At 43.6% G+C, this 57,671-nt stretch carries 53 protein-coding genes, 2 tRNA genes and 1 pseudogene (2 of these 56 only partly in view); 10 read left to right on the top strand and 46 right to left on the bottom strand.

Annotated features, from left to right (window positions below; translation table 11 throughout):
* The 5 genes and pseudogenes from B5G00_RS01620 to B5G00_RS01600 all read left to right on the top strand — a co-directional run.
* Positions 1–386 carry the final stretch of a DUF4236 domain-containing protein gene (locus tag B5G00_RS01620; RefSeq protein WP_087267459.1) on the top strand. Its footprint begins 505 nt before the window's first position, so only the last 386 of its 891 coding nucleotides appear in the window; its start codon lies off the left edge, out of view; it ends in the stop codon at positions 384–386.
* A complete protein-coding gene (locus B5G00_RS01615; RefSeq protein WP_087267456.1) occupies positions 386–700 on the top strand; it encodes a DUF4258 domain-containing protein in 315 nt (104 codons plus the stop codon). The genes B5G00_RS01620 and B5G00_RS01615 overlap by 1 nt, the downstream gene beginning before the upstream one ends.
* A gap of 5 nt (positions 701–705) precedes the next feature.
* Complete coding sequence (locus B5G00_RS01610; protein ID WP_087267453.1) at positions 706–933, top strand: type II toxin-antitoxin system MqsA family antitoxin; 228 nt, start codon at positions 706–708, stop codon at positions 931–933.
* A 181-nt stretch (positions 934–1,114) separates the two neighbouring features.
* Entirely contained in the window at positions 1,115–2,557 is a 1,443-nt protein-coding gene (locus B5G00_RS01605) for a recombinase family protein (protein ID WP_087267450.1), read from the top strand.
* 39 nt (positions 2,558–2,596) lie between these two features.
* Positions 2,597–3,145, top strand: a pseudogene (locus tag B5G00_RS01600) (manganese catalase family protein); the annotation flags it as partial.
* 91 nt (positions 3,146–3,236) lie between these two features.
* Here the strand turns inward: B5G00_RS01600 and B5G00_RS01595 are convergent.
* Complete coding sequence (locus tag B5G00_RS01595) at positions 3,237–4,010, bottom strand: NifB/NifX family molybdenum-iron cluster-binding protein (RefSeq protein WP_087267448.1); 774 nt, start codon at positions 4,008–4,010, stop codon at positions 3,237–3,239.
* A gap of 66 nt (positions 4,011–4,076) precedes the next feature.
* Complete coding sequence (locus tag B5G00_RS01590) at positions 4,077–5,258, bottom strand: iron-containing alcohol dehydrogenase (protein ID WP_087267445.1); 1,182 nt, start codon at positions 5,256–5,258, stop codon at positions 4,077–4,079.
* Between the two features lie 177 nt (positions 5,259–5,435).
* On the opposite strand from B5G00_RS01590, the gene B5G00_RS01585 reads away from it, so the two are divergent.
* Positions 5,436–6,584, top strand: coding sequence for an aldo/keto reductase (locus tag B5G00_RS01585; RefSeq protein WP_087267442.1), 1,149 nt, complete (start codon positions 5,436–5,438; stop codon positions 6,582–6,584).
* A gap of 113 nt (positions 6,585–6,697) precedes the next feature.
* Here B5G00_RS01585 and uxaC read toward each other — a convergent pair whose 3' ends face one another.
* Together uxaC and B5G00_RS01575 are read right to left on the bottom strand one after the other, a co-directional pair.
* Positions 6,698–8,113, bottom strand: a complete 1,416-nt coding sequence (gene uxaC, locus B5G00_RS01580) for a glucuronate isomerase (RefSeq protein WP_087267439.1) — start codon at positions 8,111–8,113, stop codon at positions 6,698–6,700.
* A 102-nt stretch (positions 8,114–8,215) separates the two neighbouring features.
* Positions 8,216–9,523 carry a TRAP transporter large permease gene (locus B5G00_RS01575; RefSeq protein ID WP_087267436.1) on the bottom strand — a complete coding sequence of 436 codons (1,308 nt, stop codon included), beginning with the start codon at positions 9,521–9,523 and terminating at the stop codon, positions 8,216–8,218.
* A gap of 421 nt (positions 9,524–9,944) precedes the next feature.
* On the opposite strand from B5G00_RS01575, the gene B5G00_RS01570 reads away from it, so the two are divergent.
* Positions 9,945–10,415: a GNAT family N-acetyltransferase gene (locus tag B5G00_RS01570; RefSeq protein ID WP_087267433.1), complete on the top strand. Its 471-nt coding sequence runs from the start codon at positions 9,945–9,947 to the stop codon at positions 10,413–10,415.
* A gap of 76 nt (positions 10,416–10,491) precedes the next feature.
* Here the strand turns inward: B5G00_RS01570 and B5G00_RS01565 are convergent, their stop codons facing one another.
* The 5 genes from B5G00_RS01565 to B5G00_RS01545 all read right to left on the bottom strand — a co-directional run bounded on the left by B5G00_RS01565 (position 10,492) and on the right by B5G00_RS01545 (position 16,597).
* Complete coding sequence (locus tag B5G00_RS01565) at positions 10,492–11,454, bottom strand: beta-ketoacyl-ACP synthase III (protein ID WP_087267430.1); 963 nt, start codon at positions 11,452–11,454, stop codon at positions 10,492–10,494.
* 98 nt (positions 11,455–11,552) lie between these two features.
* Positions 11,553–12,578, bottom strand: a complete 1,026-nt coding sequence (locus tag B5G00_RS01560) for a hypothetical protein (protein ID WP_087267427.1) — start codon at positions 12,576–12,578, stop codon at positions 11,553–11,555.
* 7 nt (positions 12,579–12,585) lie between these two features.
* Positions 12,586–13,122, bottom strand: coding sequence for a DUF5662 family protein (locus B5G00_RS01555; RefSeq protein WP_087267424.1), 537 nt, complete (start codon positions 13,120–13,122; stop codon positions 12,586–12,588).
* The gene (locus tag B5G00_RS01550) at positions 13,074–14,990 is read right to left on the bottom strand and encodes a glycogen operon protein GlgX (RefSeq protein ID WP_087267421.1); all 1,917 of its coding nucleotides are present in this window, start codon (positions 14,988–14,990) and stop codon (positions 13,074–13,076) included. The genes B5G00_RS01555 and B5G00_RS01550 overlap by 49 nt, the downstream gene beginning before the upstream one ends.
* 29 nt (positions 14,991–15,019) lie before the next feature.
* The gene (locus B5G00_RS01545) at positions 15,020–16,597 is read right to left on the bottom strand and encodes a ClC family H(+)/Cl(-) exchange transporter (protein ID WP_087267418.1); all 1,578 of its coding nucleotides are present in this window, start codon (positions 16,595–16,597) and stop codon (positions 15,020–15,022) included.
* 199 nt (positions 16,598–16,796) lie between these two features.
* On the opposite strand from B5G00_RS01545, the gene B5G00_RS01540 reads away from it, so the two are divergent.
* Entirely contained in the window at positions 16,797–17,195 is a 399-nt protein-coding gene (locus B5G00_RS01540; RefSeq protein WP_087267415.1) for a DUF1292 domain-containing protein, read from the top strand.
* Between the two features lie 83 nt (positions 17,196–17,278).
* Here the strand turns inward: B5G00_RS01540 and fabV are convergent, their stop codons facing one another.
* The 25 genes from fabV to B5G00_RS01415 all read right to left on the bottom strand — a co-directional run bounded on the left by fabV (position 17,279) and on the right by B5G00_RS01415 (position 44,966).
* Positions 17,279–18,469 carry an enoyl-ACP reductase FabV gene (gene fabV, locus B5G00_RS01535; protein ID WP_087267412.1) on the bottom strand — a complete coding sequence of 397 codons (1,191 nt, stop codon included), beginning with the start codon at positions 18,467–18,469 and terminating at the stop codon, positions 17,279–17,281.
* Positions 18,470–18,579: 110 nt separating this feature from the next.
* On the bottom strand, positions 18,580–19,095 hold the full coding sequence (locus tag B5G00_RS01530) for a deoxyuridine 5'-triphosphate nucleotidohydrolase (protein ID WP_087267409.1): 516 nt from the start codon (positions 19,093–19,095) through the stop codon (positions 18,580–18,582).
* A 108-nt stretch (positions 19,096–19,203) separates the two neighbouring features.
* The gene (locus tag B5G00_RS01525; protein WP_087267407.1) at positions 19,204–21,297 is read right to left on the bottom strand and encodes a polyribonucleotide nucleotidyltransferase; all 2,094 of its coding nucleotides are present in this window, start codon (positions 21,295–21,297) and stop codon (positions 19,204–19,206) included.
* A gap of 169 nt (positions 21,298–21,466) precedes the next feature.
* Positions 21,467–21,733 carry a 30S ribosomal protein S15 gene (gene rpsO, locus B5G00_RS01520; protein ID WP_087267405.1) on the bottom strand — a complete coding sequence of 89 codons (267 nt, stop codon included), beginning with the start codon at positions 21,731–21,733 and terminating at the stop codon, positions 21,467–21,469.
* 188 nt (positions 21,734–21,921) lie between these two features.
* Positions 21,922–23,715 (bottom strand): O-antigen ligase family protein, encoded by a 1,794-nt coding sequence (locus B5G00_RS01515; RefSeq protein ID WP_087267402.1) that lies wholly within the window; start codon positions 23,713–23,715, stop codon positions 21,922–21,924.
* Positions 23,716–23,830: 115 nt separating this feature from the next.
* Positions 23,831–24,616, bottom strand: coding sequence for a hypothetical protein (locus B5G00_RS01510; RefSeq protein WP_087267399.1), 786 nt, complete (start codon positions 24,614–24,616; stop codon positions 23,831–23,833).
* Positions 24,617–24,702: 86 nt separating this feature from the next.
* A complete protein-coding gene (locus tag B5G00_RS01505; protein ID WP_087267396.1) occupies positions 24,703–25,440 on the bottom strand; it encodes a hypothetical protein in 738 nt (245 codons plus the stop codon).
* Between the two features lie 81 nt (positions 25,441–25,521).
* Positions 25,522–26,304: a class B sortase gene (gene srtB / locus B5G00_RS01500; protein WP_087267393.1), complete on the bottom strand. Its 783-nt coding sequence runs from the start codon at positions 26,302–26,304 to the stop codon at positions 25,522–25,524.
* 20 nt (positions 26,305–26,324) lie between these two features.
* Positions 26,325–27,476 carry an LCP family protein gene (locus tag B5G00_RS01495; RefSeq protein ID WP_087267391.1) on the bottom strand — a complete coding sequence of 384 codons (1,152 nt, stop codon included), beginning with the start codon at positions 27,474–27,476 and terminating at the stop codon, positions 26,325–26,327.
* Positions 27,477–27,574: 98 nt separating this feature from the next.
* Positions 27,575–28,903 carry a hypothetical protein gene (locus tag B5G00_RS01490; protein ID WP_087267388.1) on the bottom strand — a complete coding sequence of 443 codons (1,329 nt, stop codon included), beginning with the start codon at positions 28,901–28,903 and terminating at the stop codon, positions 27,575–27,577.
* Positions 28,900–29,637 carry a sensor histidine kinase gene (locus B5G00_RS01485; RefSeq protein ID WP_087267385.1) on the bottom strand — a complete coding sequence of 246 codons (738 nt, stop codon included), beginning with the start codon at positions 29,635–29,637 and terminating at the stop codon, positions 28,900–28,902. The genes B5G00_RS01490 and B5G00_RS01485 overlap by 4 nt, the downstream gene beginning before the upstream one ends.
* A 34-nt stretch (positions 29,638–29,671) precedes the next feature.
* A complete protein-coding gene (locus B5G00_RS01480) occupies positions 29,672–30,382 on the bottom strand; it encodes a LytR/AlgR family response regulator transcription factor (RefSeq protein ID WP_087267382.1) in 711 nt (236 codons plus the stop codon).
* A gap of 283 nt (positions 30,383–30,665) precedes the next feature.
* Complete coding sequence (locus tag B5G00_RS01475; protein ID WP_087267379.1) at positions 30,666–31,592, bottom strand: bifunctional riboflavin kinase/FAD synthetase; 927 nt, start codon at positions 31,590–31,592, stop codon at positions 30,666–30,668.
* Positions 31,589–32,512, bottom strand: coding sequence for a tRNA pseudouridine(55) synthase TruB (truB, locus tag B5G00_RS01470; RefSeq protein WP_087267376.1), 924 nt, complete (start codon positions 32,510–32,512; stop codon positions 31,589–31,591). The genes B5G00_RS01475 and truB overlap by 4 nt, the downstream gene beginning before the upstream one ends.
* Positions 32,509–33,477 carry a DHH family phosphoesterase gene (locus B5G00_RS01465; protein WP_087267373.1) on the bottom strand — a complete coding sequence of 323 codons (969 nt, stop codon included), beginning with the start codon at positions 33,475–33,477 and terminating at the stop codon, positions 32,509–32,511. Before B5G00_RS01465 ends, truB begins: the two co-directional genes overlap by 4 nt.
* On the bottom strand, positions 33,458–33,853 hold the full coding sequence (gene rbfA, locus B5G00_RS01460; RefSeq protein WP_087267370.1) for a 30S ribosome-binding factor RbfA: 396 nt from the start codon (positions 33,851–33,853) through the stop codon (positions 33,458–33,460). Before rbfA ends, B5G00_RS01465 begins: the two co-directional genes overlap by 20 nt.
* Positions 33,854–33,874: 21 nt before the next feature.
* Positions 33,875–36,550, bottom strand: coding sequence for a translation initiation factor IF-2 (gene infB / locus B5G00_RS01455; protein ID WP_087267368.1), 2,676 nt, complete (start codon positions 36,548–36,550; stop codon positions 33,875–33,877).
* 14 nt (positions 36,551–36,564) lie between these two features.
* Positions 36,565–36,915, bottom strand: coding sequence for a L7Ae/L30e/S12e/Gadd45 family ribosomal protein (locus B5G00_RS01450; RefSeq protein WP_191385882.1), 351 nt, complete (start codon positions 36,913–36,915; stop codon positions 36,565–36,567).
* The gene (rnpM, locus tag B5G00_RS01445) at positions 36,872–37,150 is read right to left on the bottom strand and encodes an RNase P modulator RnpM (RefSeq protein WP_087267364.1); all 279 of its coding nucleotides are present in this window, start codon (positions 37,148–37,150) and stop codon (positions 36,872–36,874) included. The genes B5G00_RS01450 and rnpM overlap by 44 nt, the downstream gene beginning before the upstream one ends.
* Before the next feature lie 9 nt (positions 37,151–37,159).
* Positions 37,160–38,329, bottom strand: a complete 1,170-nt coding sequence (gene nusA, locus B5G00_RS01440) for a transcription termination factor NusA (protein ID WP_087267361.1) — start codon at positions 38,327–38,329, stop codon at positions 37,160–37,162.
* Between the two features lie 18 nt (positions 38,330–38,347).
* Positions 38,348–38,812, bottom strand: coding sequence for a ribosome maturation factor RimP (gene rimP, locus B5G00_RS01435; protein ID WP_087267670.1), 465 nt, complete (start codon positions 38,810–38,812; stop codon positions 38,348–38,350).
* 181 nt (positions 38,813–38,993) lie between these two features.
* Positions 38,994–40,214, bottom strand: coding sequence for a transglutaminase domain-containing protein (locus tag B5G00_RS01430; RefSeq protein WP_242971246.1), 1,221 nt, complete (start codon positions 40,212–40,214; stop codon positions 38,994–38,996).
* A gap of 14 nt (positions 40,215–40,228) precedes the next feature.
* Complete coding sequence (locus tag B5G00_RS01425; protein WP_087267360.1) at positions 40,229–42,478, bottom strand: DNA gyrase/topoisomerase IV subunit A; 2,250 nt, start codon at positions 42,476–42,478, stop codon at positions 40,229–40,231.
* Positions 42,479–42,488: 10 nt separating this feature from the next.
* Positions 42,489–44,411 carry a DNA gyrase/topoisomerase IV subunit B gene (locus tag B5G00_RS01420; RefSeq protein ID WP_087267357.1) on the bottom strand — a complete coding sequence of 641 codons (1,923 nt, stop codon included), beginning with the start codon at positions 44,409–44,411 and terminating at the stop codon, positions 42,489–42,491.
* 18 nt (positions 44,412–44,429) lie between these two features.
* Positions 44,430–44,966: a phosphatase PAP2 family protein gene (locus B5G00_RS01415; protein ID WP_087267352.1), complete on the bottom strand. Its 537-nt coding sequence runs from the start codon at positions 44,964–44,966 to the stop codon at positions 44,430–44,432.
* Positions 44,967–45,181: 215 nt separating this feature from the next.
* Between B5G00_RS01415 and B5G00_RS01410 the strand changes: the two genes are divergently transcribed.
* Both B5G00_RS01410 and B5G00_RS01405 read left to right on the top strand, forming a co-directional pair.
* A tRNA-Glu gene (locus B5G00_RS01410) sits at positions 45,182–45,253 on the top strand.
* A gap of 104 nt (positions 45,254–45,357) precedes the next feature.
* Positions 45,358–46,212 carry a PHP domain-containing protein gene (locus B5G00_RS01405; protein WP_087267349.1) on the top strand — a complete coding sequence of 285 codons (855 nt, stop codon included), beginning with the start codon at positions 45,358–45,360 and terminating at the stop codon, positions 46,210–46,212.
* Between the two features lie 82 nt (positions 46,213–46,294).
* Here B5G00_RS01405 and B5G00_RS01400 read toward each other — a convergent pair whose 3' ends face one another.
* The 12 genes from B5G00_RS01400 to B5G00_RS01345 all read right to left on the bottom strand — a co-directional run.
* Complete coding sequence (locus B5G00_RS01400) at positions 46,295–48,433, bottom strand: RNA degradosome polyphosphate kinase (RefSeq protein ID WP_087267346.1); 2,139 nt, start codon at positions 48,431–48,433, stop codon at positions 46,295–46,297.
* 12 nt (positions 48,434–48,445) lie between these two features.
* Positions 48,446–49,990: a Ppx/GppA phosphatase family protein gene (locus B5G00_RS01395; protein WP_087267666.1), complete on the bottom strand. Its 1,545-nt coding sequence runs from the start codon at positions 49,988–49,990 to the stop codon at positions 48,446–48,448.
* Between the two features lie 37 nt (positions 49,991–50,027).
* Complete coding sequence (locus B5G00_RS01390; RefSeq protein ID WP_087267343.1) at positions 50,028–50,924, bottom strand: patatin-like phospholipase family protein; 897 nt, start codon at positions 50,922–50,924, stop codon at positions 50,028–50,030.
* A 226-nt stretch (positions 50,925–51,150) separates the two neighbouring features.
* Positions 51,151–51,396, bottom strand: a complete 246-nt coding sequence (locus B5G00_RS01385; RefSeq protein ID WP_087267340.1) for a hypothetical protein — start codon at positions 51,394–51,396, stop codon at positions 51,151–51,153.
* 84 nt (positions 51,397–51,480) lie between these two features.
* On the bottom strand, positions 51,481–52,131 hold the full coding sequence (locus B5G00_RS01380) for an SdpI family protein (RefSeq protein ID WP_087267337.1): 651 nt from the start codon (positions 52,129–52,131) through the stop codon (positions 51,481–51,483).
* 1 nt (position 52,132) lies between these two features.
* Positions 52,133–52,399: an autorepressor SdpR family transcription factor gene (locus B5G00_RS01375; RefSeq protein ID WP_087267334.1), complete on the bottom strand. Its 267-nt coding sequence runs from the start codon at positions 52,397–52,399 to the stop codon at positions 52,133–52,135.
* Between the two features lie 224 nt (positions 52,400–52,623).
* Positions 52,624–52,706 (bottom strand) — tRNA-Leu (locus B5G00_RS01370).
* Between the two features lie 116 nt (positions 52,707–52,822).
* Positions 52,823–54,100 (bottom strand): diaminopimelate decarboxylase family protein, encoded by a 1,278-nt coding sequence (locus tag B5G00_RS01365; protein WP_087267331.1) that lies wholly within the window; start codon positions 54,098–54,100, stop codon positions 52,823–52,825.
* A gap of 128 nt (positions 54,101–54,228) precedes the next feature.
* Positions 54,229–54,894: an HAD family hydrolase gene (locus B5G00_RS01360; protein ID WP_087267663.1), complete on the bottom strand. Its 666-nt coding sequence runs from the start codon at positions 54,892–54,894 to the stop codon at positions 54,229–54,231.
* Between the two features lie 123 nt (positions 54,895–55,017).
* On the bottom strand, positions 55,018–56,454 hold the full coding sequence (gene pyk / locus B5G00_RS01355) for a pyruvate kinase (protein ID WP_087267325.1): 1,437 nt from the start codon (positions 56,452–56,454) through the stop codon (positions 55,018–55,020).
* Positions 56,455–56,506: 52 nt separating this feature from the next.
* Entirely contained in the window at positions 56,507–57,349 is an 843-nt protein-coding gene (locus B5G00_RS01350) for a hypothetical protein (protein WP_087267323.1), read from the bottom strand.
* A 31-nt stretch (positions 57,350–57,380) separates the two neighbouring features.
* On the bottom strand, positions 57,381–57,671 hold the 3' end of the coding sequence (locus tag B5G00_RS01345; protein ID WP_087267320.1) for a magnesium transporter CorA family protein. 651 nt of this gene lie beyond the right edge of the window; the window shows 291 of its 942 coding nt (coding positions 652–942); its start codon lies off the right edge, out of view — the gene reads right to left on this strand; it ends in the stop codon at positions 57,381–57,383.

Raw genomic sequence — 57,671 nt, 5'->3', positions numbered from 1 at the left:
ATTGGGGAAAAGATACCTTTGATGTGTCAGAAACAACAGAGGTAAAAATAACAACTTCTCTTTCAGATGCCGATATTACTTCTCTTGAACTCTCTTCGAATGAGATTGCAGAGCTTGATTATACTGATGGCAAAGCGGTTATTACATTTAAGGAGCCCGGAGAGGCTGCATTATTCTTTACTACTAACCATGATATAGATAGCAACACGGTAAAAATCTCTGTAACTGACAAAGTGGCTGAAGAGGCAAAAGCCAAAACAGAAGAGGAAGCAAGGATTAAAGCTGAACAGGAAGCTCAGGCCAAAGCGGAAGAAGAGGCAAGAATTAAAAATTTGTCAAACATGAAAACTACCCCGGTGCGCCAGCACCAGGAAGGATGTATATAATGGAACTAAACATTGAAGATTTAAAAAAGATCTGTACTATAGAAAATCTTGAAATCACTCTCCATGCAGCCAAACGCTTGGAGCAGCGTGGTATAAAAACTTCCGATATCATAAATTGTATAAAAAGCGGCACAATAATAGAGCAATATCCTACAGACTATCCGTATCCAAGCTGTCTTATTTTAGGAATGGCCGTTTCAAATCATTTTCTACATGTAGTCGTTGGAAGTGATTTAAGAACCCTTTGGATTGTAACTGCTTATTATCCAGATCCCGCAAAATGGGAATCTGATTTCCGGAGAAGAAAGGAGTAATTGATATGACTTGTTTTTTATGCAAAGGTGATGTAGAAAAATCCACAACCACTTATATGACGGAATATAACGGCTGCTACATCATTATCAAAAATGTACCTTGTACAAAGTGTACTCAGTGTGGTGAAGAATTCCTAAACGGGGTTACTCTTCAGAAAATTGAAAAAATCCTGGAGGGTCTTAAATCCATGCTGACAGAATTTGCCGTTGTTGACTATAATAAAGCCGCATAATACAATAAAAACCGCCCCTGCGCCAACAGGAACGGCTTTACATACATATCCGAAGATATGCGCTTACTTTGGACGGTAATATTGTATCATCTTCGGGGCAGTCATGCAAGCGGAACAAAAGTTCGCTGGCTGTTATTTTTGTACCTATTTTTACATAGTTTCAAAAGAGGAGATGATAAACATGGCAGAACTCCAAGACAACTACACGGACGGCGCCCTGTATATCCGTGTCAGCACAGACAAACAGGAGGAACTCTCTCCTGACGCCCAGAAGAGGCTACTGCTGGATTATGCCAGGAAACATAAAATTCTAGTAAAGGAGGAGCATATCTTCATAGAAAACGGCATATCCGGGAGAAACGCCAGGAAACGTCCGGAGTTTCTAAGAATGATATCCATGGCAAAATCAAAGCCCGTTCCCTTCCAGACTATCTTGGTGTGGAAGTTCAGCCGTTTTGCCCGGAACCAGGAGGAATCCATTGTCTACAAATCCATGCTTAAGAAACAGTGCGGCATTGAAGTGGTAAGCACCTCAGAGCCCCTCATAGAAGGTCCCTTTGGCAGCCTGATTGAAAGGATTATAGAATGGATGGACGAATATTACTCTATCAACCTATCTGGGGAAACTTCCCGGGGAATGACGGAAAAAGCCCTGCGAGGCGGCTATCAATCTTCACCGCCTCTGGGATACAAAGCTGTTGGCGGCGGAGCTCCTTTTTTGATAATTCCTGAGGAGGCCCGGGTGGTCTCCTATATCTTTGAGCAGTACTGTCATTATCACAGGGAGCCCACAGCCATAGCCAGACAAATCAACGATATGGGGATTCACACCAAAAGAGGCGGCCAGTTTGAACGCCGTAATATCATGTATATTCTCCAGAATAAGTTTTATATAGGGGAATTGGAGTGGAACGGGATTTCTTCCCGGGGCCAGCATGAAACCTTCATTTCCCCGGAAATGTTCCAGGAGGCCCAAAGGCGCATTACTAACACTTATTCTCCCAAGAAGCGCCGCAGCGTATCCACCTGCAGGCACTGGCTGTCCGGTCTGGTAAAGTGCTCTATCTGCGGAGCCTCCCTTTCCTATAACACCGGGAAATACCCCTATTTCGTCTGTCATCGGTACGCTAAGGGATTTCACAAGGGAAGCTCAGCAATCGGCGAAAAGCGGCTGATACGCAGTGTAGAGGAGTATCTGAATAAGCTGCTGAAGGGCCAGGATTTTACTCTTTCTTACATAGAACGTGATGCTCCAGAGATTACCGCCCAGGGCCAGTGTAAAAAGGAGCTGGAGAGCCTGGCCATCCGGGAGAAGCGCATTAAGATGGCCTATGAAACTGGTGTGGATACCTTGGAGGAATACAAAGAGAATAAGGAACGGCTCCTGCAGGAAAGGGAACGCCTTGAAAAACAATTCGCTCAGCTCCAGGAAGCTCCTGCCGCCCCGGACGCAAAGGAAGGTTTTCTCAAAAAGGTGCAGACCGTATATGATATCATTGAAAATCCTGAGATAGGAAATGAAACAAAAGGTGTCTTCATCCGCTCTGTAATAGAGGAAATCATCTATGATAAGGAGCAAGATACCTTGACTTTCCATCTCTACAGTCCCCGAAACCCCGCATAAATACTGGGGTTTCAGGCTTCCCATAGGTTACTGATGTAAGGGGGCCCTGACGGCGAGATGGGTGCCTCTATGCGTTATCTGTCCCAGCGTTACACCATGCCCAACCGTATTGCCATGGGAACCCTAAATGACATTGCCACTGAAGAGCTTGGCCATCTGGAAATGGTATCTACCATTGTCCATCAGCTGACCAGAAATCTTTCTATGGAAGAAATCGAGAAATCCGGTTTTGCCGACTACTATGTGGACCACACCGTAGGAATCTGGCCCCAGGCGGCAGGCGGAATTCCTTTTAACGCCTGTGAATTCCAGTCCAAGGGAGATCCTATCACTGATCTTTTTGAAGATATGGCCGCAGAGCAGAAAGCCCGGACTACCTATGACAACATCCTCCGGCTGGTGGATGACCCCGATGTGCTAGACCCTATCCGTTTCCTCCGTGCCAGAGAAATCGTTCATTTCCAGCGATTCGGGGAAGTCCTCCGTTCTGTCCAGGAAAATCTGGACTCAAGAAACTTTTACGCTTTTAATCCAAGTTTTGATATGCCCTGCAAGGCAAGCTGCAAAGACTGCACTTCCAGGAATTAAAAAGCAAAATCCCTCTGCACACAGATTTTCACTCTGTTCCATATGCAGAGGGATTTCTTCAAAACTTTTGTTCTTACATCGGGAATGCTGCTCAGCCGCAGTTTCCGCCGCCGCAGCCTTCTCCCTGGCTGTGATGATGGCCGCATCCTTCTCCCTGGCCGTGGTGGTGTCCGCAGCTTTCCCCGTCCTCATGATGATGGTGGCTGCAAGTAGTATCAGGGTCATAGCTCAAGCTGCCTTTTAAGAAAGCTTCTACCTGTACATCTGCGTCTCCGCAGGCTCCGGGATACAGACGGATACCGGCCTCTGCGAGAGCGTTTCTGGCTCCTCCGCCGATTCCGCCGCAGATAAGCACCTCCACTCCCAGATCTTTTAAGAATCCTGCCAGTGCCCCATGGCCCTTTCCCGCAGTATCCACGATTTCTGCAGAACGGATTTTTCCTTCTTCTATATCATAGATTTTAAATTGTTCCGTGTGTCCAAAGTGCTGAAATACCTGCCCGTCTTCATAAGTAACTGCTATTTTCATCTTATAAACACCTCTTTCTCCCCTGCCGGCTTTCTCTTTATCCTGCTGCTCCAAACAGTAATTGCCTCCGCAGATATGAAGAGCTGCCCCTTCAATAAGAAATCTGGCGATTTTCTTTCTGGTTTCTGTATACATAGCCTGAACAGTGGCCCGCCCTACTTCCATTTCCAGAGCACAGGCCTCCTGAGTCAGTCCCTGATAATCAATGAGCCGCAGCGTTTCATATTCTTCCACAGTCATCAGGATTTCATGGACGCTGCCCTTTCCTTTTTCAGGATAAAATCTGTCACATAAAGGCAGCTTTTTCACTCTTTTGGGTTTATTTGGTCTCGGCATAGGGGCTCCTTTCTTTTATTATTGGTATATGTTTATTATAAGATGATTATTAGTATATGTCAATAATTAATGATTGGCATTTTTTAATATTTCCAGCACATCTTTTTCATGAAGTTCTTTAAATTTTGCCACTGTGAAAGTGTCGTTTCCCGTTGCCCTTCTGGCCATGTCTTCCAGCTCTTCCACGGGTCTTACGCCAATCTCCAGTTCTCCAATAGAAACCGGCATGTGAATGGAGCGGAAATAATCTACCGTTGCCTGGATTCCCTGGCAGGCAGCTTTTACAGGATCTTCTTCCCGGATGTCCCATACAGTCCTGGCATACTTTGCAAAGCGTTCCGGCTCTTCCATATAGACATACCTGGCCCAGGCCTCCCAGACAGCAGAAAGACTGGCACCATGGGCCACATCATATTTCGCGCTTAATTCATGACTAATCTTGTGAGGCGCAAAGTCCTTTTCTGCACCAAGTCCTGTAATGCCGTTGTGAGAAAGACTGCCGCACCACATCAGTTCGCTCATAGCCTGGTAGTCCTCCTGGTTTTCGAAGGCTTTTTTTCCATTTCTGATCACTGTACTCAGTAGTCCCTGAGCAATCTCATCGGTCATTTCATTTCCCTTGCTGTGGGTAAAATATCTGTCCAGGGTGTGCATCATAATATCTACAATGCCGCAGGTAACCTGATATTTCGGCAGGGTATAAGTAAGCTCCGGATTCATAACTGCAAATTTTACCCGGTTAAACTCTGTACTCAGCCCCTTTTTTCTTCCAATCTTCTCATTGGTCAGCACTGCAGAATCACTCATCTCACTTCCAGCAGCCGAAATAGTAAGCACTACGCCTACGGGAATGCTCTTTTTTAGCTCTACCTTTTCTGTCCAGATATCCCAGAGGTCCAGTTCAGGATTGGCAGCTCCATGTGCAATGCCTTTTGCCGTATCAATGGCGCTGCCTCCTCCTACTGCCAGGATAAAGTCTGCCTGGATTTTCAATGCCTTTTTAGCGCCTTCTTCTGCCAGAGAAAGTCTGGGATTTGGCTGTACCCCTCCCAGTTCCTCCCAGAATATATTTTCATCATCCAGTTCTTTTTGGATTCTTTCCAGAAGTCCGCTTCTTCTGGCGCTGCCTCCCCCATATACAAGGAGTACTCTGGTGCCTCCCCACTTTTTCACAGCTTTACCAGTCTGTGCCTCCGCCCCTTTTCCAAATATGATTTCTGTAGGCGCATAGTATTCAAAACTCTGCATGATCTTCCTCCTCCATCTATTTTATCTACCATCGATTATAGAATATATTTTTCCATTCTGCCATACTGCTGATTATTTTTCGAAATTTTTACCATAATTTTTCTGAATCTATGATACAATAGCAGAAAGAAGAAATTTCTTTATGTATTTTAAAGATGAATATCAGGAGGTGCCGATATGGAATATCGCAAAATGGAAAAATTAGGGGTTTCTACCTCTCTTCTGGGATTTGGCTGCATGCGATTCCCCTTAAATCCAGATGGCTCAATCTGTGAAGAAGAAGCCGAAAAAATGCTGGATACCGCTATTAAGGCAGGGGTAAATTACATAGACACTGCCTACCCTTACCACAACGGAAACAGTGAACCTTTCGTTGGCAGAGTCTTAAAAAAGTATGATCGGAGCAGTTTCTTTTTAGCCACCAAACTTCCTATGTGGGATATTCATTCCATAGATGATGTTAAGAGGATTTTCCAGGAGCAGCTGAACCGTCTCCAGACAGATTACATAGATTTTTATCTTCTTCACTGTCTGGACAAGGAAAAATGGGAAAAAACACTGAATCTGGATGTTATATCTTATATGGAAGAAATGAAAAAACAGGGAAAGATCCGCTTCTTCGGTTTTTCTTTCCATGACGATTTTGAAACCTTTAAAACTATCCTTACCTACAGAGACTGGGACTTCTGTCAGATCCAGTACAATTATGCGGATACTGACATCCAGGCCGGAGACAAGGGTTATGACCTTGCTGAAGAGCTTGGAATTCCCATGGTGATCATGGAGCCTGTAAAAGGCGGTTCTCTGGCCTCTCTTCCCAAAGAGGTCGTCGCTCCCTTTGCAGACTATAATCCGGAAGCCAGCACAGCCTCCTGGGCTCTCCGCTGGGTGGCAAGCAAACCCAACGTAAAAGTAGTTTTAAGTGGTATGTCCACTCCGGAACAGGTAGAAGACAACCTTCGGACATTTCACCCCTTCCGCCCTCTTTCCCTCAAAGAAAAAGAGCTGGTATCAGAAGTTTCCAGACGTATAAAACAGAGGACTAAAAACGGGTGTACCGGATGTGCTTACTGTATGCCTTGTCCTTTCGGTGTGAACATTCCAAAGAATTTCCATATCTGGAACGAGCTGGCCATGTATGGAAACAAGGCCAAGGCAGAGCAGGCATATTTCAAAGATCTTTCTGAAAAAGAACGGGCAGATCAATGTCATGAGTGTGGAAAATGCGAAGAAGTCTGTCCTCAGGGACTTTCCATCCGTGAAAATCTAAAAGAGGCCGCCAAAGAACTGAGTGTTCTTAAAGAAACAGTAGAAAATCCTTCATAAAATCCATAGAAAACAGAAAAGAGAAAGGGCCGCAGCAGCAGTTCTTTCTCTTCTCTGTTATAATTATAATTCAGCGGCAAAGCTCCTTCCGGGAGCCGCCCCCTTTCAAGTCCTTATTTTGTTTCCAGATCAAATCCGAAATATCTCACTGCATTGTTGTAGGAGGTACCTTTCACGATCTTTTCCAGATTCTTCATATCTTTCGGATATTCTCCGTTCTCTACCCATCCCCCGATCAGTTCACACATAATTCTTCTGAAATACTCATGTCTCGGATAGGACAGGAAGCTTCTGGAGTCTGTCAGCATTCCGATGAAGTTGCCCAGCAGTCCCAGGTTTGCCAGAGATGTCATCTGTTTCATCATACCGGTCTTATTGTCATTAAACCACCATGCAGAACCCTGCTGGATCTTTCCGATCGCATCGCTGTTCTGGAAGCAGCCGATAATGGTTCCGATAGTCTCATCATCTGCCGGATTCAGGCTGTAAATAATCGTTTTCGGCATCTTTCCTGTGTCGTTGACTGCATTTAAGAAATCTGCCAGCTGATCAGCCGGTGTATAATTACTGATACAGTCAAATCCGGTATCCGGGCCAAGCTTTGCATACATAGCCTTATTGTTATCTCTCTTACAGCCATAATGGAGCTGCATTACCCAGCCTTTTTCCCCGTATTCCGGGGCCAGGAACAGCATAAAAGCTGTTTTAAACTTGGCAGCGTCTTCTTTGGAAACAGGTGCTCCGGCTAAAGCTCCCTGGAAAATCTTCTCTACCTCTTCCTCAGAAGCAGGCACATACATCACGTAGTCCAGACCATGGTCAGAAACCAGGCAGCCCATGCTGTGGAAGAAGTCAATTCTCTTCTTTAAGGCTTCTTTCAGATCTGCAAAGGTCTTGATCTCTACGCCGGAAACTTCTGCCAGCTTCCGGATATATTCCTGATAGCCCGGTTTTTCCAGATTCATAGCTTTGTCCGGTCTCCATGCCGGAAGAACCTGTACGTCAAAAGACTCGTCCTCTTTAATCACTTTATGCCATTTCAGGTCGTCTACCGGATCATCTGTGGTACACAGAAGGGTAACATTGGACTGTTTAATCAGGTTCCGCACGCTCATAGAATCTTCCTGAAGCTTTGCATTGCACAGATTCCATACCTCTTCTGCTGTCTCGCTGTTGAGAACGCCGGTATAACCGAAAAATCTCTGGAGTTCCAGGTGGCTCCAGTGGAACAGAGGATTTCCGATAGCTTTTTCCAGAGTTTCCGCCCATTTCTGGAATTTTTCTCTGTCCGGTGCATCTCCGGTAATGTAATACTCTTCCACGCCGTTGGAACGCATCTGGCGCCATTTGTAATGGTCGCCTCCCAGCCATACCTGGGTAATGTTCTCAAATTTTCTGTCTTCTGCGATTTCCTGAGGATTAATATGGCAATGATAATCCAATACAGGAACCTGTGCTGCAAAATCATGGTACAGCTCTTTGGCTGTCTCTGTGCTCAGTAAAAAATCCTTATCCATAAATGGTTTCATAATACAAACCTCCTTTTATAATAATTTACAAAATTTTTCAGGTATTTGTCAACATATCCTGTAAGATTTACGAAAAGTTCTAAAAACTGGTTTGTACTGACTTTATACGTAGCCCATCAGACTTGGCAGCCACAGACTGAGCTGGGGGATATAAGTTACCAGCATGAGCACGATAAAGATAGCCAGGAAATACCAGAGAAGCTGGCGGAATACGGTCTCAATCTTCACCTTTCCTACCTTAACACCTACAAACAAAGTAGTTCCCACAGGAGGTGTAATGGTTCCGATGCAAAGATTGAAGATCATCATAATACCAAAGTGGATGGTGTTCATTCCCAGGGCTGTGCATACCGGCAGGAAAATCGGTGTAAAGATCAGGCAGGCCGGTGTCATGTCCATAAAAGTACCTACGATCAGCAGGATGATATTGATAATAAACAGGATCACAAATTTATTGTCGCTGATAGCCAACAGGCCCTCAGAAACCAGTGACGGGATGTTGGTGAAAGCCATAACCCAGGACATAATGCTGGAAACGCCGATGAGGAAAATAATGATACCTGTCATTTCTGCGCTTTCCTTGAGGATCTGAGGGATCTCTTTGAGCTTAATGGATTTATAGCCGAACAGAGACAGGAGCAGACTGTATACCACTGCTACCACAGACCCCTCGGTTGCTGTAAAAATTCCGCCGATAATACCGCCGATAACGATTATGATCAGCAGCAGGCAGGGAATTGCTTCAAGGAGAACTTTAATCTTTTCTTTTCCGGTAAACTTGCTGGTGCTTCTGTAGCCTTTTTTCTTGGCGATAAAATAGATCACCACCATACATGCCAGTCCCCAGAGGATACCCGGGATATAGCCGGCCATAAACAGAGCCGCCACAGATGTGCCGCCGCTTACCAGAGAAAAGGTAATCATAACATTGCTGGGAGGGATTAAAAGCCCTGTAGGAGCCGTAGCAATATTGGCTGCTGCAGAAAAGTTCGGGTCATAACCTTCATCCTTCTCAATAGGACCGATGATGGAACCCATAGCAGAAGCTGCCGCTGTACCGGAACCGGAAATGGCGCCGAAAAGCATATTAGCTACAACGTTTGTGTGTGCCAGTGCTCCGGGAGCACGTCCTGTAACTAATTTTGCAAGGTTGATCAGACGGACTGCGATACCGCCCTTATTCATAATATTTCCTGCCAGGATAAAGAAGGGAATGGCCAGCAGGCTGAACACAGAGATACCGGAGAAAATTCTCTGGGCTCCTGTCAGAACTGCTACACTGGTATCCATAACAGGCAGGATTGCGCAAATGGAGGAAATTCCAAGGGCAACTGCAATAGGTACACCGGCAATCAGCATGATCACCAGCAGTACCAGAATAATTAAACCTGAAAGTAATGCTGTACTCATATTTTATCTCCTTTCCTATTCTTCCTCTGTCGGCCTGCGGTCAATTCCCATTGCCAGGTCAATGACGATTTCCAGGATTTTCTTCGGAACCCCTGTAAGCTTATCTGCAATAAATCCCATGCGCATATGATCTCTTTCTGACGATCCTTCTGTTCTGGAATTCTATTATCAGCATAGAGACAGCAGTGCAAAAGATCTGGTACATGCTGTCTGCACAAACACAGACTTCTGGGGAAAAGATTTAACAGAAATCCCTGGGTTTGAAGAAGAAGTAACAAGAATCCTGGAGAACATTCAGACCCTGGGAACATATGAGGTAATGAAAAACTGTTTATAAGGCCCCATTCTTAATGACTTTTCTTTTGGAAAGTGCTAAAATGGAAAAGAACTGATGAAACTGAAAGAAAAGAGGTAGAAGCCCATGAAAGTACGTATGGCTCAGGAAAAAGATATAGAAAGGATCCACAGTCTGCTGGCCCAGGTGGCTATGGTCCATCACAAGGGAAGACCAGATTTATTTAAGGCCGGAAAAAGCAAGTATACCGACGAAGAATTAAAAGTCCTTCTCCGGGATACCAGCCGCCCCATTCTGGCGGCAGTAGATGAAAATGACTGTATGCAGGGATATGCTTTCTGTATTTTTCAGCAATATAAAGACCACAATATTATGACCGATATTAAAACTCTGTATATTGACGATCTGTGTGTGGATGAAACTATGCGGGGCCATCATATTGGGCGGATGCTTTATGAGGCTGCTCTGGATTTTGCACGGGAACATGGCTGCTATAACCTGACACTTAACGTATGGAGCTGCAACGAAAGCGCCATGAACTTCTATCAGTCCTGTGGTCTGAAGCCTCAGAAAGTAGGAATGGAGATCATTCTTTAAAAAGCATGAAAAAACGGCATGAAACAGACTTCTGAAATTTTTCAAAGTTCTGTTCCATGCCGTTTTATACTTTTCTTTACCATTCCAGAAGAGAAGCTCCCCAGGTTAATCCTGCGCCAAATCCAGAAAGGATAATCTTGTCGCCTTTTTCCAACATGCCTTTCCTGTTCATCTCATCTAAGAGAATGGGAATACTTGCCGCTGATGTATTTCCATAAAAATGGAGATTCATAGGGAATTTTTCTTCCGGTTCTTTCATTCTCTTTGCAACGCTGTCGATGATCCTGCTGTTTGCCTGATGGAGAACATAATATTTAATCTCCTCTTTTGAGGTTCCTGTCTTATCCAAAAGAGCTTTGATACACTCAGGGACCTTTTTTACGGCAAACTTGAATACCGGCTGTCCCTCCATATAAATATGATCGGCTTTCTGCTCATTAGGGAATAAAAAGTTGCTGGTTTCCCTGGCCTTACAGGTAAGTACCGGTCCCTGCTGTCCGTCAGAATACTGGACCATATCAATCATGCCAGTCTCTTCTGCCTGTATCACCGCAGCTCCTGCACCATCCCCAAAGAGCACACAGGTACCTCTGTCTTCCCAGTCAATGAGTTTTGACATGGTTTCTGCTCCTATGAGCAATGCCTTTTTATAAATCCCGGCTTTCATGTAAGCCTGAATCGTATTCAGCCCGAAAAGAAAGCCTGAGCAGGCAGCGCTGAGATCAAAGGCCACTGCATTTACTGCTCCCACAGCCTCCTGGACACAGCAGGCTGTATTTGGGAAAAAATAATCCGGTGAACAGGTGGCCACAATGATCAGGTCCAGGTCCTGAGGGTCCGTCCCTGCATCCTCCAGAGCTTTTTTCGCCGCCGAAACAGACATGGAAACTGTAGACTCTTCCCCGGCAATCCTTCTCTCTTTGATCCCTGTCCGGCTGGATATCCATTCATCATTGGTCTCTACCACTCTGGACAAATCTTCATTTGTTACTTTATGGACGGGAACTGAGCTCCCCGTACCGACAATTCTGGCTGTCATAGCTTTACCTCTATTCTGTTATCGTGTTACTTTTCATTTCAAATATTTTGATATACAAAATATTCTTTTTCTAAGTATACAGTAATTCCTTTTCTTTGTCAATTATCCGGCCCAGAATTCTCGTCATTATATATCTTCTGGATTTCCCGTGAAAGCTCCCGGTTCAGATCGTCCAAGTCAATCCCTACTCCTGGCTGCGCTCCGTAATTATTCGTTGGCTTAGGCCTTTCGTACTGTTTCTGACCCACAACATATTCCTGGGTTCTGTCCATATTCAGCTTCTGCCTTTCCTTTTCTCTGGCCTCATAGATTTCTTCCAGGTCCTCATCGTCATAGTCTTCTGCGTCAAAGTGATCCTTCTTAGGCTTGGTTTTCTTAGAATCGGTTTTCTTAGGATCTGCTTTTTCAGATTCTTTCTCTGTATCCTGGTATCTCCTGCTGCCGCCACTTCTGTGATGTACAGTTTTCTTTACCACCTTTTTCTTCCGTCCCGGCAGACCTCTGCTTCCTCGTCTTGTCAGAGGAGCCTCTGAATTTCTCCGGCTCATGTACGGAAGTGACTGTACAAAGGCCCCAAAAGCCGCCAGTACCAGTCCCAGTAAAAGATGAGCTGCACTGGAATCAACATTTACCATAGACAGCAGCAGCCCCATACCGCCGATACCACCGCATAGAGCCGTAATGGCGATCACCATCTGACGCTCATATCCCAGTGCCAGAGTTCCTGCAAAAACACCGATCACAAGAGCGATCAGATGATTCATTGTAGAAGGACTTTCCATGAAAGTAATGACCATGAAATATATAAGGCCGGTACACATTACAAAGACGCCCAGTTTATAAAAAACCCATGCAAGAAAGCAGACGATCAGAGCACATCCTGCTCCGGCTGCCAGAGCCAGCACCCAGTCATTCAGGACATAATAGCCTACTGCAGTGCCTCCTGCCCCTCCTGCCAGAAGACCTAGCAGGCATCCCCAGACCTTTCTTAACCGATATCCCATGAAGCAGTTAAGGAGAGCAAAACCTGCTCCGCCAAAAGTAAAAATGATCAAATATTCTTGAGGTATCTGCTGCCACAGGTTATTTATGATTCCCAAAACCTGTTCTAACTGCATTGTCATAATTTTTCTACTTTCCTTTCAAATAAACATGCTTGATATATTTCAGTGTTTCTCTTTCCCCTCTCTCGGCCAGCATCCGAAGGAGCATCTCCAAATCTCGGTTTGTTTTTTCATGGACAAACCACAGCTTGTCTTTGCTTTTCAGGAAATATTCCAATGGAGCAGCATCTGTATAAGTATCCGGGTGGTAGTTTCTGGAAGCGCTGATACGGTCCATGACCATCTCTGCAATATACTTCCTGGGCATAGGCACTCCCCGGATTACTGTGTCACAGTTAATGCCGTAATCTACCCAATGTTCAAAATGATGCTTATTTCTTCCGTAATGGTGTATCCAGGAGGTAGAAAGGCCTGTGGCCTCTCTCTCTGCATTGTTGGGACTTCTGTTTCCCTGATAATATCTGCATCCCACAGAAAACTCTGTCCAGGAATATTTGGACAGGTCGTGAAGGATTCCCTGCTTATAAAGCCCTATCTTAAAACAGTATTTCATTACTAAAAGCTTGTGCCTTGTAATCGTCTTAAAATGTTGCCAGACCCGCATGCTTTCTCATCCTGCTTTCCTGCTAAAATTATAATGGTTCTTGGTGGAATTTCTATGGTTTTCTCTTTCAAAACTTTCTCTTCCGGTTCAAATTCCCTGCTCTCTTCCTGGTCTGTGGCCATAATCTTTCTCCAGGAAATCTCTTTGGCTGCCCCCGGAAGGGCTATTTCATGGGGCATCCAGTGAAAATTACAGGCCAGAAAGATAAAATCTCTGTCCTGTCCCGCATAATCTCCGCAGTACATAACTCCCAGATATCTCTGACTGCTGCCCCGGTCAAGATACCAGGCCTGTTCTCCATGATAGGAAATATCCGGATATCCCAGGGCCTTATAGTCCGTTCCCTTAGGCTCGGTTTCCATATGGAGAAGGGGATTCTGTTTCCGAAAGGAAACAGCCTTTTTTACAAAGTCCAGAAGCTTTCCGTTCTTTTTCATGCCTCTCCAGTCCACCCAGCCTAATTCATTGTCCTGGCACCAGGCATTGTTATTTCCCCTCTGGGAATTTCCCCACTCGTCTCCCTGGAAGATCATAGGGGTTCCCTGGGAAAACATCAGCATAGCAAAAGCGTTTTTCAGCTGGCGGAAACGCAGCTGCCGGATATTCTGTTTTCTGGTAGGTCCTTCCGCCCCGCAATTCCAGGTGCAGTTGTATTCCAGTCCATCCTGGTTGTTCTCCCCATTTTCTTCATTATGCCGCTCTTCATAGGCCACCATATCTCCCATAGTAAAGCCATCCTGATCCGCCATATAATTGATCACCCCGTTATATGGGGGATTTCTTCTGATACGGAATAAAAATTCTCCCATCATATTCTCATCGCCCTTTAACATATGGCGCATGCAGTAAAGGAAGCCTTCATTATATTCTCCCACATTTTTATAGGTCAGCTTCCTTCCTCCCAATACTGCTTCCCCGTCTACATCATGGAAGAAAAGTTTTGTTCCTGAGAGATAGGCGTCTTTCATAAAGACATCCTGGCAGATTCCTCTTCCCATAAGATGGAAGCCATCTATATGATATTCTCTCTTCCAGTATTTTAAAATCTCCAGAGCCTCTGAAGGAGAAGTCTCCTCCTCAAAGTAAAATTCCATTAAACATTCCAGACCATTCTGATGGAAAGCATCCACCATATGTTTAAACTCCTGTACAGGATTTTTGGTAGCGCAGAAAGCAGACTTAGGTGCATAGTAACAGGCATCTCCCGTATATCCCCAGCAGTTTATCCTGGGATTTTCTTCTTTCTTTCGCTTCTCTTCTGTATATCCGTACAGATGATCTCTGCGCTTGATCCGCATCCTCTCTCTGTATTCATAGGCCGGCATCAGAAGAACAGCTGTAACTCCCAGTTCCTGAAGATAGGGAATCTTCTGCTCAACTGCCTGAAAAGTTCCTTTTTTCCGTACTCCGGAGCTTCTGTGCATGGTAAAACTCCGGACCTGAAGCTTATAGAGTATAGTATCTGCCAGAGATCTTGGTTCTCTCTTTTCTGCTTTCCATACATAGCGGTCTGTTTTCCATCCACAGCACAAAGTCTCTGAAACTTTTTCTCCGAATCCCTGGGTATTGCAAAGATACCTGGATCTGGGGTCTTGGATCACTTCTCCTTCTATCTGAAAATTATACCTTATCTCTTCACGGATTCCCTTTACTCTTACAGAGAGGATTTCTCCCTCCCTGCTCTCCTCCGGAAAGGGGATTTCCAGAGTATCTTCTCCCTGCCTGTATAAAAGCAGAGAAGCCTCCATTCCCCGTGGAACTTCCAGGGCAAATTCATAGCCTTCTGATGTCTTCCGGACTCCTGGAAAGCAGGAGCATCCCGGAACAGTCTGTACTTTTTCTTTCTTCTCTCTTTCTGTTGTGTTCAAACCGGCACCTCATTTCTTTTATTCATGGATTACTGATCAGTCTTATTATTTTTTTCTGTACATGCCTTTTCCAGATAATCATATACAGCCGGCGCATCCAACTCATCAGCCATGGTGACAATGATGTCCCCCGCCATGAGTATGGTTCTCCCTCTTGGTATCAATTCTGCCCCATTTCTCCTCACCGCCACGATCAGGCAATTTCTGGGCCACTCTATCTGCTGGATCATCTTATTGTGGATCGGGCTGTTATGGCAGACTACAAATTCCTGTAAAATCTTTTCTCCTGTTTTTTCTGTTACCTTCTGTCCCCGTCTTTTCAGCAGACTGTTCAGAAGGCTCTCGTAAATCGGTTCTGACCTTACCCAGGAAGCTACCAGATATGCAGTAATAGAAATCAGGGACATAGACAGCATCTGACTTACCTGCCCTGTCATCTCAAATATCAGTATGATTCCCGTAATAGGCGCTCTTACGATAGCAGTAAAATATCCAGCCATGGCAAGAAGCACGAAATTACTGATATAGGAGGGATCCAGTCCCATATATTGGGCGGCAAAGGTTCCATAACTGCCTCCGATAAGGGCTCCTAAGACCAGAAGGGGAAAGAAAATTCCTCCTGGAGCTCCTGAGCCAAAGGAGATTAAAGAAAACACAAACTTCAGGGCCAGCAGGCCTAAAAGTGTCCCCAGGACCATTTCTCCTCCAGCAGCTGTTTCAATAAGGTCATGACCGCTTCCCAGCACCTGGGGAGCGGCAAGTCCCAGAACGCCGGCCAGAAGAAATGGTATTAAAAGTCTGGTCGTCTCATTCAGCCTCTTAGCCTTATAATACAGGCCCTGGACCCACATTGTCATTTTGTTGTAAAAAGCACCCAGCAGGCCTAGGATCACACCAAGTATCACAATATGCCAGTAATACCGGGGCTCAATCTCCAGGCCTATATCAAACTGGAATACCGACTGAAAACCTAAAAGTTGTCCGGAAATATAATCTGCCGTAATCGAAGCCGTCATTACTGAGACCAGAACAGAAACCGAAAAGTTTTTGTGTATTTCTTCCAGAGAAAACATAACTCCGGCCAGAGGCGCGTGAAAAGCCGCTGCCAGTCCGGCACTGGCGCCGCAGGTGAGCAGATATTTTTCCTCTGTCTTTCCTCTGTCCAAAGCCTTAGACACTGCTTTTCCTGTCATTGCTCCGATCTGGATAGAAGGTCCCTCTCTTCCTAAAGAAAGCCCCGCCAATAGAGAAAGAAAGCCTCCCAGGAATTTAGCAGGCAAAACACGCCACCAGACCTGCTCCAGCTTTCCCATCATCTCCCCTTCTACCTGGGGGATGCCGCTTCCTGAGATCATGGGCTCCCACTTTACAAGTTTTCCCACAATACAGGCCATAACAACCAGCAGAAAAAGCCATGCTGCTGCCGCAGCCGGGTATTCACGGGCATATTGAAGGACCTCTGTCATGGCTTTGCCCGCATACTCCAGCAGAACCCTATACAGCAGCACTACCAGACCGGCTATGATCCCTACCAGAAATCCCTCTGCTGTCAGTATTGTCTTAAAATGCTCTGCTCTTCGGATAATATGGGTGGTATCCTTTTTCACTTTTAAGGACCTCCTTATTAAAAGTATCTGTTGCTCTTTGCCTGTAAAGAGCGGAAATCAGCCTGAATCTCATATATGATCATTTTCATTATACGTGTCCCCATATGAAAATGCAAATTCTTTTAGCCCCAGGCGCCATTGCATTATCAGTAAGTATCTGATAAAATATTAAGGAAATTCAAAAGAGAGAGGTCCAAACATGAGTGAAGAAAGCTATACAACTGATATCGGGGCATGTAATCCCAGCGACTGTGCTTCCTGTACTGCCGACTGTTCCAGTGCCGGCGGAAGTAACGGCACCATTCCCAGAGTTCCCAATCCTACCATCAAACTGACTCTGGAAGACGATACGGTACTGGAATGTGCCGTTCTCACTACCTTTCCTGTAGAGGGCTTCGGAGAATATATTGCTCTGGTTCCTCTGAACCAAAATGGAAAGAGTCCTGAGGGAGAAACTTATTTATTCCGTTTTTCCGAAGATGGAGACAACCCCGTTGTCAGCAATATTGAGCGGGAAGATGAATACATGGCGGCGGCTGAAGCCTTTCATGACTTTATCGCAAATTTAAAAAGTGAAAAAGACCTGGAGGAAAACTGATTTTTCCTTCTGCCTAAAAGGGACTGTTGCATTAAATATTTAATGCGACAGCCCCTCTTCTTTTGTTTCTTCATGCTCCTCTACTACTGGGCATCAGCTTTCAGGCTGGGGATTTCCACCTGGACTTCCGTATCTTCTGTATAATCAATATTATCAAAATGGAAACCAAACATATGGTAAAAGTCTTCCCAGTATCCGTCAATATCAGAAACTTCTTCTACGTTTTCTGTAGTGACCTTTTTCCAGCACTCCATTACCTGATTCTGGACCTTATCATCTAATTCCCAGTCATCCATACGAATCTGGTATTTTTCATCTGCAGGCACCTGTTCCACCAGCAGCTTATCCTTGAAAAGTCTGGCGATCTGCTGGATACATCCCTCATGAGTTCCCTGTTCCTTCATCACCTTATATAAAATAGCAAAATACAGAGGCACAATAGGAATTGCTGCACTGGCCTGGGTAACCAGAGCCTTATTAACAGAAATATAGGCCTTTACATCCTCATACTTCTCATTAATCTCTCCTGCAGTTTTTGTCAGATGGCGTTTTGCCTGACCGATGGTTCCGTCATAATAGATCGGATATGTAAGTTCCGGACCGATATAAGAATAAGCCACTGTTACTGCATCTTTTTCCAGTACATCGGCGGCTTTCAGCGCATCGATCCAGTCCATCCAATCTTCTCCGCCCATAACCTTTACAGTACCTTCCAATTCTCCTTCTTCTGCAGGTTCTACTGTCTTGGTAACAATGGTATTTGTCCGCAGATCCAGACTCTTTTCTGTAAAAGGCTTGTCTGTGGTCTTCAAAGTGGATACCCACATTTTCCCCTGGGCATCAGTCCTTCTGGGCGCCGCCAGACTGTAGATTACCATATCCACCTTTCCCAGATCTTCCTTTATTATGGAAATCGCCTGTTCTTTTACTTCTTTTGAAAACGCGTCTCCATTAATGGATTTTGCATACACCCCTTCTTTTGCAGCCTCTTCCTCAAAAGCGGCTGTGTTATACCAGCCTGGAGTGGCTGTTCTCTTTCCATTAGATGGCTTTTCAAACATAATTCCCAGTGTAGCTGCATGACATCCGAAAGCGGACGTGATCCTGCTTGCCAGTCCATATCCCGTGGAAGCTCCGATTACCAGGACCTTTTTTGGCCCCCCTGTAATCCCCTGCTCTTTCACATACGCGATCTGCTCTCTTACATTCTCTTTACAGCCCTGGGGATGGGCAGTAGTACAAATAAACTCTCTGACCTTAGGTTCAACAATCATGATATGCTCCTCCTGGATTTCTATAATCACTTCTCAATCTCTTCTGCATATTTACTTTGAGTCTCAAAACATTCTAACACACCCCAAAATAATATGCAAGATTTTTGTTCCTATTTTCCTGTGGTACTGCCCATGCCACCGTTGCGTACTGCTGTAGCATCATCGTCCACTGTAATCCCATACTCCAGAAAAATCCCCTGAGCGAATCCTGTTCCCCCCTCTACCTGAACGGTCTTTCCTTCTTTTGAATCATTAGTTATCTTAATAAAAATATGACCTTCATTATCTGAGTAATAATAATCGCTGTCAATGATACCAACTGTATTATTTAACTGAAGACGGTATTTAAATCCCAGTCCGCTCCGGGGATAGATTTTCAATACCCAGTCTGGTTCTATCCAGGCCCGGATCCCTGTAGGCATTTTCAGAGTTTCTCCCGGTTTCAGCTCAAAATCTACCGGGCTGAAGAAATCATAGCCGGCACTTCCTGCAGTGGCTCTTCTTGGAAGACGGATCCCATCATAAATCTCCCGGATTTTTTCTTCCTCTGTCTGCGGAAAGGCGCCCAGCCATCCTTCCCGGAACTGTTCCCAGGTTACCTTCTGGAATTTTGCGATTCTCCTCATATCTTTCTCCTTACTCATGGCTTGTTCAAAGTTCTTTTCTTATCTGATATCTGTTAAAACAAAAGAGCTGCCGCACATAGTTCATTGCAGCAGCCCCTCAATTTTCTTTTAATTCTCTTTTGGCACGTCTTTCATGCTGAAGCTGATGCGGCCCTGTCTGTCTTTACCCAGGCAGACTACCTTCACAACATCTCCCAGGGAAAGCACGTCTTCTACCTTGTCGATGCGCTCTTTCGCAATCTTGGAAATGTGGACCATTCCTTCTTTGCCAGGAGCAAATTCCAGAAATGCGCCGAATTCCTTAATGCTTACCACTTTTCCTGTAAGAATCTGTCCTTCCTCAAAATCTGTGGTAATGATATTGATATATTTCACAGCCTTATCCATCATGGCCTGATCTGTGCCGCAGATAGAAACGCCGCCGTTGTCGTCAATATCAATCTTTACGCCGGTTTCATCGATAATGGCATTGATGGTTTTTCCTCTCTGACCAACAACATCGCCGATTTTTTCCGGGTCGATCTGAATCTGAATGATCTTAGGCGCATATTTGCTTACAGTCTCTCTGGGCTTGTCAATGCATTTTGCCATAACTTCATCCAGAATATATTCTCTTGCCTCTCTGGTCCGGGCAATCGCTTCCTCAATGATCTGTCTTGTAAGACCGTGGATTTTAATATCCATCTGAATAGCAGTGATTCCTTCATGAGTTCCTGCCACCTTGAAGTCCATATCGCCGAAGAAGTCTTCCAGACCCTGAATGTCTGTCAGTACAATATAATCATCGTCTGTCTCTCCTGTTACCAGACCGCAGGAAATACCGGCAACCGGTTTCTTGATCGGAACGCCTGCAGCCATCAGAGACATCGTAGAAGCACAGATACTTGCCTGGGAAGTAGAACCGTTAGACTCAAAAGTCTCGGAAACGGTACGGATAGCATAAGGGAATTCCTCTACACTTGGCAGTACGGGAACCAGAGCTCTCTCTGCCAGAGCCCCATGTCCGATCTCACGGCGTCCTGGGCCTCTGGAAGGTTTTGTCTCTCCTACAGAGTAGGATGGGAAATTATAGTGATGCATATAGCGCTTGCTCACTTCAAACTCGTCCAGTCCGTCCAGTCTCTGAGCCTCAGAAAGAGGTGCCAGAGTGGTAACAGTACAAATCTGAGTCTGTCCTCTTGTAAACATAGCAGAACCATGTACTCTTGGTACGATATCTACTTCTGCTGCAAGAGGACGGATCTGGCGGATATCCCTTCCGTCAGGACGTTTATGATCCTTTAAGATCATCTTCCGGACAGTTTTCTTCTGGTACTGATAAATAGCATCTCCTAAAACAGCCAGCCATTCTTCATTGTCCGCAAAAGCTTCTTCCAGCTTCTCGGTGATCTGTCGGATATTTTCCTCTCTCACCTGTTTCTCGTCTGTGAAGACAGCTTCTTCCATCTCTTCAGGAGTAACGATTTCTTTGATAGCGGAAAATAATTCTTCCGGAACTGCACAGCTCTCATAAGAGTGCTTCTCTTTTCCACATTCTGCAACAATCTTATCAATAAAAGCAATGATTTCCTGGTTCACTTCATGAGCCTTGAAAATTGCTTCGATCATCTGAGTTTCCGGCACTTCGTTGGCGCCAGCTTCGATCATAATAACTTTTTCTCTGGTAGAAGCTACAGTAAGCTGAAGTTCGGAAATCTCCTTCTGTGCCAGAGATGGATTAACTACAAACTCCCCATTGTTCAGACCAATCTGTGTAGCGGCACAGGGACCGTCAAAAGGAATATCGGAAATGCAGGTGGCAATAGAAGAGCCCAGCATTGCCACAACCTCTGGATTACACTCCGGGTCTACAGACATGACCATATTATTCAGAGTCACATCATTTCTATAATCTTTTGGAAACAGGGGACGCATAGGACGGTCTATTACACGGGAAGTCAGGATGGCATGTTCACTGGCCTTTCCTTCTCTCTTATTAAAGCCTCCTGGAATTTTTCCAACTGCGTACATCTTTTCTTCATATTCTACGCTTAATGGGAAGAAATCGATTCCTTCTCTGGGCTTATCAGAAGCCGTTGCTGTAGATAATACCGTAGTATCTCCATAGTGCATAAATGCAGCACCATTTGCCTGCTTAGCCACACGACCAACATCTACTGTCAGTGTTTTGCCGGCAAGCTCCATTGAAAAACTTTTATACATATCTTTTCTCCTTTTACTTATTGCGGTCCTGCATCTCTCTCCGAAACAACTGAAAAAAGCACTTGGGGCAAATGTTCTTTTCAGTGGTCTCGGCACAGGGCACGCGGACCGCTGTTTTCATGGCGTAAAACAGGGCGGAATTTCTCCCGCCCCGTCAACCCTGATCTGATTACTTTCTGAGACCTAACCTTTCAATTAAAGAACGGTATCTCTCGATATCTTTTTTCTTCAGGTATGCAAGTAAACCACGTCTCTGACCTACCATTTTCAGAAGACCTCTTCTGGAATGATGATCTTTGTGATTCACCTTTAAATGCTCTGTCAGCTCATTGATTCTTGCTGTAAGAACTGCAACCTGTACCTCAGGTGAACCTGTGTCTCCAGGTGTTCTTGCATATTCTGCCATGATAGCCTGTTTCTTTTCTTTAGAAATCATTTTGTTTTCCTCCATATACTTTTAATAATCGCCGGTGATTAAGAAACGGTTGGAGATTCCAATTCCTGAACCACGGCTGTTTCCAACGTTTTGAGTATAGCATAAGGAGATTGGGTTGTAAAGGGAAAAATCTACAAATATTATACTCCACAAAAAGCACCACCATGTTGTACTGCAGACTGTGAAATCTATCCCTTTAACAATTTTCCCCCTGTATACCCTAAAATAAGCCAGAAAAAAGCTGTTGCCGCTACACAGCTGTTATTTACCAATCCAGCAATCTCATAAGCCAGCAATCCAAAGAGAAGCAGATATTCCAAATTTCCTGAGGGTGTTTCCTTTTTAATCAGTCTTCCTGCTCCTTTAAAAAAGCACCAAGCAAAAATATACAGCATACAGAAAAGGGAAATAAGCCCGCTGCTTACAGCCGTCTGCAAATACCAGCTATGGGCCTGTTCAATACAGTAATCTGCGCTTCCATGGACATTCAGCATACCAGCTACTTCTGACTGTGGATAGTAAAAAGGAAAAGTCCCGATTCCCCTTCCCAGAACCACTACATCCCAAAGAAGTGGTATAGAGGAAATCCAGATATAACCTCTCCCTGTAAAAAGGGAATAAAATTGTTCAAATCCAGTAATAACCGGCTGAGGAATCCTGGAAAGTAGGGAGCCATTAAAATCCACATAGTACAAAAGTCCATCCTGTACATAGAACTCCACCGGGTCCTGATATCCGAAATCCAAAGAGAGGACTCTTCCCACAACTGATAGAGAAATTTTTTCATATTCTCCTGAAAGTCTTGCTCCTTCCAATGTAGCTTCTAATGGAATCTCCGTATTCTCTTCATCGCTGAATCGAAAGTCCTCTATTGTAAGATCTGCAGCGTCTTTCAGAACTTCTACCTGGAAATCTCTCTGCTTTCCTTCCACAGAAAGAATTCCCTGGTTCAACTGTATTTTTTCTACAGTGAATACTTCTGAAGTTTTCTCATATTGACTATTGACCACTGATTCTTTTACATTCCCTAATAAATTTTCCCCTTGGGTAAAGCTACCTGGGGCTATCAGTAGAATAAGGACACAGACGGTCATGATGATTGCCGCCTGCAGACAGTTTTTCCAAATTTTCTTGGAAAACAGCAGTATTCCTTCTACGAGCAAAGTAATCACAGACGCATAAAATGCACCTGAAGAATCGGATACAAAAACATCAAAAAACAGACCTCCAGCTAAAATCCCGTCCAAGATTCTTGCACCTGTAGATTTTTCGGTCAAAGCGGAAGCAGTCATTACTCCAAATAGCAGTGCGCAAAATCCCCCAAAGAATCCAGGGTTTCCAAAAGTAAGCGCCACACTCCCATTATAATCCAGATAAATATTTTCCAAAAGGTGCTGATATCTTTCTGGTGTGAGAACCTTTTGGACTGACTCTATATTAAAGGCAGGCCCCCAGACAAGTTCGGCCACTGCTCCAATTGTAAGCAGCAGACTCAGCAGCCGGATGCTCCATATCAAAAGTTTTTCTCCCCATTTGCCGGCAAAAAGAAAAAATCCGCCGATAAATAGCACCATATATCCAAAAATTGCAGCCAGGCCCTCATAGTCAATACTCAGGCCCATAAATCCATACTCCCTATACTGGGAAAATATACAGGACAACACATTCAGTAAGAAATAAAGTCCCAAGGCGGCCCAAAGCTTTCTGCCTTTCCAAAGATTTTCCGGCAATTTGTCTGCAAGAATCCAGTAAGCCAGGAATCCCAAACCCATAGCCGCCAGCAAGAACAAGGCAAAAACAAATAAAACAACCTCTTTATTATAGTAAAAAAGGTCTACTGTAAATTTTGACTTTTTAGCGAAATAAATTAATTCCATTCCTTCCGGTCTCGCCACATGAAGATACATCAGAAAAGGATAGACCACCATAAAGGCAGTAAGAATCCAGGCAAGTGTTTTTTTATAATTGTTTATAAACTTCATATTGTTCCTCTAACACACAGAGACCCATTGCATCCTCTGAGAGATGAATGGGTCTCTGCTGCCATGTATTATCACACAAAATATTTACTTCTTAATAATATTTTAGATTGTAAAATTAATTACCTGTTTTTGGAGATTTTTTAACTGTAGTTGTCTTAACAACCTTCACAGAATCTCCTTTTACTTTGTCACCTTTGTTAGATGGATTTATTTCGATGGTATTTGTTGGTGTTCCTTCTTTATCCAGAACCACCACTTCACCATTGGACATAACCTTGATGATAGCTACAGGTGAAAGGCTATCGAAATGAGCAGTTACATAGTAATCTGTCCAGCTTCCTCCGTACAAATTCTCCCCACTTTTTACCTTCACAGTTCCTTCCAGGACTTCCCAAGTTCCATCAGCCTTCTGGTGAAGCACATATACGGTAGATCCCTCTTCTAGGCCCTGAATATCTCCATATGTATATGTATATTCTTCAGTTCCATCAAAAAAGTGGCTAGTACTTCCCAAGTTTATCTCAAGGTCAACGCCGCCTTCCGGCATTTCTGTTTCTTCAAAATTCCCATCAACCAGACTAAGATCATCTGCTGCAATAACTGTAATATCCTGTCCGTCTTTTACAGTATATCCAGCCTGGTTAAGAATATCTTTTACCTTCTCGTCATCGCTTAAGATTTCTTTAACTTCCTGACTGAGTTCTTTCATACTGTATGCAGTAACCTTATTTCCGTCTTTGTCTGTACCTGCTGCTCCCCAAATGGGATTAAAAGTTAATGTATTTCCGTCATTAACAATCTGCTCTGGGTCTGTTGGGCTGGATGCGAATACGCCTATACTCATGCTCATGCAAAGTACGGCTGCTGCAACAACTGCAGCTGCTTTTTTTATTTTGCTCATTGTTTTCTTTCTCCTCTCTATTTTGTGTGACATGATTTATTAAAACATTCCATTACAGAATGTCTTAACCTTAAAAAGCAAAGGTCTTAATTACCTGTCTTCGGAGATTTCTTCTCTGCGGTTGTCTTTACAACTTTTACAGATTCACCTTTTACCTTATCACCTTTATTGGCTTCAGTTGTTGTAATTGTACCTGTTTCATTACCATTTTTATCCAAGACTGTAATCTTACCGTTGGACATAACTTTAATGATCGCTACTGGAGAGAAGCTGTCAAAATGTGCTTTTACTTTATAGGTCGTAACGTCACCAGATGTTTCTACGACTGCTGTAGCTTCCAGCACTTCCCAGGTTCCATCAGCTTTCTGATGCAGGATATAAAGAGTATCATTATTTTTGATTCCCTCTAAATTCGGGTTGGAAAGTCCACTCCACAAATCAGCTCCCAGATAAAATTCAAAGTCTGTACCCCCTTCTGGGATCTCTACTTTTTCACCATTTCTGGGATCGATAAGCTCCATATCAGAAGCTGCAATAACGGTAATATCCTGATCGTCTTTTACCTCATATCCGGCATTTATAAGGATATCCTTTATCTGGTTTTTGTCCTGTAAGATTGCTTCAACTTCTTCACTAAGATCTTTAGATACCGCTACTGCGCTGATACTTGGGCCATCCTCATTATCCAAAGACATTCCGTAAGAAATACCTGGAATCTGGTCCGGATCTGTAGGGCTGGAAGCCAACACTCCCATACTCATACTCATGCAAAGCACTGTTGCAGCAATAAACGCTGCCACCTTTTTCAGATTTTTCATTCCCATCTTTTTCTCCTTTCTTCTCCTGGGATTTTTTATAAAAATGTCTTGATATACCAGACATTCTTATACACTTCGTAAATCTTCTCAATTTTCCCCCACCAGTGTAGCATTTACCAGCCATCTCTGATCAGGATACTCTCCGATACAAGTAGACAGCGTCAGAATTTTGCTCTCCTGGCTAACCGGCACATCAAGATTTACATTTCCGTCAATGGAACTTCTCAGCTCGTCCAGATATTTCTGGAAGTCATCCTTATCCTGGAAGTTATAATTTCCTAGTATATAACGGTCATCAAAAGCCACTGCCGCAAAAATTTGATACTTCAAAGTCTTGTCCGGCAGATAAATATAAATATAGGGATTACTGTCAAAAAATGTTCTGTCCGTATATTTATGAAGATCCGCAAACATAGTTCCTTCCTTCATATTATGTCCATATACCACCGTCACCGGATCCGTGAAGGAAGTTGAATTATATTTTTCAGTATAAATAGAACCTGGATATCCTGCTTTCCCATCAATTGTTGTGTTCAGATAATAGTCATCAGCTTCCGTAACAGACTGCAAAATGGGATAATTCACATTTGTCCCCGGTATCTGGATCCAGGCATAGACATCTGGATTTATTTCCTGAAGCGCTTCAAAATCCACCTGGTTTTGAACAGGATCCTCAGCTTGTGTTACAGCCTCTCCCTGGAGTGTCTGATATTCTTCTTCAGCCTCAACTGGATCTGCTTCTTCCACCTGTTCCTGAACAACTGCCTCAGACGCTTCCTGCTGAAAGAAAAAAATCACCCCTGCTGCCGCTCCCAGAACAATAATCAGCGCTGCCACTGCAGCTATCACTATTTTTTTTGTCTTTTTCATCTTTCCTTTCCTCTTTTCCCTTAGTTTGCGTTTTCTGCCGGACCGCCTTCTATAACGGTATTTTCCTCTGTATCAGAATCATTTGTCTGTTCTGCCGGAACCTCTTTATAAAACATCTGGATCACCAGCTGTTTCAGAGCATCTGCATCTACATGATATTCTTCATGCTCTCCGCCAGTAATCGTCTCCCCTGGCACCATACTGATATTTTCCAGGTTTATCTCCATATTCAGCAGTTCCGGTACTAAGTACGTGATATCTGCCACAGTTACATCTGTACACATATTTTCTGTAAGACTTTGGAACATTTTCACCGGCAATGTTAAATCCTTCCCTACAGCCTCCTTTGCCTGTTCAAGGTAACAAGTAATATACTGCTTCTGTCGTTCCAGTCTTCCCATACTGCTTTTGGGTATCGTCTCATCTCTCTGCCGTACATAGTCCAACGCCGCCTGTCCTTCCAAATGCATCTGCTGCCCTTCATAAAAGCTTCCATTCCACCAGTGCACAGTTTCTATTGATACCAGATCCACCCCGCCTATAGCGTCATTTAATGCCGGCAGTGCCTGGAAATTAATTGCACAATACCTCTGTATCGGAAGCTGAAACAGCAAATTGGACACTGTATCTATCATAAGTTCGCAGCTTTTTTCTGCCGTCTGCCCATAGGCATACTGCAGTGTGATCTGCTCGTTCTCTGTGCGTACAAAATTTCCCTTTGTATCTATAAGCTTTACAGGTACGATGGTTTCCCTTGGAACGGCAAGAAACTTTAATGTATCTTCCTTTGTATCAATGCTGGCAAGGATTACTACATCCGCAAGCCCTTCGCTTCCGGTTTCTCTTTTCTCCTCTATGGGAATATCTTTGTCAATGCCCAGGCATAGAATATTGATCACATCAGAATTATACTGGTATTGTTTCCCATCATATGTAATATAAAATCCTTCCTGCTCTTCTTCAGATATAGAATCTTCTGAAGTATTTTCCCTATTTCCCATATTTGCATCCATTATCTGAACCTGAGATTTCAGACTTCTTTCTCCCTGAAATCTCAAATATAAAAAGCCCAGACCTGCTCCGGCTACAATCAGCAAAATAGTCCCCAGAACTACTGCCGCTGCTATCTTCAGTCTCGACTTTTTTTTCTTATCTATTTTCTGTTCTTCCACAAAACTCACTCATTCCATTTCGTTTATCAGCAGATTACATTCTGCATAGAGATTTAATCTGTGGTAATTATATCAAATCTGTGTCTTTTGTCGCCCTCTTATTCAGAAACTGTCTTCTGATTGTAATATTCTGTACACGGAATCATAACTTTTACATAAAATCCACCTTCATTTTTCTCAGATTTAACTATCCCCTGATGCTTCTTTAGGAAATATCTCAACTTTCCAATCTGAAATCTTCCTTTACATCTGGTCTCCAGTATCAATACCACCTGATTTTTCACCGTTCCGGCAGTAAGAGAAATTTTTCTTTTTTCCGCCTCCACAGTCAGATTCCCTTCGATGGATTTCTCCAATAAAAGTACTAAAATCTCACTTAGCACTTCATAGTTTAAAGAACCCTTTCGGTAATTTCCAAAGAAAAAGCTGCAGAAAATCTGGTTTTGACTGGCCTTCCTGGCATAATAATACAAGACTGCATCAATTTCCCATTCACTGCAATAAACTCCAGCCTTAATACTGTGGTATTCCTGTTTCAATTTTTTCAGATAGTTTTCTGCTCTTTCTCCAGAAAAGGCTTTTTCCTCAAACTTCTCTATCTCCTTCATTTGGTGATCGATGATTTTTTGATTTTCTTCCATTCTTTGAATCTGTTCATCAATGGCTTTTCTGTGCAGTCTCAGGAATTCCTGCTGTTTTTTTAAAGCCCTGTGTTCCATCTCTATTCTCTTCATATAACCCATCCAGCTTATGACTCCTACTGTTCCTGCGCCTGCTGCCATCAGGAAAAACAGCAGCCACGTAACCCAGGACATCTGGCTCATCTTGTTTGCATAGCCATTCCACCAGGACATGATTCCCAAAAGAATATACAGCACTGTAAAGGAAATCCAAAATTTCCTGTGCTTCAGTTCTTTATTTCTATATTTTCTCAATCTATCCCGAAAGAAAAAATATAGAGGAAGAAACACTGCATACATCACCAATGGTATAAAGAGGTCCAAAGGCTGAAAAGGTCCTGCACTTAGAAACAGACTATTTCTGCCTTCTACAAAATTTATCATTGCCAGTATGACGCCGTTTAAAGCCACAGTATAGATTTCTGCTGCTATAGAAACAACCATGATTTTTAAGGCATCTCCTGCAAATGTGTAAAAGGCAACTCCCCACAGGATCACAGATTGAAAAGTAATGAAAAATTCATAACAATTGTTCCAGAAAGGATTTTGAGCAATGTAGTCCTGAAAAACAATTCCGCCTAATAGATTTAGCAGAATATTTCTTCCCAGATAGACTAGAGTGAGAGCCAGAAGTGACCTTCTTCTTTCTAAAGCTGTCAGCTGGATAATAAAAGCAATGGATATATTGGACAGTAAAATCAAGGCAACCCGAAAGGCAATCTGCCAGGGAAGCATTTCCATATTCATAGTCTTCCCTTTCCATAAAGGAGAATCCTGTCAGCTACTATCCTATTCTCCCTGTCTGCTTTAATCACTCTGGTTCCCTGATATTTCTCTACAAGACCGGAAATAATCTTCGTACCAATTCCATGTTCTGTCTTTTTATTTTTTTTCGTAACAAAACTGAACTCTTCCTCTGAAGAAATACAATTTTTAACAGTTATCAATATCTTATCCTCTTTCTTTTCCATATAAAACCAGATTCCTCTTCTCTCCCCCTCACGGCACCGCTGATTTGCTTCTATAGCATTATCCAGAAGGTTACATAGAAGTCCTACCATGTCAGCCTCTTCGATTTCCCTGTAAAGACAGTCTTCAGCACGTATATCTGCAGGAATTTCTAACTCCCGGCACTGCCTGGCCTTCATATCGAGAATCGTCTCCACAATCTCGTCCTTGCAAAACTCCCTTTTCTTTAAATCTGCATATTCTTTTTTCAGCCCCTCCATGTAGCTTCTGATCTCTCCCCTATCCTCCCGCGCTTCCAGAAGGCTTTCCAAGGTCTGGATATGTTTTGCTAGATCATGGCGGTACTTGCCAGAAGCCTCTATACGTTTCTGTATCCCTTGATAAAAATCTTTTGCCGTATCCATATACTCAGACAGCAGGCGATTTTCTTTTTCCAGAGCGTTCACTCGCATTCCAACAAGAATCAAAAGCAGGGAAGCCAGCAAAAGGATTGCACTTCCTAAGATCAGCATATAATCCTCCCCCTTCTTGCGGCAGATATAGCTTTTAGAGCATCTGTGTCATAGCCCAGCGCATAAATGCTGTCTTCACAGCCTTTGTATGACTTCTGCTTATCATGATCTTTGTCCCATTTTTCAAAATAAAGCATCCCTTTCCGAGTTCTCGGACAGCTGGCATATATACGATATAACTGTTGTGACAGCGAACAAAATCCATCTTAGACAATTTTTCCATCACACTTCCCAGCTTATCCCATATCTCATAATTTCCCCACACAGTTACGATCCTGGTAATTCTTCCGCTTCGCTCAAAATACAGAATATCTTCCGGAGCAAGAACCACTTCTTTCCCACCAATGGCTGAAAAGACAAGATTTTCTGACTTCTGCTCTATGGTATGCAAAATCTTTCCAAATACCTCTCCGATCCTATCCTGGAACTGTTCTTTTAAGACAAAAAAAGTATGTGCGGTATGATAAGTTTCCGTAGCATAACTCAGATAATTAGTAAGATATATGATCTGGCAGCTTTTCCATTTTTTATTAATTTTCCCAGCCAGAGCAATTCCACTTTCCTCCCCCAGATCTACATCCATAAAAATTGCTTCCAAGGGAGCTCCCTCATAAACCTCCAGATTTTCTCCCTGTGAAAAATACAGCACGTCTATTTTTATATCTACTTTCTTTCCATATGCCTCAATAATCCCTTTTGCTTTCTGATACCATTTACTGTCATCATCACAAATTCCCACTCTCATTACCGGTCTCTCCCACCTTTATACAAGTTTTTTCAAGGCCGATTTCCTTGACATTTTCTTATAGTATACTCCAAGTAAGTATAGCAAATTCTTACCTATTTATATCCGTCCACGCAAAATCTGTCGCTTTTATGTAATATTTTGTTTAATTTTATACCCTAACCTGGCAGGTATCAATCATTATTATATAAATTCTTTTTTAAACTTGTATTTTATCCATTTTTATATTTCCTTAAGTATATATAGAGAAAGAGACCGGATGAATCGCTCAATCCGGTCTCTTTCATTTTTTTTTCTGCTGAAAATATTCTTTTCCTGTTTGAATATCCCTCATCATCTGAATTTTTAATTCTTCCAGAGAAGAAAACTTTAATTCCGGTCTCAGATAGCGGTAAAATTTCACCTCTGCCTCCTGTCCATACAGGTCTTCATGACAGGAAAACAGGTAGGTCTCCACACCCAGAAAGTTTTCCTTAACCGTAGGCTTATAACCTACATTGGTAATTCCCTGGTAAGTTTTCCCCTGAATGACTGACTCCGTAATGTATACCCCATTAGGAGGCAGTTTTTTTATAGAAGGGGGAATCAGATTTGCCGTAGGAATACCAATGGTCCTTCCCAGCTGTCTTCCATGGACAATCTCTCCTTTTGTAAAGTAGATATACCCCAGAAGACGGTTCACTTCTTCCATATGGCCTTTTTCTAATTCTTCCCGGACATAGGTACTGCTGATATCTCTGTTCCCGTACTTCTCTTTTTCTACAATTTCTGTGTAAAAACCATAGACCTTTCCCAGTTCCTGCAAAAGCTGAGGCGTACCTTTACGCTGATATCCGAAGCGGAAATCTGGTCCTACAGCAAGGTATTCCCCATGAAGCCTGTCCACCAGATATTCTTTTACAAAGGCCTCTGGCTCCATATGCATCAGCTCCTCTGTAAAAGGACACTCCGTAAGAATATCTACTCCCAGACCTTCCGCCAGTTCTCTTCGCTCTTCATAAGTAAGCAGAAATTTGGGAGAGGTGTGAAGCATAAAAGATTTAGGAGCCACATCAAAGGTAAATATCACGGTTCTGCAGTCTCTGCTCTGTCGTTCCTTGATGCAATTTATCAGCTTCTGATGTCCCCGATGAAGTCCGTCAAATTTTCCCAGAGTAATGCCGCTTCTGATTCCCTTCTCCAGATGAGGTACCTGTGTGGTATAAATCATGTTTTCTCCTTTCGGATGTCAGAATCTAAGAAGTCCTGGGGCGAAGAAAAAATTGTTGTGGGACGATACTGGCGTCTTTCTTTCTGCCATTGATAAATTCCTATAAAAATCCCACTGCTGTGATATACCCTGACATTCTCGCCGGGGATCTCCCCCTTCCATGGAAGGGGATTTCCATTTTCCAGCATCTTGTCAAATTTTCTGTCTGCCAGAATCTTCGGATAATCTGAAAACATTTCATCCGGCCCAAGGATATACTTTTCCAGTTCCCCCTGGTTTACCAGTTCTTCTATCTGAGAAAGCTTCAGACTGTTTTCAATGGAAAATCTGTCTACTCTGGTCCGAAGAAGACTCTCCATACAGCCTTTGCATCCCAGTTTTTCTCCGATATCATGACACAGAGTCCTTATGTAAGTTCCCTTTGAACAAGTTACCCTGACAGTGACAAAAGGCAGTTCCATGGAAAGGATCTTTATGTCGTAGAAAGTCACTGGTCTGGGCTTTCTCTCCACTTCTTTTCCCTCTCTGGCCAGTTCATATAACTTCTTTCCCTGAACTTTTAGTGCAGAATACATAGGTGGAACCTGCATCTGTTCTCCCTCAAAGCTCCGGATGCACTCTGCCACTTTCTCAGGAGAAACTTCTACAGGACGTTGGCATTTTACTTGGCCTGAAATGTCCTGGGTATCCGTCTCAATTCCCAGATGGATCACTGCCTCATAAGTCTTTCTTTTATCTGTCAGCATCCCGCAGAGTTTTGTAGCTCTTCCCAGGCAGACAGGGAGGACTCCCTGGGCATCTGGGTCCAGGGTCCCTGTGTGGCCGATTTTCTTCTGCTTCAAAATTCCTCTCAGCTTTGCCACCACGTCATGGGAGGTATATCCCTTTTCCTTATAAACATTTAAAACTCCGTTTATCATGATTTCTGACTTCTCTCTTTAAGCTGTTTTGCAATGGGTCTGGTAAGGTTGTTGATCACATCATATACGGACCCCTGCATAGTACAGCCAGCAGCTTTTACATGGCCGCCGCCGCTGAAATAGGATGCCACAGCATTTACATCAACGTTACCATTTGAGCGAAGACTTACCTTAAATTCCTGCGTCTTTACCTCATAGATAAAAATCGCAACTTCCACGCCTTTGGTCACTCGGAGCTGCTGAACAATTCCGTCCAGATCCTTGGGCTCCACTCCGTAAAACTCCATATCTCTCTTCCTGATATATCCCACGATTACCTTGCCATCCATGATCAGGATGCTTTCCATGAGGCATCTGCCTAAGATTTGATTCTGGACATAACTTTTCTCATAGAAGGATTTATCTATGATCTCAGAAAAGTCAATTCCCATTTCCATCAGTTCCGCAGCAATTCTCATAGTCTGAGGAGAAGTACATGTATACTGGAATACTCCTGTATCATGGGCAATTCCCGTATAAATGGCCTCTGCAGTCTCCTTGGTAATCTTTTCTTTTTCCAGAAGGGTATACAAAAGTTCTGAGGCGGAGCTGATCTCCGGTCTGATCACATTGATATCCCCGAAACCTTTGTTACTTATATGATGGTCGATACAGATAGTCCTGCCTGCACTTTCATATCCGGCAATTGCTACTCCTATACGGTTTTTCTCACTGGTATCCAGGACAAAGAAAACATCGTATTTTTTATTTTCATCATACTCTGTCTTAACCTGGTCCAGACCCTGGATAAAAGAGAATCCTGACTTAGGCTCTTCCAGATATACATCTGTCTCAATTTCCGGATAATTGGTCTTTAAATAAAGATATAAACCCATGCAGGCTCCCACACAGTCTCCGTCAGGACGGACATGCCCTGCGATACCTGCAGTCTTAACACCTTTTAATTCACTGGTTATCTTCTCCATCTCCCTGCACCTCCTGTGCATCTTCTTTTTTGCTCACTTCGTCAATGAGTTTCGACATAGCAACACCATACTCAATGGATTCGTCCAGGATGAAACGAATTTCAGGGGTATTCCGAAGATTTATATTCTTCGCCAGCTGTCTGCGAATATACCCCTCTGCGTTTTTCAGCCCCTGAAGGGTATTCTTTTTTTCTTCTTCATTTCCCAGTACACTGATATAGGCTCTGCATGTCTTCAGATCCGGCGCAACCTCTACAGATGTTACTGAAGTCATTGGATGGATGCGTGGATCTTTGATCCCTCCCCGGATCAGATTGGCCAGCTCATGCTGCACCTCTGCATTGACCCGGGTGTTTTTTATACTGTTTTTTCTCATAACTTCCTTCCCGGTTTCTTCCTACCTTGGCACTTCCACCATGATGTAGGCTTCTACCTGGTCCTCTTCTTTAATATCATTGAAACCTTCAAAGACAAGACCACATTCGTAGCCGGCCTTTACTTCTTTTACATCATCTTTAAACCGCTTCAGAGAAGCCAGTTCTCCTTCGTATATCTGCTCTCCTTCTCTGGAGATACGTACTTTGCAGTTTCTCTGGAACATACCATCTGTCACATAGGAACCGGCAATATTTCCTATACCGGAAGCCTTGAAGATCTGACGGATTTCTGCGTGTCCGATAACCTTTTCCTCGAATACCGGATCCAGCATACCTTTCATAGCTGCCTCTACGTCCTCGATGGCCTGATAAATAACTCTATACAGACGAAGGTCTACTCCCTCCTGCTCTGCAATAGATTTTGCAGTAGCATCTGGCCTTACGTTAAATCCGATAATGATCGCATTAGATGCGCTTGCCAGAGATACATCAGATTCATTGATGGCACCTACGCCTCCGTGGATCACCTTTACTACCACTTCCTCGTTAGACAGTTTTACCAGGCTCTGTTTCACTGCCTCTACAGAGCCCTGAACATCTGCTTTAACGATAATCGGAAGCTCTTTCAGATTACCAGCCTGGATCTGACTGAACAGATCATCCAGAGACATCTTTGATTTAGTCTCTTCCAGAAGACGGTTTTTATTCTCTGAAACAAAGGTTGCCGCAAAGTTTTTCGCTTCTTTGTCATTTTCAGTTACTACTAAAATCTCACCGGCATTAGGAACATCGTTAAGACCAAGGATTTCCACTGGAGTGGAAGGGCCTGCTTCTTTTACTTTTCTTCCTTTATCGTCAATCATGGCTCTTACTTTTCCTGAGCAAGCGCCTGCTGCAATAAAGTCTCCTACATGAAGGGTACCTTTCTGTACCAGGATCGTAGCCACAGAACCTTTTCCTTTATCCAGCTTTGCCTCGATCACAAGACCTCTGGCTCTTCTGTTTGGATTTGCTTTCAGTTCGGCAACCTCTGCTGTCAGCAGGATCATTTCCAGAAGGTTATTGATTCCTTCTCCGGTATGAGCAGAAACAGGTACAAAGATGGTGCTGCCGCCCCAGTCTTCCGGAATCAGCTCATATTCAGAAAGCTCCTGTTTTACTCTCTCGATATTGGCGCTTGGCTTATCAATCTTATTAATGGCAACGATAATTTCTACTCCTGCAGCCTTTGCATGGTTGATAGCCTCGATAGTCTGAGGCATAACGCCGTCGTCAGCAGCTACTACCAGTACGGCGATATCTGTAGCGTTGGCGCCTCTCATACGCATGGCGGTGAAGGCCTCATGTCCAGGAGTATCCAGGAAAGTAATCTTCTGTCCGTTAATCGTTACCATATAGGCGCCGATATGCTGAGTGATGCCTCCGGCCTCACGGTCTGTTACATGGGTTTTTCTGATACAGTCCAGAAGAGAGGTTTTACCATGGTCTACATGACCCATAACGCAGACTACTGGTGGTCTTGGCACCATGCTGCTCTCATCATCTTCTTCATCTTTCAGCAGTTCTCCGATAACATCTACTTTCTCTTCAGGTTCTGCAATGATATCATATTCCAGAGCAATTTCCTGAGCCTTTTCAAAGTCGATCTCATGATTTACGGTTACCATGATTCCTTCCATGAAAAGTTTCTTTACGATCACAGAAGGCTGCATCTTCATCTTATCTGCCAGTTCCCGGATTGTCATTTTTTCTGGAAGTGTGATTTCTTTTACTTCTTCCTTTTTCTCTTCCTTTGGATGAGAAACCGGCTTCTGAAGCTGAAGAGCCTTGGGAATACGCTGAGTCTGACGGCGTCCGCCCTGATTAGGTCTTCTGCTCTGGTTCTGGTATTCATCTCTTCTGTTATCTTTCTTCTTATTTTCTCTGTTTGCCTTCCGGCTGTCTTTTTCTACAAATTCCAGATTCGGTGTTTCAAATTTATTTCCCTGATCTCTTCTGGAATCTCCTCTTCCCTCATTCTTGCCTCCGAAGCGGCCCTGCTGACGATTCTCGCCGGAGAAACGGGAACGGTTTTCTCCATTGTTAAAACGTCCCTGGGAACGGTCATTTCCGCTGTTTTGACGATTCTGGCGATTGTCGCCACGGCTGTCGTTCCGGTTGTTCTGATGATCCTGTCCGCCGCCAAAACGCCCGCCCTGACGGCCTTCTCCATTATTGTTCCGATTGTTAAAGCGGCCCTGAGAACGATTTTCTCCACCTGCCGGACGGTTCTGACGATTTTCCCCATTCTGTCCGTTATACCGGTTATTATTGGGGCGGTTGTTTCTGTTTTCCTGTCTTGAACCGCCATTTGCATTTCTGCTGCCCTCTCCCTGACGGTTATCCTGGCGTTTATTCTCTGGTCTCTGTTCCTGTCCAGGTCTTGTATTCTGACGGGGCTTCTGTTTTCTCTCAGGCATATGGCTTGCGTTCTGAGGCCGGAACACCTGGATAAACTTCTTCTTTGGCTTTTCTCCTGCACTGGTAGCTGATACATTCCCCTTCTTAAAATTTGCTCTTACCATCCGCGCGTGGTCATCCTCTACTGTGCTCATATGGCTGGTCAGATCTATATTCTTAGATTTCAGAAAATCCAAAACCTCTTTATTGCTTACATTCAATTCTTTTGCGAGTTCATAAACTCTCACTGTTGACATATATTGCCCTCCTTCTATTGTTCATGTCTTTTCTTTTCAATCTTTTTTATTACGGCCCGGGAAAAGTTTTCGTCGGTCAGCCCAAGGGACGCCCGATATTCCTTTCCTATGGCCCTTCCCAACTCCTCCTTTGATCCGATGATGTAAAACGGCACCTGATAATATGTGCACATATCATGAAATTTTTTTCTTGTATTTTCTGATGCATCCTGGGCAATGATGACCAGGAAAGCCTTCTGAGTTTTTACGGCCTTTTCTGTAGCAAACTCACCGCTTACCACTTTTCCTGCTTTTGCAGCCAGACCTACAAGAGATATTTCTTCAGGTATTCTCAATATCTTCAAACTCCTTTTCAAGATGCTCATAGACCGTCTGGGGAATCTCCATTTTCAGAGAACGCTCCAGGCCTTTGTTCCTGACTGCTTTTTTCAGACATTCTCTGTCAAAACAGAGATAAGCGCCTCTGCCGTTTTTCCGGCCTGTGGCGTCCAGGATCACCTGGCCATCTTCTGTTTTCAGCACTCTGAGCATCTCTTTCTTACTTTTCATTTCACCGCAGCCCACACATTTTCGCATGGGGATTTTCCGCACTGCTGCCATATTTTCCCCCTATTCTTCTGAGGCTTCCTCCTCATAGTCTTCATAGTCCGTATAATTATCAGCTTCCGGAATCTCTGTTTCAATTTCCTGGACTTCCTCATATCCGTTTTCATATTCCTGCTCATAGAACTCGAAATCTCCAGATTCTCTTGCCTGAGTCTCGCTCTTGATATCAATCTTAAATCCAGTAAGTCTGGCAGCCAGTCTTGCATTCTGTCCCTCTTTTCCAATTGCCAGGGAAAGCTGGAAATCAGGAACAATGACCATAGCATTCTTCTCTTCCGGGTCTGCCATAACAGAAATGACCTTTGCAGGGCTTAAAGCATTTTCGATGAGAATAGCCGGATTGTCGCTCCAGTTGATGATATCAATCTTTTCTCCTCTCAGCTCCTCTACAATAGAGTTAACTCTGGCGCCGTTCATGCCTACGCAGGCTCCTACAGGATCTACGTCAGGGTCATTGCTCCAGACAGCAATCTTTGTTCTGGATCCAGCCTCTCTGGCAATGCTCTTAATCTCTACTGTACCGTCTTTTACCTCTGTAACCTCTGCTTCAAAGAGACGTTTCACCAGTTCCGGATGAGTTCTGGACACCAGGATCTTCGGACCCTTTGGTGTATCTTTCACTTCCAGAATGTAAACTTTAATTCTCTCTGTAGGCTTAAATACTTCAGTCTTAACCTGTTCGTTTTCTGTAAGGATTGCATCTGCCTTGCCCAGATTAATGCTGTAATTTCTGCCCATTGTCCGCTGAACGATTCCGGTAACCACATCTTTTTCTTTGGCATAATATTCATTAAAGATAACTTTTCTTTCTTCTTCACGGATTTTCTGCAGGATTACGTTTTTCGCATTCTGTGTAGCAATACGCCCAAATTGTTTTGATTTGATTTCCACATTTACGATATCGCCCAGTTCATACTGAGAATTCATCATCTTAGCATCTGCCAGACTGATCTCTGTCACTGGATCCTGAACCTCTTCTACTACTGTCTTCTCTGCAAACACGCCAAAATCGCAGGTCTCAGGATTAATATTTACTTTAACATTATCTGCTTTTCCAAAATGATTTTTGCAGGCCTGGATCAAAGACTGCTCAATGGCTTCTAAAAGAGTTTCTTTGCTGATGGATTTTTCCTTTTCCAAAATATCCAATGCTTCTAATAATTCTGTGTTCATTTTACTTCCTCCTAAAATTTAAAAATCAAACGCAAGGCGTATCAGGGCAATGTCTGTCTTTTGAAAAGTCTTTTCTTCTCCTTCACAGTCAATGGTCACACTATTCTCATCATATGCAGTCAAGACGCCGTAAAATTCCTTTTCCCTGTTTATGGGACGGTAAGTTCTGATTTCCACCTCTTCTCCCATGCTGCGTTTAAAATCTTTTTCCTTTTTTAAAGGTCTTCCCAGACCAGGGGAACTTACTTCCATAATATAGGCTTCATCAATAAAGTCCTCCTCATCCAGTTTATCAGAAAATTCTCTGCTCACTGTCTCGCAGTCGTCTACAGTAATTCCTCCCGGTTTGTCAATATATGCCCTGAGGTAAAAATTTCCTCCCTCTTTGACATATTCCACATCCACCAATTCAAATCCATGCCGCTCTACAATAGGGGTTATCAAAACTTCTGCTTTCTGTTCATAGGTTTCTTTTTTACTCATGTCCTCACCTTCTTTCACAGGATCTCAAAATCCTCCCGGTATACAAACGATAAGAGTGGACCTCTCGGTCCACTCTTATGCTGAAATAACTATCGTGTTCTTACATAGAATAACACTATTTTCTCTATCTTGCAAGGGGTTTTTCCTTTATTTCAAGGCTTTTTCTCCTATTCTTCCCTTTTTACTGCCACAAAATAATGATCAGGCAGTCGCTCCCTCCATAATAGGTCTGCCAGGAAAAAGACTGCCCTGGAGCCACTGCAGTACTGTTCTGCACCGCCTCTTGGATGAGGCTTCCCTGGACCAGCTCCTGAACAGCCAGGTCATAGTTGTCCTGACTGGCAAACCGCAGTTCTGTCATCTCAGCTCCCTGAGCCAGATCGTTTTGTATCACCTGATAAATCTGGTTCCAGTCGTAGGTCTCATACCAGCGTCCCTTATTTTTGTAATAATTATAACTGTCATCCTGGCAGGGAGGCAGAGGAATGGTATCATCCGGCGTATGAGTGGGAGCTATGGTATCCCAGTTGCAGCACAGATAGCTGTATGAAATATAAGCATCATTCTCTACAGGATTCAGATATCCCGGGTTGCCCCAGGTCACGTCCATATAATAATACTGCTCCCCTATCCTGACCAGATTCCAGGCATGGCTGGAAGGCCTATCTCCCGTTACCGTGCCTGTGACCAGTGTACAAAAGATCCCCATTCTGTTCAGCAGATACTGAGCAGCTTTGGAATACCCCATGCACACTGTCTTCCCTTCCAGAAAAACACTGCGTATATTCTGATTCTGAGAACTGTTTTCCTCATAAGCCACCTGATCGATAAGGGTTTCATATACATATTTAATCTTATCATAAGTATCACCTTGAGGAGCCGCTGCGATCCACTGATCTGCCTTTGCCTCTATCTGCTCCCGCAGAGAACTGGCCTCCTGGCTGTCCACCTGGTATTCCGGCTGTATCTCCATGTTCTGAACACCCCCTCCGGGAAGTTCCTGGTAAGTATAGCTGCTGGTGCCGTCAGTCCAGAAATATTCCGGGTGGTCTGCCATTAATACCCTCATCACTTTTTCCAGTTGTTCCTGGGAAATAGAGTCCACCGGAATCTTCTCCTGAAAATTCTCGATTCCTGCTGCAAGCTGACGGTATACTGTCTGTTCCTCTCCATTCAGAGTACTGTATCCATAATAATAGGCTGACTGTTCCTCTGTGATCTCACGTTCTGGAATTTCTGCTGTTTCTTCTTCCTCTGGTTCTTCCTGAGAGCTCAGTGTGTTTTGGACGGTTTCCCGGAAAAGATCCACCGATTCTTCCAATTCCTGAGAACTGCATCCCCATAGGCTGGTAAATATAGCTGTACTCAGCACACAAGCTAATATTTTTTTCTTAATCTTCAACACCTCTTCCGCCTTTAGATTCTTACCTTGGTTCCCTTGGTATCCCTTTTTGCCAGCTTCAGTTTATTCAGTGTCATCTGCTTTTCTCTATAGGTAATCGTATGTTCAATCCTGTTTTCCAGCATATAGGCATGTTCTACCAGATCTTTTTCTCCCATTCGGATTCCCCGGACGCCCATGGCATTTTTCTTCTGTACCGGTATTTCCTCTTTCAGGAATTTCAGAAAATAGCCCTCTCTGGTCTGAAGCACCAGATGTTCCATAGCTCCGGCTGGCTGTACCATAACGATTCTGTCCTCTTCTCCCAGTTTTGTAGCTCCTATGGTTCTCTTAGAGACAGCAAATTCACTGCCCTCCACCTGTTTCACCATGCCTTTTTGGGTAACAAAGCATAGCATTTCTTCCTTTACTTGGGACAGAGAGACCACTAAAACGATCTGCTCTGTCTTGCTGTCATAGTTGCTCACATTGTCAACAGGCGTTCCCTTATCCCGAAATTTCCCATAGGGCAGGTCCATAACCTTTACCAGATGCATCCTTCCTGCGTCTGTGAACACACAGATCTTATCTGTATTCATACAGGTAAATACATATTTATTCTCTGCATCTGCCGTCTCTTTATTCCTCTCATAAACCGAGGTGTCCACAGTCTTGGCGTAGCCGAACCGGTCCATGAGAAAGACTACCGGAGCTTCTTCAATCTTCTTTTCCTCATAGACAACTTCTTCTGCATTTTCCACGGCGGTCTTTCTGGGTGCCGCATATTCCTTTTTGATTTTTTTCAGATCATCCATGATCACTGAAGCCATAGAATCATAATTATTCAAAATATCCTCATAAGCAGCGATTTTCTTCAGGGTTTCTTCATGCTCTGCCATAAGGGTTTCTATTTCCAGGCCGATGAGCTTATACAGACGCATATCCAGGATTGCTCCAGCCTGACGCTCTGTAAAACGAAGTTTTGCCGCCTGTCTCATACTGGTCTTTGTTTTGAATTTAATTCCTTCTGTAACTCCATTTACCAGGCAGTTTTTCACCTGTTCACGGCTCTTGCTGCCTCTGAGGATTTCAATGATCAGGTCGATAACATCGCAGGCCTGGATCAGACCTTCCTGGATCTCCTGATTTTCTTTCTCCTTTTTCAGCAGGCTGGTATACTTCCTGGTAGCCACTTCAAACTGGAAATCCACATGATGCTCAATGATCTGCCGAAGCCCCAGGGTTTCCGGCCTCTGCTCTGCCACTGCCAGCATATTCACTCCGAAAGTGTCTTCCAGACGGGTCTTTTTATAAAGCATATTTTTCAGGTTTTCCACATCTGCGCCTTTTTTCAGTTCCAGGACAATGCGTATCCCTTCTTTGGAAGACTGGTTGGAAATATCTACAATATCTGTAGTCTTCTTCGTCTCCACCAGAGCCGCCACATCATTCAGGAATTTTCCTATATTGGCGCCGATCATCGTATAAGGGATTTCTGAGATTACCAGAAGCGTCTTCCCGTTTTTTCCTTTTTCCGTCTCTACTTTTCCCCGGATTTTAATCTTGCCGGTTCCCGACTCATAAATAGCAGGAAGGTCATCTTTATTTACGATAATCCCTCCAGTGGGAAAATCAGGGCCTTTTATATATTTCATCAGTTCTTTTGTAGTGATCTGATTATTTTTCATATAGGCAATAACACCGTCGATCACCTCTCCCAGGTTGTGGGGAGGAATACTGGTTGCCATACCCACGGCAATTCCATCGGCGCCGTTTACAAGAATGTTTGGGATCCGCACCGGCAGCACTTCCGGTTCCTTCTCCGTCTCATCGAAATTAGGGACAAAGTCCACCACATTCTTGTCCATGTCTTTTAAATATACTTCCTGGGTGATCTTCTGGAGACGGGCCTCTGTATAACGCATAGCCGCCGCCCCATCTCCCTCAATGGAGCCAAAGTTTCCATGACCGTCCACCAGAGGCAATCCCTTTTTAAAATCCTGGGCCATGACTACCAGGGCCTCATAAATGGAACTATCACCATGAGGATGGTATTTACCCATAGTATCTCCTACAATACGGGCACATTTTCTATAGGGCCTGTCATAGCGGATCCCCAATTCATACATATCGTACAGAGTTCTTCTCTGCACCGGTTTCAGTCCGTCTCTCACATCAGGAAGAGCACGGGCAATAATAACACTCATTGCATAATCAATATAAGACTTCTGCATGATCTCCGAATATTCTGTCCGGATAATATTTTCATGAATACCTGCCGCCATACTCTACCTCCTAAACATCTAATTCTGCATCTCTAGCGTGTTCATAGATAAATGCCTTTCTGGGCGGTACCTCTGTTCCCATAAGCACTTCTGTTACCTCTGAAGCCATACGGGCATCCTCAATTTCCACCAGGCGCAGCCTGCGGGTCACAGGATTTAAAGTAGTTTCCCATAGCTGCTGGGCGTCCATTTCTCCCAGACCTTTGTATCTCTGGAGTGTAAAAGGGCCTTTATGGGTCTTTCTGTACCGCTCCAGGGCTTTGTCGTCATAAAGATACTCCTCTTCTCCTTTAGAAGGCATGGCTTTATACAAAGGCGGCATGGCAATATATACATGTCCTTCATAGATAAGCTCCGGCATAAAACGATAAAAAAGGGTCAGCAGAAGTGTAGAGATATGGGCACCGTCTACATCCGCATCTGCCATAATGATGATCTTATCATAGCGGAGTTTGGTAATGTCAAAATCATTTCCATAGCCTTCAGAGAATCCACAGCCAAACGCATTGATCATAGTCTTAATTTCTGCATTGGCAAGCACTTTATCAATAGTTGCCTTTTCCACGTTCAGGATTTTTCCCCTGATAGGAAGGATTGCCTGGAAGCTCCTGTCTCTGGCAGTCTTGGCACTGCCTCCTGCAGAATCTCCCTCCACAATAAAGATTTCACAGACATCAGGATCCCTTTTCTCACAGTTTGCCAGCTTTCCATTGGAATCAAAAGAATATTTCTGTTTTGTAAGAAGGTTTGTCTTGGCCTTCTCTTCGGTTTTCCGGATTTTTGCAGATTTTTCTGCACAGGCCAGGATATTTTTCAGCACTTCCAGATTCCTGTCAAAGTATAGAACAATTTCCTCTCCGGTAACCTTTCCCGTAGCCTTAGATGCATCCTGATTATCCAGCTTTGTCTTAGTCTGCCCTTCAAATCTGGGAGCCGGGTGCTTAATGGAAACTACGGCAGTCATTCCGTTCCTGATATCCGCCCCTGTAAAGTTCGCATCCTTCTCCTTCAGGATACCCAGTTCTCTGGCGTAACTGTTCATTACTGTAGTAAAAGTGGTCTTAAAGCCCGTAAGGTGGGTTCCTCCTTCTGCATTATAAATATTGTTGCAGAATCCCAGTACATTCTCACGGAACTCATTGACATATTGAAAAGCCGCCTCCACAGTAATCCCGTCGCACTCTCCTTTAAAATATACCGGTTCATGGATAGGCTGGCTTTTTTTATTCAAGTCTCTGATAAATCCCACGATCCCTTCAGGCTCGTGATAAACGATTTCCTCCGGTTCCTCTCCCCGGTTGTCCTGAAACAGAATCGTCAGCTCCGGATTCAGATAGGCGGTTTCATGGAGCCTGCTCTTAACCTCTGCTGCTGCAAATCTGGTCTTCTCAAAAATTTCCGGGTCAGGCAGAAAATTTACCAGAGTCCCTGTATTTTTTGTTCTTCCTAATTTAGGGAGAAGTCCGTCTTCCAACTGGATCACAGGGACTCCTCTCTCATACCGGTCATGATGGACATAGCCATCCCGGCTGATCTTTACATCCAGATATGTGGACAGGGCGTTTACCACCGAAGAGCCTACTCCATGGAGACCTCCGCTGGTCTTATAAACCTCTCCGTCAAATTTTCCGCCTGCATGAAGAGTGGTAAACACCAACCGCTCTGCAGACATTCCTTTTTCATGCATGCCTACAGGGATTCCCCTTCCGTTATCCTCCACTGTAGCCGAACCGTCTGGCTCCAGAGTCACACGGATATTGCTGCAGTAGCCGGCCAGATGCTCATCCACTGCATTGTCTACGATTTCATATATTAAATGGTTCAGACCCTTGCGGGAAACACTTCCGATATACATTCCCGGACGCTTGCGCACTGCTTCCAGGCCTTCCAGCACAGTAATACTGCTGGCATCATAAGTATTCTTCTTAGCCATTTCCAGATTCCTTCCTTCCTATAAATAATCCCTGTCTGCCTGTGAACTTTGAATCTTTCTTACAAGCAAAGCTGCCAGAAAGCCGCAGACAAGTCCTAACCCTGCCCCTGCCAATACATCTGTAGGAAAATGTACATAAAAATATAACCGGGATATCCCCATCAGCACTGCCAGAAAAACCGCCCAGATACCAAACCTATGTCCCATAAAGAGCAAGGCCCCTGCTGCCGCAAAAGATGCCATGGTATGCCCAGAAGGAAAAGAAAAATCCTCAGGCACTCTTATAAGCATCTCCACAGAATCATTAATCCAGCATGGTCTGGGTCTGGCCACCAAAGGCTTAAGGATCCGATTTGCCAGGACAAAATCAAAAACCAGGGCGATCAGCACAGCGGCTCCCGAAGCCCTGTATTTCTTCATCAAAAAAAGCAGGAGTCCCAGCAGTATCCAGAACCAGCCTGCCTCCCCCAAAAATGTAACAAAGGACATGAGGCTGTTCAGGACAGGTGAGTGTATACTTTGCAGGAAGTCTAAAATTTCAAATTCCCATTCCATAAATCCTTTTCCTCCAAACAGACTTCAGCAATTTCATTATGTCTTTCTTGACAGGTCTTATGTATCATATCTCATTTTTTCCTGATTTTCAAACCCTTTCTGCATTTCCAATATTATCAAACATATGTTCGATTTTGTCAAGAAAAAATTTTTTTCGATTTTTTTCAAAATATGTGTTGACTTTTAATGGAGAATCATGTATTATAATCAAGCACGGTTCGTTGGTCAAGCGGTTAAGACGCCGCCCTCTCACGGCGGAAACACGGGTTCGATTCCCGTACGAACTGCTCTTCGGGAAATACTTGAAAAAGTATTTCCCTTTTTTCATTATAAAAAAGCAGGAGTCAGACTTTGGCAGCCTGCATATATTTCATTTTTCGGGGAGGTTATTATGGAAAAATATATTGATCTGCATGTTCATTCCTCTGCTTCAGATGGGACTCTCACTCCTTCACAGGTAGTTGCCCTGGCTGAAGAAAAAAAGCTGAAGGCCTTTGCGCTGACAGACCATGATACTACCGCAGGGCTGGAGGAAGCGCTTTTGGCAGCTGAAGATACTTCTGTAGAAGTCATTCCCGGCATTGAGCTGTCTACTACCTGGCTGGGCAGGGACGTTCATATTGTAGGACTGGATATTGATTATAAAAATTATTATTTTCAGGAAACTCTCTCCCGCTTTCAGGATTCCAGAGAAATTCGAAACGAAAAAATCATGGATCTTCTCCGGAAAGAGGGCATTTCTATTACCAGAGAAGCTATGGAAGAGTCCTTTCCTGACAGTGTATGGACCAGGGCTCATTTCGCCAGATATCTGCTGGACCGGGGATTCGTAGGTTCCATAAACGAAGCATTTGACCGTTATCTTGGGGATCATTCCAAATGCTACGTCCCCCGTGAAAAAGTCACACCTTTCCAGGCCGTTCAGCTTATCCACGAAGGAGGGGGCATTGCAGTCTTTGCCCATCCTATCCTCTGCCGCCTGGACAAAGACCGCCTGGAAAGTCTGACTGCGGAATTAAAACAGGCTGGCCTGGACGGCATCGAAGCCTACTATTCCACCTATCGCCATTCTGATGAACAAACGGTAATCCAGATTGCAAAAAGGCAGGGGCTGGCTCTGTCCGGCGGCAGCGATTTTCATGGCAGCAATAAACCTCAGATTGAGCTTGGCACAGGAAAAGGCAATCTGAAAATTCCTTATCAACTTCTGGAAAATCTTCGCCGCCGCAATACGCAAAGACGGTAGGATAACCTATAAAAAGAAGACGCTCCTTCTCTGGTCAGCCCTTTTGAAGGATTCTGACTCCTGAGAAAAAGCGTCTTTTTCTTTATACCTCTTCTGGTGCCTCAGCCGGTATAAAAATACGGTCATGGCCGGAACCTGTCTTTGTTTCTGCTATTTTGTGGGCCTCTTCACAAAAATATTCCTGAGAATTCACAAGCTGTTTTCCTCTCTTGTCAATCTTTTCATATGTACCGTCAGGCTGTAAGATATGGGCCTTCACATTATCCGCAAGCTGGATGTGAAGGATATGTTTTATCTCTTCTTTCAACCGGGGATCCTCTACAGGGAACACGATTTCCACACGTTTATCCAGATTTCTGGGCATCCAGTCTGCACTGCCCATAAACAACTGCTCCTTGCCGTCGCTGTAGAAATAAAAGATTCTGCTGTGTTCCAGAAAATTTCCAACAATAGAGCGGACTGTAATATTCTCACTGACTCCCGGTATTCCCACTTTCAGACAGCAGATTCCCCTGATGATCAAATCAATCTTAACGCCTGCTGCACTTGCTGCATATAAAGCTGCAATAATATCCCTGTCACAAAGAGAGTTCATCTTCGCTACAATCCTGGCCTCTTTTCCTTCCAGCGCTCTTCTCTGCTCCATTTCAATCAGATGAAGAAATCGGTCTCTCATCCAGATAGGCGCTACCACCAGTTTATTCCAGCTCTTTGGCTCTGAATAGCCAGACAGCATATTAAATACCGCTGTGGCATCTTCGCCGATTTTTGCTGAACATGTCAGGATACCACAGTCTGTATACTGCTTTGCAGTAGAGTCATTGTAGTTTCCTGTTCCAAGGTGAACATATCTGCGGATTCCCTCTTCTTCCTTCCGTACTACCAGAGTAATCTTGCTGTGGGTCTTCAGGCCCAGCAGTCCATAGATAACATGGCATCCTGCTTTCTCCAGTTTCTTGGCCCAGACAATATTATTTTCCTCATCAAATCTGGCCTTCAGCTCCACCAGAACAGTAACCTGCTTTCCATTTTCCGCTGCCTGAGCAAGAGCTGCGATAATCGGAGAATTTCCGCTGACACGGTAAAGCGTTTGTTTGATAGCCAGCACTTCAGGATCTCTGGAAGCCTGACGTACAAAATCTACCACCGGGTCAAAACTCATATAAGGATGGTGGAGAAGAATATCCTGCCTGCGGATCTGTGTGAAAATATCCTCATCTGTCATCATCTCTTTTACAGGGGCCGGTACATAAGGCTCCACTTTCAGATCATCAAATCCTTCCAGCTTATACATCTTCATTAGGAATGTCAGATCCAGAGGACCATTAATATAATGGATATCCTCCTCCTTCATGTCAAATTCTATCTTTAAGATTCTAAGCAGTCTGGGATCCATCTTCTCTTCAACATCCAGACGGATTACTTCTCCCCACTGTCTTTTCTTCAGCTGTTTTTCAATCTCAGTAAGGAGATCTGCAGCCTCGTCTTCATCGATAGTCAGGTCCGCATTTCTGATAATTCTGTAAGGGCAGGCACAGACCACAGGATTACTCAGAAACAGCTTTCCGATATTTCTCTCTATAATCTCTTCAAGAAGAACTACCGTAGTTTTGTCTTTTTTATCTCCCGGTATCTCAATGATCCTTGGCAGAACAGATGGTACCTGAACCGTAGCAAACTCCAGTTCTTCTTTTTCTTTCTTCCCTTTTTTGGCGATCAGCGCACCAATATTCAAAGTCTTATTCCGTATCAGAGGAAAGGGTCTGGCACTGTCCATAGCCATAGGCGTAAGAACCGGATAGACAGCCTCCTCAAAATAGCGGTCTACAAATTCCTTCTGCTCTTCACTGAAATCTTCATGTTTTTCCACTACCTTCACTCCCGCCTTTTTCAATGCAGGAATAAGAGATCGATTATAGGTATTATACTGCGCCTGGATCAGACTTTTTACCTCAGGCGCCAGAGCTTTCAGCTGCTCCTTTGGGGTCATGCCGGCAATATCCGGTTTGGTATATTTTGCATGGACCATATCTTTCAAAGATGCTACCCGGACCATGAAAAATTCGTCCAGGTTTGATGCCGTAATACTTAAAAATTTCAGTCTTTCAAATAAAGGAATGTTTTTATCTTTGGCCTCAGAAAGTACTCTCTCATTAAATCCCAGCCAGCTTATTTCTCTGTTCCGGTAATATTCCGGCTTTGTATATGCTTTAAAATCCATTGTCCCAGCCTCCTATTTCTGTTTCTTTCTCTTCAGCACCGGACGGATGCTGAATATTTCTTCAAAGAAATCTGCCGCCTCTGTAAGCAGCACCTTCTCAAGAGTCAGATCTGCTTTGGAAGTCACACGCATAATCAATTCCTGCTCTTTTACAGAAACCGTGATTTCTTCAATTTTCTGCTTATGGCTTCTGTCCAGCACATTTGCCACCCGCATAATCGCTGTCAGTTTTGCTACCTGCATATAGTCCTTTCTGTCGATCATTGCCTTAGAGTCTGCCTCATTATAATATTCAAATGGCAGTTTGATAAATCTGACCACATTGGCGATCAATTCTCTCTCTACATGAGAAAGGCCGATGATCTCCGTAGACATGATGATCTCATAGGCGCACTGGGAAGAGTTACTGGAACTGATAAAGTTGCCGCAGTCATGGAGAATAGCCGCAATCTGAAGAAGCAGCCGTTCTCTGGGGCCCATTCCATGTATCTTTTTCATTCCATCGAAAATGGCCAGTGCATTTTTCAGGACGCATTGGGTATGATTTTTCCCACTCATATACCTCTTTGCAATATTTTTAGCGGAAACAATAATATCATTTTCAAAATTATGCTTGCTCTTAATAAATTTATGCTTCTCTGCATAATCGTAAGAAATACCATCATTCAGCTGGGTTCCCGGCAGCCACATGGTCTGGGCTCCCAGTTCTTCTACAAATACCCGGTATATGATCATGGCAGGGATCAGGATTTCCGCATATTCTAAAGAAACATCAAGAGATACTGAAACTTCTTCCGGAGAATGGCTTATTACCCACTGATACTTCTCCATAAATGCCGTATATCCTACTGTACGGTTTTCCTTCATGCTCTGGGTATTCTCAAAAAGCTTATCCAGAAAAGAATCTCCCATAAGGATAATATTATCGATTTTCCGGTCTTTCAGATGCAGCTTTTTAAATCCGAGAATCTGATTATGTACCAGCTCCTCTACCATTTTTTCGTAATGAACAGTTTCTTTTTCTGCGGGATATAGGATTTCTCTTACACGGAGACTGCCCAGCATAAAACGCTGGGTTGTAAGCAGAGCATCCTTATCAAACAGAGAAATCTGCATATTTCCTCCGCCTACTTCGATAATTGCCGTGCCCTTCTGGATCATTTTTGTAAAAGATTCTTCCTTTGCAGCCACGGATTTATACCCAAAAAACCTCTGTTCCGAATTACTGAGTATCTCTACCCGGATCCCTGTCTTCTGATATACCTGCTCCAAAACAATCCAGACATTCTCCGCCTCCTGCAAAGTGCTGGTAGCGCAGGCTCTGTAGTTTTCTACCTGATAGCCTTCCATAATATGAGAAAAGTCCCTGAGAATATGACAAAGCTGTGTAGCCGTATCGAAAGTAATCTTTCCTTTCCCATAGGTGTCTCTTCCCAATTCGAGTCTCTGCCGCACCTCATCTATCTGGCGGATTCCTATTCTGGGGGACATTTCATATATGTCCATACATACGTTATAGGAACCTACATCAATAGCGGCAAATGTTGTAATTCCCATTACTTTTTTCTCCTCCTGTTTCTTCATTCTTTCTGGGTCAGCCCGGGGAACTGTTTCCCTCCTCGGACATTTCAGGACTGCCGAGAAATTCTTGCAGTTTCTCGTATTCTTTCTCCGCTGTACGGTATCCCTCCTGATAAAGAGCCTCCAGCTTTTCTCTGTCCTTTTCCACTCTTCCAATCTCTACTGGCTTTTCAGGACAGATAATAAATACATTTCCCTTCTCTTCCTCCTGATACAGGTAATCCAGTGTTTCGTTATAACGGATATGCCGATCTTTCATTCGTTCCACAAGTTTTGGAAATTCTTTCTGATATCGAAGCCGGATAAGAGGCATCGCCTTGTTCGGCCCCTTTCTATAGCTTCGGTCTCTTGTAAGAACAACCACTGTCTTTTCATTCCCCAGTTCCTGAGATTTTCTGACCGGTATGGAGTCCGAGACTCCTCCGTCCAGATAAGGCTTATTTTTAATCCAGACTGTTCTGGACAAAAGAGGAAGTGAACTGGATGCCCGGACATAATGGATTCCTTTATGCATGTCATCCAGCTTTTTATATTCTGCCTTTCCTGTATGGCAGTTAGTAACTACCGCATAAAAGTCTGTAGGATTCTTGTCATAGGCTTCATAGTCATAAGGATTTAATTCCTCAGGAATTTTCCTGTAGCACATATCCACGCCAAACATGTCTCCTGTCTTCACCAGGCTTTTAAAACTACAGTAGTTTTCATCATCTAAATAGTCTGTATTTGTCTCAAAACCTCTCCTTCTCTGTTTGGAAAGATAACTGCAGGCATGACAGGCTCCCGCCGATACGCCTATGCAGGTATGAAAAAAAATGTCCTTATCCAGAAAAAAATCCAGCACGCCGGCAGTAAAGGCCCCTCGCATGCCGCCTCCTTCCAGAACAAGACCTGTTTTACTGTACCAATTCATAAAGTCCCTTCTTTCTGTTCATTGTTTTTATTGTAACACGAAAATAGGAAGTAAAAAAGTTAAATCCATTTAAAAATCTTATCTTATGATTACCATTTTCCACTTAAAGTCTATCTTTCTCTCTTAAAAGCAAAAGGAGCAGTCGCATTAGTTCATATATCAAGAATAAACGGTATAAATATTCTCGATTTTGAATAATGCAACAGCTCCCTTGCTGTTTGTATAACTAACGATTCTTACTTTCTTGTTTTTGATTGTATATCTCTTTTAAATCTTCAACAGCCATCGCTGGGTCTAAGGTGTGAAATCCCAGATAACAGCTTCTCATCAACGGTCTGTCAGCCTGAGAATAAATCTGTCTGCTACTTTCACCAGTATAAAAATGCCAGTATCGGTACACATATCCCATCCAGTATACCTCCTCCTGGTCATAATTTTCTCCCAAACAGTTTTCTAAGTTCACTTCGTCCATCAAATTCTCCAGGATATATTCTTCCCCTGCCCATTGCATTCGGTCATATCAGTGATGAATACAACAACAGTATGGACATGTGAATCATATTCCTTTTTTAAATAACCAGAAAGAATACCCTACCGATATGGCAACACAGATAAGCAGGATGCCGATCATTGTAGTGAATATAAGCGTATCGCCCAGCCAGATACCTGCAACACCATCTAAGGCAACTAAAATGCCGCCTAAAATAAAAAGTTTTCCGCCTAATCGGTGTGTCCGGTACCAATTTTCTTCACTACATAATGTCCAAGGTAATTTGATACCGATTGTATAATTTTGTCGGAGCTTTGGCAAATAGTTGCCAAGAAGAATAAATAAAGTCCCCATCAAAATGGAAACTGCAGCCGAAATATTTACTTTTATTCCAAGTGCAATCAAATAGGTTATTCCATTCATTAAAATCGAGATAACGGGAACAATCCAGAATATCAACGTCATTGGTTTTTTATGAATATTTGTTTTTTTAGGATCGTTCAAAGTTAGAAAAACTGAAAAAAGATGTATGATTATCAAAATACATGGCAAAAAAAATACTGTTGATGCTTTACTGGACCATCCATTTGCCTGTCCATTTGCACCCCAGTGAGTCGCAATGGAATCTGGAAGTTTACTCCATAAAATCAGTCCGATCAAAATCGGCAGCCCCGTAAGAAATGTAGTTAAAATAATCGTTCTCCTATATTTTTTCATATCAAGTTTCTCCTTTCAAATCTGACAGCCATACCATAATTTCTTCCAGAACAGTCAGATTCAGCTCATAGAATATAAAATTCTTTTCTCGTTTTTCACGTATCAAATCTGCTTGCTTTAGAATCTTAAGATGATAGGAAACGGTTGCTTGAGTCATATCAAAATGCCGTGAAATATCCCCTGCCGAAAGACACCCGTCTTTCAGCATTTCAAGAATCCGTCTCCTTGCCGGATCTGATAATGCTTTAAAAGTTTCTGCAAATCCCAATCTACCACTCCCTCGTATAGATAATTCCTGATTGCAACTATTTAGAAATATTTCTAAATAATATATATACCTTTCAAATCCTTCTGTCAACAGTTATCACCAATACTTTTTGGCAATTTGAATGATTACTGTTCTTTTCTGTTCAACAATATTTAAATGTCCAGTAGTTTAGGATTTTGTGCAAGAAAAAAGCTCTCTAGCCAAAGGCTAAAGAGCTGAATTACTGCCGGCAGCGGGACTTGAACCCGCACGTGGTTGCCCACAACAGATTTTGAGTCTGCCTCGTCTGCCATTCCGACACGCCGGCATCTTTTGCTGAACCGATAGTTAGAATATCACAAATTCAGAAGAATTGCAAGTGTTTTCTGCAATTCTCCTGTAATCCCTAACAGTTCAGCTATAGAACTGTCCTCGTCTCTTTTCTTACTTATTGCAGTCCAGTTCCTTATAGATATCAAAGCAGTCAAAGGTGGCAAAGTAATCCTTTGGGGTCTCCGCTCTTCTGATAAGCTGAGCAGTTCCGTCTTCTTTCAGCAGGATTTCTGCGGATTTTAATTTGCCATTGTAGTTATATCCCATAGCAAAGCCATGAGCCCCTGTATCATGGATCACCAGAAGGTCTCCCATATCAATTTTCGGCAGCATTCTGTCCACTGCGAATTTATCATTGTTTTCACAGAGGGAACCGGTAATATCATATTTATGGTCGCAGGGCTGGTCTTCCTTGCCCATAACTGTGATATGATGGTAAGCTCCGTACATAGCCGGACGCATAAGGTTTACCGCACAGGCGTCTACTCCGATATATTCTTTATAGATATGTTTTTCATGGATTGCTTTTGTTACCAGGCAGCCGTAAGGTCCCATCATAAAACGGCCCAGCTCTGTATAGATAGCCACGTCTCCCATGCCTGCCGGAACCAGAACTTCCTCGTAAACTTTCCGGACGCCTTCGCCAATAGCCCGGATGTCATTTGGCTCCTGGTCAGGACGGTAAGGAATTCCCACACCGCCGGAAAGGTTGATAAAGCATACCTTAGCTCCTGTCTCTTTCTGAAGCTTTACTGCCAGTTCAAAGAGCTGTTTTGCCAGCATAGGATAATACTCGTTGGTCACAGTATTGCTGGCCAGGAAAGCATGGATGCCAAACTCCTCTGCTCCCTTTGCTTTCAGGATACGGAAAGCCTCAAAAAGCTGCTCCTGAGTCATTCCGTACTTGGCATCTCCCGGATTGTCCATGATGCCATTGCTGATCTCAAAGATTCCACCTGGATTAAAACGGCAGCTGATTCTCTTTGGAATAGTTCCGATGGCTTCTTCCAGGAAAGGAATGTGGGTAATATCATCCAGATTGATCGTCGCTCCCATCTCATAGGCGTACCGGAATTCTTCTGCCGGGGTATCGTTGGAAGAAAACATAATGTCTTCTCCTGTGCAGCCTATGGCCTTAGACAGCATCAATTCTGTATAAGAGGAGCAGTCACATCCGAATCCATACTCCCGAAGAATCTGAATCAGGAAAGGATTGGGCGTTGCTTTTACAGCAAAGTATTCTTTAAAACCTTTATTCCAGGAAAAAGCCTCCTTCATAGCCCTGGCATTTTCTCTTATGCCTTTTTCATCGTATAGGTGAAAGGGCGTAGGAAACTTTTTCACAATTTCATCTAACTGTTCTTTTGTCACAAATGGTTTCTTCTCCATGTTTGTTCTCCTTTTTCTATTTAATCTGTATCTCAGCAAAAGGCTTCTCTGCCTGATAAAATCCAGAATTCATTATACGGAAATATCCTTTGATTTTCAAGTCATTCCTGCAATTCTTTATTAACTTTTTAACGCATTGACGCAATCCAGTCTCGAACTTCCAGCAAAGAGTCCATTTTTCCGTCTAAAATATCTTCTACACAGGAGGAATCCTTTAAAAGATCCGGCACCATTACCGTGATCATTCCTGCCTGATGGGCAGAGCGGAGTCCATTGTAAGAATCCTCCAGGGCCAGAACTTTAGATGGAGACAGCTTCAGGCCCTGGCAGGCTTTTAAGTATATCTCCGGGTCCGGCTTTGCCCTGGAAACCATATTTCCGGTGATCACTGTCTGAAAATATTCCCTGATTCCCTCTTTCTTCAGATTGCCGACTGCGTGTTCCTGGCTGGAAGAGGTGGCCACTGCCATGGGAATCTGCTCTTTTCTCAGAAAATCCAGCAGTTCATGGAGGCCCTTTTTTGTAGGAAGTCCATTGGCCCGTACATATTCCTGAAAGACACTTCTGTACAATTCCTGAAATCTCTCAAAGGGAAAATTTCTCCCATATTTATTCTTAAAGTATTCCTCTCTGGTCTTTCTGTTAAGTCCTAACGTATGATAGATATGATCTCCCAAAGGTCCATAGCCCATCCTCTCTCCTGCAATATTCCAGGAGTACTGCACAATTCTTTCTGAATCAAACATCAGCCCGTCCATATCAAAGACAACGCCCAGTATCTCTCTTCTGTTCATATTTACTCTCCATTTCATTTCCTGCAGCCTCATTCTTCCCGTACTGCTCCCTGACAAATCGAAAAAAACCGCTGTACCGGAGTATTCAACTCTCTCAGACTGTACAGCGGCTCTTGGCTCTTATTAAACTACTTCCAAAACGTGAAGCATATTGGTGACTCTTCCCTCTGCTTTAGTATTATTGGTGGCAGGGTCTCCTGCAGTGATGACCACTGTCTGACCTTTTTTTACAAGGCGCTTTCTCTTAATGGTCTCCATTGCATTTACGATAATATTCTCTGTAGTATCTTTAATATAACCTTTCAGCGGAATAACTCCCCAGTATAACTGCATCTTATGCTGCACCATCTCATTAGGAGTTACTGCATAGATTGGCATGGAAGGACGGAAATTAGAAATCAGTCTGGCCGTCTTGCCGGACATAGTAGGAGTCACGATACATGCGGCGCCGATATTTCTGGCAGTACGCACAGAGGCAATACCAATAGCGGAAGAAATTTTGCTCTGCTCATACATGGTCCTGTGGTGAATATATTTTTCATAGTCCACATACTGCTCTGTATTCTCAGCAATCTCATTCATCATCTTCAAAGCTTCAATGGGATATTTGCCTGCTGCAGTCTCTCCGGAAAGCATAACTGCATCTGTACCGTCATAAATAGCATTTGCCACATCTGCTACTTCTGCTCTTGTAGGACGTGGATTACGGATCATAGAATCCAGCATCTGTGTAGCTGTGATAACCGGCACATAACGCTCATTGCATTTCTTTATGATCATCTTCTGGATGTGAGGTACTTCCTGAGCCGGGATCTCTACGCCCAAATCTCCCCTGGCTACCATGATACCGTCAGAAGCTTCAATGATTTCATCAATATTTTCCACACCTTCCGCATTCTCAATTTTGGCAATGATAGAAATATGCTCTGCGTGATTTTCCTTAAGAATTTTACGGATTTCTTTAACGCCTTTGGCGCTCCGGATAAAAGAGGCTGCAATAAAGTCAATGTCCTGCTGGATACCGAACAAAATATCGTCAATATCCTTTTCCGTAACAGCAGGAAGTTTTACCTTTACATTAGGCACATTTACACCTTTCCGCTCTCCAAGCTCTCCGCCGTTTTCCACGTGACAGACAATATTTCCGCTCTTGATCTGTTTTACCTTCAGTTCAATCAGACCGTCGTCAATAAGGATTCTGTCTCCCGGTTTTACGTCCTTAGCCAGGCCTGGATAAGTTACACAGCAGCCGGTTTCATTTCCGGTCATTTCTTCTGTATAGAGAATGAATTCACTGCCTTCCTTAAGAGTCACCTTTTTCCCGCCTTCCAAAAGCCCCGTGCGGATTTCCGGGCCTTTGGTATCCAGGAGGATTGCTACCGGACGGTCCAGCTCTTCTCTTACATTTTTCAGAAGATTCATACGCTCTCTCTGCTCTTCGTGGTCTCCATGGGAAAAATTAAACCTTGCCACATTCATTCCGTTTTTCACCAAAGATTTCATAACCGTTTTCTTATCTGTATTCGGTCCCATGGTGCAGATAATCTTAGTACTTCTCATCTCTTTTCTTCCTCCTATTTCTTTGATGTAAATATTTCTTCACATGTTACTGTCACTTTATATGCTGATGAGTAAAAAGGTGGTCCTGACAGTATTCATAATTTCCATTGCATTTTGAACAAAAGCGGAATTCCAGATCATCTCCGTCATTTTCTGTCCTGCCGCATACCGCGCATTTATGCTTGGTGATCCCTGGTGCCATTTTCGGGTGGACAGCTTTCTGAAACTTCTGCCTGCGATGTATCTCCTTTGGCGATATCCTGCTGAAATTCCTGGTAGCGAGAAAGAATATGATAAAGTTCAGCAGTGAAGCAATGATCACCGTCCGAACAGCCCAGTTTCCCCTTACAAGGTCATATAAAATATAGGCAGCATCCAGCCATGCAAGCCATTTTATCTTAATGGGTATGATCATCATAAACAAAACCTGCATATCCGGGTAGCTGAGGGCAAAGGCCAGGAAAATAGACAGATTAATATAATATGTGGAAAAAGCAGGCGCATAAAACATACTGGCAGGGCCCATAACGAAATAAAGGATAAAGGCTCCCAGCACTGTAAACAACATTCCGCTTAAGATATATACGTTATAACGAAAAGCCCCCCAGGTCCGTTCAAGAGAACTTCCTAAAGAATAATAGAACAGCAGCATGATCACCACAAACAAAATGTTAGAGCTTGAAGGTGGTATCAATATCCAGGATACCAGCCGCCAGATCTGAAAATGCAGAATATGATAGGGGCTGAGGTATAAATACCCCATCAGATTTACCCCTGTCAAGGCCTGCATATACATAAGAATATAGCCGATGATGTAACAGCCGATAATATATTTGGTAAGATTATGAATGGCAAATCTTCCAAACTTTCGTTCCATTTTATTTAAAAAATTCATTTTGTCTCCTCAATATTGCAAACTTCAGATTTCAGAATAAATCCTTTTTGGAGAAGATAAACGCGACGATCAGGCTTAAGACCAAAGACAGAACGATAACAATGGCAAATCCTGCAGGATTTCCCGCAAAAGGCATGCCGTTAGAGTCCAGGTTCATGCCATAGGCGCTGAATATCATAGTTGGTATAGACAACACAATGGTAACCGTAGCCAGAAATTTCATCACTATATTCAGGTTATTGGAGACAATAGAGGCAAAAGCATCGGTCATGCTGCTTAAAATGCCGCTGTAGATATTTGCCATCTCAATGGCCTGTTTATT

Source organism: Blautia sp. An46 (assembly GCF_002161645.1).
GTDB classification, from domain to species: Bacteria; Bacillota; Clostridia; order Lachnospirales; family Lachnospiraceae; genus Blautia; species Blautia ornithocaccae.
The sequence above is the reverse complement of the archived record's forward strand: the minus strand, read 5'-3'. Positions and strand labels throughout refer to the sequence as shown.

Bases quoted from the DNA above. Each gene is read 5' to 3' on its own strand.
- B5G00_RS01615 (WP_087267456.1), top strand. From the start codon at position 386: ATGGAACTAAACATTGAAGATTTAAAAAAGATCTGTACTATAGAAAAT.
- B5G00_RS01610 (WP_087267453.1), top strand. From the start codon at position 706: ATGACTTGTTTTTTATGCAAAGGTGATGTAGAAAAATCCACAACCACT.
- B5G00_RS01605 (WP_087267450.1), top strand. From the start codon at position 1,115: ATGGCAGAACTCCAAGACAACTACACGGACGGCGCCCTGTATATCCGT.
- B5G00_RS01595 (WP_087267448.1), bottom strand. From the start codon at position 4,010: ATGCCGAGACCAAATAAACCCAAAAGAGTGAAAAAGCTGCCTTTATGT.
- B5G00_RS01590 (WP_087267445.1), bottom strand. From the start codon at position 5,258: ATGCAGAGTTTTGAATACTATGCGCCTACAGAAATCATATTTGGAAAA.
- B5G00_RS01585 (WP_087267442.1), top strand. From the start codon at position 5,436: ATGGAATATCGCAAAATGGAAAAATTAGGGGTTTCTACCTCTCTTCTG.
- uxaC (WP_087267439.1), bottom strand. From the start codon at position 8,113: ATGAAACCATTTATGGATAAGGATTTTTTACTGAGCACAGAGACAGCC.
- B5G00_RS01575 (WP_087267436.1), bottom strand. From the start codon at position 9,523: ATGAGTACAGCATTACTTTCAGGTTTAATTATTCTGGTACTGCTGGTG.
- B5G00_RS01570 (WP_087267433.1), top strand. From the start codon at position 9,945: ATGAAAGTACGTATGGCTCAGGAAAAAGATATAGAAAGGATCCACAGT.
- B5G00_RS01565 (WP_087267430.1), bottom strand. From the start codon at position 11,454: ATGACAGCCAGAATTGTCGGTACGGGGAGCTCAGTTCCCGTCCATAAA.
- B5G00_RS01560 (WP_087267427.1), bottom strand. From the start codon at position 12,578: ATGACAATGCAGTTAGAACAGGTTTTGGGAATCATAAATAACCTGTGG.
- B5G00_RS01555 (WP_087267424.1), bottom strand. From the start codon at position 13,122: ATGCGGGTCTGGCAACATTTTAAGACGATTACAAGGCACAAGCTTTTA.
- B5G00_RS01540 (WP_087267415.1), top strand. From the start codon at position 16,797: ATGAGTGAAGAAAGCTATACAACTGATATCGGGGCATGTAATCCCAGC.
- fabV (WP_087267412.1), bottom strand. From the start codon at position 18,469: ATGATTGTTGAACCTAAGGTCAGAGAGTTTATTTGTACTACTGCCCAT.
- B5G00_RS01530 (WP_087267409.1), bottom strand. From the start codon at position 19,095: ATGAGGAGAATCGCAAAATTCCAGAAGGTAACCTGGGAACAGTTCCGG.
- B5G00_RS01525 (WP_087267407.1), bottom strand. From the start codon at position 21,297: ATGTATAAAAGTTTTTCAATGGAGCTTGCCGGCAAAACACTGACAGTA.
- rpsO (WP_087267405.1), bottom strand. From the start codon at position 21,733: ATGATTTCTAAAGAAAAGAAACAGGCTATCATGGCAGAATATGCAAGA.
- B5G00_RS01515 (WP_087267402.1), bottom strand. From the start codon at position 23,715: ATGAAGTTTATAAACAATTATAAAAAAACACTTGCCTGGATTCTTACT.
- B5G00_RS01510 (WP_087267399.1), bottom strand. From the start codon at position 24,616: ATGAGCAAAATAAAAAAAGCAGCTGCAGTTGTTGCAGCAGCCGTACTT.
- B5G00_RS01505 (WP_087267396.1), bottom strand. From the start codon at position 25,440: ATGGGAATGAAAAATCTGAAAAAGGTGGCAGCGTTTATTGCTGCAACA.
- srtB (WP_087267393.1), bottom strand. From the start codon at position 26,304: ATGAAAAAGACAAAAAAAATAGTGATAGCTGCAGTGGCAGCGCTGATT.
- B5G00_RS01490 (WP_087267388.1), bottom strand. From the start codon at position 28,903: ATGAATATGGAAATGCTTCCCTGGCAGATTGCCTTTCGGGTTGCCTTG.
- B5G00_RS01485 (WP_087267385.1), bottom strand. From the start codon at position 29,637: ATGCTGATCTTAGGAAGTGCAATCCTTTTGCTGGCTTCCCTGCTTTTG.
- B5G00_RS01480 (WP_087267382.1), bottom strand. From the start codon at position 30,382: ATGAGAGTGGGAATTTGTGATGATGACAGTAAATGGTATCAGAAAGCA.
- B5G00_RS01475 (WP_087267379.1), bottom strand. From the start codon at position 31,592: ATGATTTATACCACACAGGTACCTCATCTGGAGAAGGGAATCAGAAGC.
- truB (WP_087267376.1), bottom strand. From the start codon at position 32,512: ATGATAAACGGAGTTTTAAATGTTTATAAGGAAAAGGGATATACCTCC.
- B5G00_RS01465 (WP_087267373.1), bottom strand. From the start codon at position 33,477: ATGGAGAAGATAACCAGTGAATTAAAAGGTGTTAAGACTGCAGGTATC.
- rbfA (WP_087267370.1), bottom strand. From the start codon at position 33,853: ATGAGAAAAAACAGTATAAAAAACACCCGGGTCAATGCAGAGGTGCAG.
- infB (WP_087267368.1), bottom strand. From the start codon at position 36,550: ATGTCAACAGTGAGAGTTTATGAACTCGCAAAAGAATTGAATGTAAGC.
- B5G00_RS01450 (WP_191385882.1), bottom strand. From the start codon at position 36,915: ATGAGCATCTTGAAAAGGAGTTTGAAGATATTGAGAATACCTGAAGAA.
- rnpM (WP_087267364.1), bottom strand. From the start codon at position 37,150: ATGGCAGCAGTGCGGAAAATCCCCATGCGAAAATGTGTGGGCTGCGGT.
- nusA (WP_087267361.1), bottom strand. From the start codon at position 38,329: ATGAACACAGAATTATTAGAAGCATTGGATATTTTGGAAAAGGAAAAA.
- rimP (WP_087267670.1), bottom strand. From the start codon at position 38,812: ATGAGTAAAAAAGAAACCTATGAACAGAAAGCAGAAGTTTTGATAACC.
- B5G00_RS01425 (WP_087267360.1), bottom strand. From the start codon at position 42,478: ATGGCGGCAGGTATTCATGAAAATATTATCCGGACAGAATATTCGGAG.
- B5G00_RS01420 (WP_087267357.1), bottom strand. From the start codon at position 44,411: ATGGCTAAGAAGAATACTTATGATGCCAGCAGTATTACTGTGCTGGAA.
- B5G00_RS01415 (WP_087267352.1), bottom strand. From the start codon at position 44,966: ATGGAATGGGAATTTGAAATTTTAGACTTCCTGCAAAGTATACACTCA.
- B5G00_RS01405 (WP_087267349.1), top strand. From the start codon at position 45,358: ATGGAAAAATATATTGATCTGCATGTTCATTCCTCTGCTTCAGATGGG.
- B5G00_RS01400 (WP_087267346.1), bottom strand. From the start codon at position 48,433: ATGGATTTTAAAGCATATACAAAGCCGGAATATTACCGGAACAGAGAA.
- B5G00_RS01395 (WP_087267666.1), bottom strand. From the start codon at position 49,990: ATGGGAATTACAACATTTGCCGCTATTGATGTAGGTTCCTATAACGTA.
- B5G00_RS01390 (WP_087267343.1), bottom strand. From the start codon at position 50,924: ATGAATTGGTACAGTAAAACAGGTCTTGTTCTGGAAGGAGGCGGCATG.
- B5G00_RS01385 (WP_087267340.1), bottom strand. From the start codon at position 51,396: ATGGACGAAGTGAACTTAGAAAACTGTTTGGGAGAAAATTATGACCAG.
- B5G00_RS01380 (WP_087267337.1), bottom strand. From the start codon at position 52,131: ATGAAAAAATATAGGAGAACGATTATTTTAACTACATTTCTTACGGGG.
- B5G00_RS01365 (WP_087267331.1), bottom strand. From the start codon at position 54,100: ATGGAGAAGAAACCATTTGTGACAAAAGAACAGTTAGATGAAATTGTG.
- B5G00_RS01360 (WP_087267663.1), bottom strand. From the start codon at position 54,894: ATGAACAGAAGAGAGATACTGGGCGTTGTCTTTGATATGGACGGGCTG.
- pyk (WP_087267325.1), bottom strand. From the start codon at position 56,454: ATGAGAAGTACTAAGATTATCTGCACCATGGGACCGAATACAGATAAG.
- B5G00_RS01350 (WP_087267323.1), bottom strand. From the start codon at position 57,349: ATGAATTTTTTAAATAAAATGGAACGAAAGTTTGGAAGATTTGCCATT.